This window comes from Candidatus Villigracilis sp. (genome assembly GCF_057083605.1).
In genome coordinates, this window is record NZ_JBXMTI010000054.1 from 1 (window position 1) to 57,671 (window position 57,671).

Annotated in this window: 55 protein-coding genes and 1 rRNA gene (1 of these 56 running past the window's edge); 18 read left to right on the plus strand and 38 right to left on the minus strand. The window is 49.1% G+C overall.

What is annotated here, in order from left to right; genetic code table 11:
- Both AC14M5_RS08435 and AC14M5_RS08440 read right to left on the minus strand, forming a co-directional pair.
- Positions 1-133, minus strand: a 16S ribosomal RNA gene (locus AC14M5_RS08435); the annotation flags it as partial.
- 373 nt (positions 134-506) lie between these two features.
- On the minus strand, positions 507-1,778 hold the full coding sequence (locus AC14M5_RS08440; RefSeq protein ID WP_484029210.1) for a glycosyltransferase: 1,272 nt from the start codon (positions 1,776-1,778) through the stop codon (positions 507-509).
- A gap of 60 nt (positions 1,779-1,838) precedes the next feature.
- Here AC14M5_RS08440 and AC14M5_RS08445 point away from each other — a divergent pair, with 60 nt between their 5' ends.
- Entirely contained in the window at positions 1,839-2,675 is an 837-nt protein-coding gene (locus tag AC14M5_RS08445) for an NAD(P)-dependent oxidoreductase (RefSeq protein WP_484029211.1), read from the plus strand.
- Between the two features lie 30 nt (positions 2,676-2,705).
- On the opposite strand, the gene recR is transcribed toward AC14M5_RS08445, so the two are convergent.
- The 16 genes from recR to AC14M5_RS08525 all read right to left on the minus strand — a co-directional run bounded on the left by recR (position 2,706) and on the right by AC14M5_RS08525 (position 17,812).
- Entirely contained in the window at positions 2,706-3,311 is a 606-nt protein-coding gene (gene recR, locus AC14M5_RS08450; RefSeq protein ID WP_484029212.1) for a recombination mediator RecR, read from the minus strand.
- A gap of 73 nt (positions 3,312-3,384) precedes the next feature.
- Complete coding sequence (locus AC14M5_RS08455; RefSeq protein WP_484029213.1) at positions 3,385-3,714, minus strand: YbaB/EbfC family nucleoid-associated protein; 330 nt, start codon at positions 3,712-3,714, stop codon at positions 3,385-3,387.
- 2 nt (positions 3,715-3,716) lie between these two features.
- Positions 3,717-4,382 (minus strand): hypothetical protein, encoded by a 666-nt coding sequence (locus AC14M5_RS08460; protein ID WP_484029214.1) that lies wholly within the window; start codon positions 4,380-4,382, stop codon positions 3,717-3,719.
- Between the two features lie 3 nt (positions 4,383-4,385).
- On the minus strand, positions 4,386-5,939 hold the full coding sequence (dnaX, locus tag AC14M5_RS08465; protein WP_484029215.1) for a DNA polymerase III subunit gamma/tau: 1,554 nt from the start codon (positions 5,937-5,939) through the stop codon (positions 4,386-4,388).
- A gap of 190 nt (positions 5,940-6,129) precedes the next feature.
- Positions 6,130-6,621: a lamin tail domain-containing protein gene (locus AC14M5_RS08470; protein WP_484029216.1), complete on the minus strand. Its 492-nt coding sequence runs from the start codon at positions 6,619-6,621 to the stop codon at positions 6,130-6,132.
- Positions 6,622-6,665: 44 nt separating this feature from the next.
- A complete protein-coding gene (prmA, locus tag AC14M5_RS08475) occupies positions 6,666-7,577 on the minus strand; it encodes a 50S ribosomal protein L11 methyltransferase (protein WP_484029218.1) in 912 nt (303 codons plus the stop codon).
- Positions 7,574-7,915, minus strand: a complete 342-nt coding sequence (locus AC14M5_RS08480) for a DUF190 domain-containing protein (RefSeq protein ID WP_484029219.1) — start codon at positions 7,913-7,915, stop codon at positions 7,574-7,576. The genes prmA and AC14M5_RS08480 overlap by 4 nt, the downstream gene beginning before the upstream one ends.
- 78 nt (positions 7,916-7,993) lie before the next feature.
- Complete coding sequence (crcB, locus tag AC14M5_RS08485; RefSeq protein WP_484029220.1) at positions 7,994-8,377, minus strand: fluoride efflux transporter CrcB; 384 nt, start codon at positions 8,375-8,377, stop codon at positions 7,994-7,996.
- 42 nt (positions 8,378-8,419) lie between these two features.
- A complete protein-coding gene (locus AC14M5_RS08490; RefSeq protein ID WP_484029221.1) occupies positions 8,420-8,899 on the minus strand; it encodes an NUDIX hydrolase in 480 nt (159 codons plus the stop codon).
- On the minus strand, positions 8,896-9,468 hold the full coding sequence (locus AC14M5_RS08495; protein WP_484029222.1) for an NUDIX domain-containing protein: 573 nt from the start codon (positions 9,466-9,468) through the stop codon (positions 8,896-8,898). Before AC14M5_RS08495 ends, AC14M5_RS08490 begins: the two co-directional genes overlap by 4 nt.
- The gene (gene dnaJ / locus AC14M5_RS08500; protein WP_484029277.1) at positions 9,465-10,586 is read right to left on the minus strand and encodes a molecular chaperone DnaJ; all 1,122 of its coding nucleotides are present in this window, start codon (positions 10,584-10,586) and stop codon (positions 9,465-9,467) included. Before dnaJ ends, AC14M5_RS08495 begins: the two co-directional genes overlap by 4 nt.
- Before the next feature lie 73 nt (positions 10,587-10,659).
- Positions 10,660-12,546 carry a molecular chaperone DnaK gene (gene dnaK / locus AC14M5_RS08505; protein WP_484029223.1) on the minus strand — a complete coding sequence of 629 codons (1,887 nt, stop codon included), beginning with the start codon at positions 12,544-12,546 and terminating at the stop codon, positions 10,660-10,662.
- A 121-nt stretch (positions 12,547-12,667) separates the two neighbouring features.
- Positions 12,668-13,219, minus strand: coding sequence for a nucleotide exchange factor GrpE (grpE, locus tag AC14M5_RS08510; RefSeq protein ID WP_484029224.1), 552 nt, complete (start codon positions 13,217-13,219; stop codon positions 12,668-12,670).
- 119 nt (positions 13,220-13,338) lie between these two features.
- Positions 13,339-14,382: a heat-inducible transcriptional repressor HrcA gene (gene hrcA, locus AC14M5_RS08515; protein ID WP_484029225.1), complete on the minus strand. Its 1,044-nt coding sequence runs from the start codon at positions 14,380-14,382 to the stop codon at positions 13,339-13,341.
- A gap of 118 nt (positions 14,383-14,500) precedes the next feature.
- Entirely contained in the window at positions 14,501-16,681 is a 2,181-nt protein-coding gene (locus tag AC14M5_RS08520; RefSeq protein ID WP_484029226.1) for a protein kinase domain-containing protein, read from the minus strand.
- Between the two features lie 150 nt (positions 16,682-16,831).
- Complete coding sequence (locus AC14M5_RS08525) at positions 16,832-17,812, minus strand: phosphatase PAP2 family protein (RefSeq protein ID WP_484029227.1); 981 nt, start codon at positions 17,810-17,812, stop codon at positions 16,832-16,834.
- A 70-nt stretch (positions 17,813-17,882) separates the two neighbouring features.
- Here AC14M5_RS08525 and AC14M5_RS08530 point away from each other — a divergent pair, with 70 nt between their 5' ends.
- Both AC14M5_RS08530 and AC14M5_RS08535 read left to right on the plus strand, forming a co-directional pair.
- On the plus strand, positions 17,883-20,213 hold the full coding sequence (locus tag AC14M5_RS08530; protein ID WP_484029228.1) for a transglutaminase TgpA family protein: 2,331 nt from the start codon (positions 17,883-17,885) through the stop codon (positions 20,211-20,213).
- A 90-nt stretch (positions 20,214-20,303) separates the two neighbouring features.
- Positions 20,304-22,016: an adenylate/guanylate cyclase domain-containing protein gene (locus AC14M5_RS08535; RefSeq protein ID WP_484029229.1), complete on the plus strand. Its 1,713-nt coding sequence runs from the start codon at positions 20,304-20,306 to the stop codon at positions 22,014-22,016.
- Between the two features lie 129 nt (positions 22,017-22,145).
- On the opposite strand, the gene AC14M5_RS08540 is transcribed toward AC14M5_RS08535, so the two are convergent.
- The 9 genes from AC14M5_RS08540 to AC14M5_RS08580 all read right to left on the minus strand — a co-directional run bounded on the left by AC14M5_RS08540 (position 22,146) and on the right by AC14M5_RS08580 (position 32,555).
- Entirely contained in the window at positions 22,146-23,276 is a 1,131-nt protein-coding gene (locus AC14M5_RS08540; protein WP_484029230.1) for a M20/M25/M40 family metallo-hydrolase, read from the minus strand.
- A gap of 74 nt (positions 23,277-23,350) precedes the next feature.
- Positions 23,351-24,361 (minus strand): carbohydrate kinase family protein, encoded by a 1,011-nt coding sequence (locus tag AC14M5_RS08545; protein ID WP_484029231.1) that lies wholly within the window; start codon positions 24,359-24,361, stop codon positions 23,351-23,353.
- Between the two features lie 93 nt (positions 24,362-24,454).
- On the minus strand, positions 24,455-25,000 hold the full coding sequence (locus AC14M5_RS08550; RefSeq protein WP_484029232.1) for a DNA-3-methyladenine glycosylase I: 546 nt from the start codon (positions 24,998-25,000) through the stop codon (positions 24,455-24,457).
- On the minus strand, positions 24,997-25,473 hold the full coding sequence (locus AC14M5_RS08555) for a GNAT family N-acetyltransferase (protein ID WP_484029233.1): 477 nt from the start codon (positions 25,471-25,473) through the stop codon (positions 24,997-24,999). The genes AC14M5_RS08550 and AC14M5_RS08555 overlap by 4 nt, the downstream gene beginning before the upstream one ends.
- 26 nt (positions 25,474-25,499) lie before the next feature.
- Entirely contained in the window at positions 25,500-26,609 is a 1,110-nt protein-coding gene (locus AC14M5_RS08560; RefSeq protein WP_484029234.1) for a M24 family metallopeptidase, read from the minus strand.
- A 9-nt stretch (positions 26,610-26,618) separates the two neighbouring features.
- Complete coding sequence (locus AC14M5_RS08565) at positions 26,619-27,428, minus strand: SDR family NAD(P)-dependent oxidoreductase (protein ID WP_484029235.1); 810 nt, start codon at positions 27,426-27,428, stop codon at positions 26,619-26,621.
- 262 nt (positions 27,429-27,690) lie between these two features.
- Positions 27,691-30,162 carry an endopeptidase La gene (lon, locus tag AC14M5_RS08570; RefSeq protein WP_484029236.1) on the minus strand — a complete coding sequence of 824 codons (2,472 nt, stop codon included), beginning with the start codon at positions 30,160-30,162 and terminating at the stop codon, positions 27,691-27,693.
- Between the two features lie 71 nt (positions 30,163-30,233).
- A complete protein-coding gene (locus AC14M5_RS08575; protein WP_484029237.1) occupies positions 30,234-31,556 on the minus strand; it encodes a bifunctional folylpolyglutamate synthase/dihydrofolate synthase in 1,323 nt (440 codons plus the stop codon).
- Positions 31,557-31,649: 93 nt separating this feature from the next.
- On the minus strand, positions 31,650-32,555 hold the full coding sequence (locus AC14M5_RS08580; protein ID WP_484029238.1) for a DNA adenine methylase: 906 nt from the start codon (positions 32,553-32,555) through the stop codon (positions 31,650-31,652).
- Positions 32,556-32,625: 70 nt separating this feature from the next.
- Here AC14M5_RS08580 and AC14M5_RS08585 point away from each other — a divergent pair, with 70 nt between their 5' ends.
- The 7 genes from AC14M5_RS08585 (at position 32,626) to AC14M5_RS08615 (ending at position 38,050) form a co-directional block, all read left to right on the plus strand.
- Positions 32,626-32,877, plus strand: a complete 252-nt coding sequence (locus tag AC14M5_RS08585) for a helix-turn-helix domain-containing protein (RefSeq protein WP_484029239.1) — start codon at positions 32,626-32,628, stop codon at positions 32,875-32,877.
- Positions 32,864-33,721: a DUF7687 domain-containing protein gene (locus AC14M5_RS08590; protein WP_484029240.1), complete on the plus strand. Its 858-nt coding sequence runs from the start codon at positions 32,864-32,866 to the stop codon at positions 33,719-33,721. The genes AC14M5_RS08585 and AC14M5_RS08590 overlap by 14 nt, the downstream gene beginning before the upstream one ends.
- A gap of 39 nt (positions 33,722-33,760) precedes the next feature.
- A complete protein-coding gene (locus AC14M5_RS08595; RefSeq protein WP_484029241.1) occupies positions 33,761-34,045 on the plus strand; it encodes a DUF503 domain-containing protein in 285 nt (94 codons plus the stop codon).
- Positions 34,046-34,114: 69 nt separating this feature from the next.
- Positions 34,115-34,906, plus strand: coding sequence for an SDR family oxidoreductase (locus tag AC14M5_RS08600; RefSeq protein WP_484029242.1), 792 nt, complete (start codon positions 34,115-34,117; stop codon positions 34,904-34,906).
- Positions 34,906-36,411 (plus strand): murein biosynthesis integral membrane protein MurJ, encoded by a 1,506-nt coding sequence (murJ, locus tag AC14M5_RS08605; RefSeq protein WP_484029243.1) that lies wholly within the window; start codon positions 34,906-34,908, stop codon positions 36,409-36,411. The genes AC14M5_RS08600 and murJ overlap by 1 nt, the downstream gene beginning before the upstream one ends.
- 82 nt (positions 36,412-36,493) lie before the next feature.
- A complete protein-coding gene (locus AC14M5_RS08610) occupies positions 36,494-37,540 on the plus strand; it encodes a hypothetical protein (protein WP_484029244.1) in 1,047 nt (348 codons plus the stop codon).
- A gap of 3 nt (positions 37,541-37,543) precedes the next feature.
- On the plus strand, positions 37,544-38,050 hold the full coding sequence (locus AC14M5_RS08615; RefSeq protein ID WP_484029245.1) for a CopD family protein: 507 nt from the start codon (positions 37,544-37,546) through the stop codon (positions 38,048-38,050).
- A gap of 322 nt (positions 38,051-38,372) precedes the next feature.
- On the opposite strand, the gene rimO is transcribed toward AC14M5_RS08615, so the two are convergent.
- The 3 genes from rimO to rplI form a co-directional block, all read right to left on the minus strand.
- Positions 38,373-39,722 (minus strand): 30S ribosomal protein S12 methylthiotransferase RimO, encoded by a 1,350-nt coding sequence (gene rimO / locus AC14M5_RS08620; RefSeq protein WP_484029246.1) that lies wholly within the window; start codon positions 39,720-39,722, stop codon positions 38,373-38,375.
- Between the two features lie 73 nt (positions 39,723-39,795).
- Complete coding sequence (locus AC14M5_RS08625; RefSeq protein WP_484029247.1) at positions 39,796-41,400, minus strand: helix-turn-helix domain-containing protein; 1,605 nt, start codon at positions 41,398-41,400, stop codon at positions 39,796-39,798.
- A gap of 61 nt (positions 41,401-41,461) precedes the next feature.
- Positions 41,462-42,028: a 50S ribosomal protein L9 gene (gene rplI / locus AC14M5_RS08630; protein WP_484029248.1), complete on the minus strand. Its 567-nt coding sequence runs from the start codon at positions 42,026-42,028 to the stop codon at positions 41,462-41,464.
- Positions 42,029-42,192: 164 nt separating this feature from the next.
- Between rplI and AC14M5_RS08635 the strand changes: the two genes are divergently transcribed.
- From AC14M5_RS08635 to AC14M5_RS08655, 5 genes are all read left to right on the plus strand, one after another.
- Positions 42,193-42,570, plus strand: a complete 378-nt coding sequence (locus AC14M5_RS08635) for a hypothetical protein (RefSeq protein WP_484029249.1) — start codon at positions 42,193-42,195, stop codon at positions 42,568-42,570.
- Between the two features lie 17 nt (positions 42,571-42,587).
- Positions 42,588-45,140 (plus strand): histidine kinase N-terminal 7TM domain-containing protein, encoded by a 2,553-nt coding sequence (locus AC14M5_RS08640; protein ID WP_484029250.1) that lies wholly within the window; start codon positions 42,588-42,590, stop codon positions 45,138-45,140.
- Positions 45,127-46,443 (plus strand): diaminopimelate decarboxylase, encoded by a 1,317-nt coding sequence (lysA, locus tag AC14M5_RS08645; RefSeq protein ID WP_484029251.1) that lies wholly within the window; start codon positions 45,127-45,129, stop codon positions 46,441-46,443. Before AC14M5_RS08640 ends, lysA begins: the two co-directional genes overlap by 14 nt.
- An 85-nt stretch (positions 46,444-46,528) precedes the next feature.
- A complete protein-coding gene (gene cyoE, locus AC14M5_RS08650) occupies positions 46,529-47,380 on the plus strand; it encodes a heme o synthase (protein ID WP_484029252.1) in 852 nt (283 codons plus the stop codon).
- A 124-nt stretch (positions 47,381-47,504) separates the two neighbouring features.
- Positions 47,505-48,110, plus strand: a complete 606-nt coding sequence (locus tag AC14M5_RS08655; RefSeq protein ID WP_484029253.1) for a hypothetical protein — start codon at positions 47,505-47,507, stop codon at positions 48,108-48,110.
- Positions 48,111-48,257: 147 nt separating this feature from the next.
- On the opposite strand, the gene AC14M5_RS08660 is transcribed toward AC14M5_RS08655, so the two are convergent.
- The 4 genes from AC14M5_RS08660 to AC14M5_RS08675 form a co-directional block, all read right to left on the minus strand.
- Positions 48,258-48,749: a hypothetical protein gene (locus AC14M5_RS08660; RefSeq protein WP_484029254.1), complete on the minus strand. Its 492-nt coding sequence runs from the start codon at positions 48,747-48,749 to the stop codon at positions 48,258-48,260.
- Between the two features lie 89 nt (positions 48,750-48,838).
- On the minus strand, positions 48,839-49,360 hold the full coding sequence (gene coaD / locus AC14M5_RS08665) for a pantetheine-phosphate adenylyltransferase (protein ID WP_484029255.1): 522 nt from the start codon (positions 49,358-49,360) through the stop codon (positions 48,839-48,841).
- Between the two features lie 49 nt (positions 49,361-49,409).
- Positions 49,410-51,947: an ATP-dependent DNA helicase RecG gene (gene recG, locus AC14M5_RS08670; RefSeq protein WP_484029256.1), complete on the minus strand. Its 2,538-nt coding sequence runs from the start codon at positions 51,945-51,947 to the stop codon at positions 49,410-49,412.
- Positions 51,948-52,082: 135 nt separating this feature from the next.
- Complete coding sequence (locus AC14M5_RS08675) at positions 52,083-52,919, minus strand: DegV family protein (protein WP_484029257.1); 837 nt, start codon at positions 52,917-52,919, stop codon at positions 52,083-52,085.
- A 122-nt stretch (positions 52,920-53,041) separates the two neighbouring features.
- On the opposite strand from AC14M5_RS08675, the gene AC14M5_RS08680 reads away from it, so the two are divergent.
- Complete coding sequence (locus AC14M5_RS08680) at positions 53,042-53,371, plus strand: PadR family transcriptional regulator (protein WP_484029258.1); 330 nt, start codon at positions 53,042-53,044, stop codon at positions 53,369-53,371.
- 12 nt (positions 53,372-53,383) lie between these two features.
- On the plus strand, positions 53,384-54,400 hold the full coding sequence (locus tag AC14M5_RS08685; protein ID WP_484029259.1) for a hypothetical protein: 1,017 nt from the start codon (positions 53,384-53,386) through the stop codon (positions 54,398-54,400).
- Between the two features lie 209 nt (positions 54,401-54,609).
- Here AC14M5_RS08685 and AC14M5_RS08690 read toward each other — a convergent pair whose 3' ends face one another.
- Both AC14M5_RS08690 and AC14M5_RS08695 read right to left on the minus strand, forming a co-directional pair.
- The gene (locus AC14M5_RS08690) at positions 54,610-56,271 is read right to left on the minus strand and encodes a DAK2 domain-containing protein (protein ID WP_484029260.1); all 1,662 of its coding nucleotides are present in this window, start codon (positions 56,269-56,271) and stop codon (positions 54,610-54,612) included.
- Between the two features lie 14 nt (positions 56,272-56,285).
- On the minus strand, positions 56,286-56,642 hold the full coding sequence (locus AC14M5_RS08695) for an Asp23/Gls24 family envelope stress response protein (protein ID WP_484029261.1): 357 nt from the start codon (positions 56,640-56,642) through the stop codon (positions 56,286-56,288).
- A 261-nt stretch (positions 56,643-56,903) separates the two neighbouring features.
- On the opposite strand from AC14M5_RS08695, the gene rpmB reads away from it, so the two are divergent.
- The gene (rpmB, locus tag AC14M5_RS08700; protein WP_484029262.1) at positions 56,904-57,089 is read left to right on the plus strand and encodes a 50S ribosomal protein L28; all 186 of its coding nucleotides are present in this window, start codon (positions 56,904-56,906) and stop codon (positions 57,087-57,089) included.
- 63 nt (positions 57,090-57,152) lie between these two features.
- Here rpmB and AC14M5_RS08705 read toward each other — a convergent pair whose 3' ends face one another.
- Positions 57,153-57,593, minus strand: coding sequence for a DUF3592 domain-containing protein (locus AC14M5_RS08705; RefSeq protein WP_484029263.1), 441 nt, complete (start codon positions 57,591-57,593; stop codon positions 57,153-57,155).
- Between the two features lie 25 nt (positions 57,594-57,618).
- Positions 57,619-57,671, minus strand: the end of a protein-coding gene (rpe, locus tag AC14M5_RS08710; RefSeq protein ID WP_484029264.1) for a ribulose-phosphate 3-epimerase. It continues 616 nt past the right edge of the window; only the last 53 of its 669 coding nucleotides appear in the window; its start codon lies beyond the right edge, outside the window; it ends in the stop codon at positions 57,619-57,621.

The following is a 57,671-nucleotide window of genomic DNA, read 5'->3' on the forward strand; positions in this document are numbered from 1 at the left end:
AGGTCACCAACGCGTTACTCACCCGTTCGCCACTAGGATACTCTCGTATTGCTACAAAAGCACCTCGTTCGACTTGCATGTATTAGGCACGCCGCCAGCGTTCATCCTGAGCCAGGATCAAACTCTCCGCAGAAATTTTCACTCTTGCGAGTGTAGTTTACTTTACGGAATTTACTGGTTCAACAAAAATGTTGTTTCCTATCACTTTTCAGTTGTTAAGGTGCTTGCCATTTGAGCGAGCCGTATTCTACTCGCTGCCATAACCGCCGTCAAGTATTTACACAGACCAAAATACCGATGCTTTTCTCTCGCATCGGTTCATCAGGCTGCAAAACTTGTTTGCTTTGTGTCTCTGATGTAAGACGGTTACTCAGTTGTCAACGATTTGTCAGGGAGACGAAATCTTTTGTTTTGTACTGGCGAATGACAATTATATGCATCTCCGAGACTTTGTCAATAGTTGTCAGGCATTTCAACCTTAAAATATCCGATGAATTTCGAGCCTGCTAGGAGATGAGGGAAGCCAGATTCGACTGACATTCAATGGCATAAGCTTCAATCAACTTTATCGCATCGGCCACTCCGTTCTCGCTTCTTATTTCTTGACCAATAACTTGGGCACGCTTGCGAATGACATCCGACTCCGCTGCGGCTATTGCATCCACTAGCCTTTCAATAGAAAGACTCTTTACAAGGATGGGTTTTGGGCCAGCACCGATCGCATGGACCCTATTCCCCCAGAATGGTTGATCGGCTGTGAACGGTACAACGATATTTGGAATACCGGCCCGCAGCCCAGCGGAGGTAGTCCCTGCCCCACCGTGATGGATGATCATTTTGCAGCGCGGCAACAGCCAACCATGCGGTGCAGATTCAAGATAGAGCAAATCACGGGATGATTGATCCTTCACATCACTCCAACCTGAGAGGATAATCCCACGATTATTTGTTTTCTTTAATGACTCACAAACAATCTCGTTGATCCGTTCCGCGTCTTTATTAACCATACTGCGAAATGAAACGCATACAGGCGGCTTGCCCGCATTCAAAAACGCATCAAGCGCATTGGGCGGTGAATAAGACTCGTTGTGTGGAAAGAAAAAATATCCGGTGACATGTGTACGCGACGGCCAGTCACCTGAAGCGGGGAGAATGCCCGGGCTCCACGCGCACAGGATCGGGGTTCGAAGGCGAGGCGGATTTTCATCAAAAGGCCAGAATAATTTCCGTTTGGGGAGTCCTGCACGGCGGCGCACTTGTTCAAACCCAATTCTGGAAGTAAGCCATGTGACCCCGGAAGATGCGATATGTGTAATACGATTGAGTGTACGCACTCCAAAATTTGGCATGGCGATATTGGGGTAATCGCCCGTGGGCGTGAACATGGGAAAAGTTTGGATGTGAACATCGGGAATATTTTTCTCACGAGCCAGTGTATGCGCTCCAACCGCGTGCGTGAAGGTGTGGATGATGAGATCAGCATCTTTGCAGGCTTCATCGGTTTGACGCATGATGTCAGCACCGATATTAACTGCATGATTCATCAATTCACGGATCATCTTGAAATAGTTGTAGCCAGAATCGTTCAGACGGCGGCTCAAATCTTCAGGGTCGCCTGCAAGTGGAGCACACGTAATGCCGTGTTCTTCAATAAGATTTTTGAACCGCAGCGGAGCGGCAAGGATGACATTGTGTCCGTGATCAATTAAACCTCGTGCCAGAGGCAGAAAGGGTTGGACATCACCACGTGAGCCATAAGTGAGAATAGTGATATTCATAGGGACTATTTTACTAGGTGGCCATGCTATACTGACCAAATGACCAACAAGGAGTTATCTATGAGCAAAATTGGCATACTGCATCCTGGTGAAATGGGAATTTCAATCGCAGCATCTGCTGTAAATAGCGGGCACGAAGTTTTCTGGGTTTCAGAAAATAGAAGCGAAAAGACCCGTAGCCGTGCTCAAAGGCATGAACTTATAGTGGTGGGCTCCCTTGAAGAGTGCTGTCGAATTTGTGAATTCATTATTTGCGTCTGCCCACCTCATATTGCAGAGGACATGGCAAGACAAGTTATTGCGCACAATTTCAGTGGATACTATTTGGATGCGAATGCAATTTCGCCAGCAAGCTCTGTAAAAATTGGACAGATGCTGGCTGCAAATAATATTCACTACATTGATGGCGGAATCATTGGCGGGCCGGCTTGGGAGCCGAAATCCACTTGGCTTTATCTTTCAGGAGAAGACTCGAGCAGAATTGCAGATTGTTTTTCCATGGGACCCTTGGAAACAAAAATAATTGGAAATAAGATCGGAAAGGCTTCTGCCTTGAAGATGTGCTATGCGGCTTATTCCAAAGGGACAACCGCCCTGCTTTGTGCAATCCTTGGAACTGCCGAATCCCTGGGTGTTCGTGAAGAGCTTTATCAACAATGGGATGTGGATAATTCAGGGTTTTCCGATCAGGTGAATCGAAGAGTCACGCGTGTGACTAAAAAAGCCTGGCGGTTTGAAGGGGAAATGAAGGAAATCGCTGCAACTTTTCATAGTGCAGGGTTGCCGCGCGGATTTCATGAAGCCGCAGCCGACATTTACACCCGACTTTCAGGTTTCAAAGACGCAGAACAGGTTCCAGAATTGAAGGATGTTCTACAGGCTTTACATGCAAAATAAAAATCAGCCCCGTCTTCACGGGGCTGATTTTTAGGACATTTCTTGTCTTCCAGATAAGGCTCTCAATAATGTATTTTGATCCGCATATTCAAGGTCACCGCCTACGGGCAGACCTCGCGCGAGGCGTGTGACGTGCACATCATAATGCTTCAACTGCGTTTGCAAATATTGCGCGGTGGCATCGCCTTCCATGCTGGGGTTGGTGGCCAGGATGATCTCCTTCACTCCCCCATTCGCAACTCGCGCGACCAGCTGCTTGATCTTCAAATCATCGGGGCCAATGCCTTCGATGGGAGATAACACACCCTGTAGAACATGATATTTGCCGTGAAAGCCGCCCGTACGCTCAAGGGCAAGCACATCCAATGCTTCTTCGACCACGCAAATGAGCGAACTATCACGCTTGTGCGACTCGCATATTTCGCAGCGCTCACGGCCCGCCTCGGTGATGTTGAAACACTCCTGACAAAAGGCCGTGTTGGCTTTGAGGTTTGCCAATGCAACAGACAAGTCCTGCGCAACATCCTCAGAGGTGCGCAATAAATAGAAAGCCAGCCGCGAAGCGGACTTTGGCCCAATGCCTGGCAGGCGTTCGAGGGCAGTGATAAGGGATTGAATGGATGCGGGTAAGATCATATTTCATTGTAGGGGCACAGCGAAACGATTTATGATTTTGACCATAGATTGTCTCGCTGTGCCCCTACCAGTGTTAGAAAGGCAACCCACCCGCAAGCGGACCCATCAACTTCTCCTGCAAGGCGCGGGACTCATCCAGGGCCATGTTGACGGCCGAGAGAACCATGTCTTGCAGCATTTCGGGGTCTGCATCTTTGAGGAAGTCGGGGGAGATCTCAACGGACTTGCATTTCTGGTCGCCGGTCATGACGACTTTGATCGCGCCGCCGCCTGCGGTTGTGCTGACAGTCAATTCGGCCAGCTTCGCCTGTGTTTCTTCCATTTGTTTTTGCATGCGCTGCAATTGCTGCATCATGCCTGCTTGCCCGCCCGCTGCGGGACCGCGATTAAATCCTTTTGCCATTTTTATTCCTTCCTAGAGCCTTCTTGTTTTCGATACATTTCCATTAACTCTAAAACAAATTCTTCGGTGCTTCTCTTATTTGTTGCTTTGCCAATAACCCAAGCTTTGGATTTTTGGGCGGCATCAGCAACGGTATACATAAATGCCGCCATTTCATCATTTTTCGGCTGAAGTTTTTCATCAAGGCGAAAACTACTTACATAGCCAGGTGCCCTTGCTAAGGTCTCTTGTAACTTCATTAAATTTGAGGATAATGAAGGTTCAACTAAGACAATCGAACTGGCCAATATTTTGTCTATTTCATCTTTTTCTAGTGATAGACTCTTAAGTATTGATATTTTTTGATCTAGTGAGACTTTACTCAAATAGTTATTAATTTTTGACCATACTTCCTGAGTTGTTACTTGATTAGAAAAATCAACATTAACTTCTGATGTTGTAGCTACAGCGTCACCAAATTCATATATATATTTATTGCCTGACATCAAGAAAGGAACGGTAGTCCACATTACACTATCAAAATGAGAAATCAATCTTGGATAAAGGAACTGTTTAGATGGCAACCACCTTGCGTTTTCTCTTTTCTGAATCAATCTATCAACAAGAAAAACTGTGATTGCTATGCCTATGATTTCTGACAGAATATTTAGGATTAAATCTCCACCCATAGTCTACTCATCCATATCCACGATTTCGCCGCCGTGTTGGATGGCGGTGGCGACCATGCCGTCCTGTGAGACATTGGTAGGGATCTTGCCTTTGGCGGTGGTGACGATACATCGAATGGATACATCCACATTGAAACTGTCTTTGATCAATTTTTGAATGGCTTCGATCTGGTCGGGTTTATCCAGCTTTGAGACCAGCACTTCACTGGCAAGGCCAAGCACAAGCGTTTTGCCTTGTATGTCGATCATCTTCACTGAATTCAACAACGCGGATAAATTCGCCTGTGACTTCGGAAGCGAGGCCGCCAGCGACTTCCATGATTTGACGATTTCACCCGCATTGAGGATTGGCTTGTCAGCAGTTTCCACTTTCGGAGGCAAGGCCGCCTCACTCTTAACCTCAGGCTTGGACTCTGCTTTTTGAGCTGAAGCAGGCTGAGACTTGGTCTGACGCGACACAACGGGCTGATGGGATTCCGTTGGAGCATCAAGCACTTCTGCCAAAGCGAGTTCCAAACTCAGAGATGGCTGCCAGCCGCCACGCAAATCCGTTGCGGCAGCGTTGAATATTTTCATCACACGCAGCACATCCGATGAATTGAATGAATTTGCGTGTGTTTGCATTTGGGTTTTGACATCGCGCGTGGCTTCGACTTGATCGGGGTTTCCCATTTGAATAAGCATGAGGCCTCGCATATATTCAACAATTTGACGCGCGAGGGAGCGCGGATCTGCGCCAGAATCGAGAGCACGATGTATGGTTTCGAGACCATGCGCGGGTTGATTTTCAAGTACAGATGTAACAATATCAAGAACGGTTTGACTGGTTGCCGTGCCAAGGACCTGCTGCGCGAGGGCAAGCGTGATCTTCGTACCAGTGGAGGAGAGTTGATCGAGCAGTGATTGCGCATCACGCATGCCACCCGCTGATTGACGGGCAATGAGCGTGAGAGCTTCCTCGTCCGCCTGAATTTTTTCGGAGGCGGCGATCTGCTTCAGGTTCGCGACAATTTCATCGATGGGCACGCGCCTGAATTCGTGACGTTGACAACGGGAGAGCACCGTAGCGGGGATTTTGTGAATTTCAGTGGTGGCCAAAACAAAAATGGCATGTGGCGGCGGCTCTTCGAGCGTTTTGAGAAGCGCATTGAAAGCCGCAGTAGAAAGCATGTGGACTTCATCAATGATATAGATTTTGTATTTGCCTTGTGAGGGCGAGAAGTTGATCTTATCACGCAAGTCGCGGACGTCATCCACACTTGTGTTTGAAGCAGCGTCGATCTCGATCAGATCCATAAATCGATTTTCGTTGACGGCTTTGCAGTGTTCGCAGGTATTATCGGGGCGCTGTGCGGGGTCTTCGTTGAGACAATTTACCGCTTTCGCAAGCAAACGCGCCACCGTGGTCTTGCCTGTTCCACGCGGACCGGCGAAAAGATAGGCATGACCAACGCGGTCTGCTTTGATGGAATTGGTCAGAGTCTGGACAACATGATCTTGTCCAATCACTGAATCCCATTGTTTCGGGCGGTATTTACGATAGAGGGCTTGTGTCATGTGTATAGGTCGAAGGTTACAGGTTGGAGGTTTCAATTTGCTGGTCGAGCAGGGCGAGTGCACTTTGAGCCCGTATCGAGACCACACATTTCATGTTTACTTTCGATTGCGGGTTTCGATATGCCCTTCGCACACCGTCCTACGTACGGCACAGGGACGAACGCTCAGGGCTACTCAACCAGCCAAATTATTATGGAACTCGATAAACAGCTCTCAAATTGCCTTGCGAATCAAACAGCTTTGCATTCTCTCCAGAACTCCAGACGGCATCACCAATGCCCCAGTACAGGTCGATCACGTTGTCAGTGCCTGAAACGGTATGGATTTGCACTGCTCCATTCGGATAGAGCGTGAGTTCGGGAAATGTGAAGGTGTTGCCGTTTTCATCCTTCAATTGCCAGGAAGCCAGGTCCAATTGACCTTCGCCCTCGAATTTGACGACCACGATTTCGGAATCTAATGTACCCGCGCCGACCACACTGCTGATCTTGACAGGGATATCTGTTTGCAGATCGGCACTTGCGGGAGGAGCCGAATCACTGTTGACGGGCACGGCTTGCTGAACTGATGACTGGCTGGTGACACGATAGTTGCGGTCATACCAGAACAGGATCGTCCCCGTCACACTGGCAGAGACGAAGATGTTAAGCAGCAGATATTGGAACAGTTTACGACGATCCATGTTGGTTCGTATGATAGCACAAAACGTTTCAACGTTTGAACGTTTTAACGTTTCAGAGATATGACAACCCAATCACCCATTTGACGTTGGTCGCTTCTTTTCAGACCTTTGGCCTGCCCAGCTGCTATGACAGATTCTGCCTGGTGATCGAGGATTCCGCTCAGGATGATCTCGCCATTCGGATCGACCAGATCTGCCAGACCCGCGTCAAAGAGACGGATTAAAATCGGACCGAGAATATTCGCTACCACCAGCGGAGCGGACTTGAACGAGAACTGTCCCGCCAGCACTTCCGTCACCGAGCCCTGGCCAAGGATCAACTCATCCCCCACTCCATTGGTGTCTGCGTTTTCGCGTGAATTCTTCACGGACTCGATATCAATATCCACGCCGAGGACTTTGCTTGCGCCAAGTTTTATCGCAGCAATGGAGAGAATTCCAGAGCCGCAGCCGACATCGATCACAGTTGTCAGTGGGCAGTTGTCAGTGGACAGTTCCATGAGTTCCAGACACAACTGCGTCGTGGGATGTGTACCTGTGCCAAAGGCCATGCCAGGATCGATCTTGATTGGGATGCGTTTGGGGTCGGGTGATTCTAGCCAGGCTGGAAGAATCAAGAGTCGCTGTCCGATGAGGATCGGCTTGTAATGCGCTTTCCAGGCCTCCATCCAGTTTTGATCCGCGATCTGCTTATAAGCAGGAGTCGGCACGGGCTGAATCATCCCCAAATAGAAAAGCGACTCTTCGAGCTTCTGTCGTGTTTCTTCGAGTTGATCATTTACTTCCAAATAAGCGCGGACGGTGATGGGGCCCGTAGCGGTGCCTTCATCTTCATCATTGACAAAACGCACACCCTGCTCAGTCATCACGCCGTTGGGCGCAAATCGCGCGAGCACATCCGCAACGGACTCGGCGAGTTCGCCGTCCACAGTTAAAGAAACCTCCAGCCAGTTCATTTTTTATCTGCCTTATAAAAACGGATTTGAGCCTTTTCCAGGGTAACAAGTCCCGCTTGAATGTGCTCATCTATTTCTTCAAGAAATTTTTCGAGCTTTTCTTTTGTATCCACGATCTCAACTACCATCGGCAAATCTTCAGAAAGGCGCTCGATCTTAAAAGTGTGGATAACACGCATATTCGCCCCAAAACCCATGATGCCGCGCAGAACCGTTGCGCCTGCCAGTTCATGCTCACGGGCTTGCAGCACAAGCCACTCGTACAACGGCTTTCCTTCATGGCGGTCTGACTCGCCGATAAAAATACGGAGTAGATAACCTTCTTCTGGTAAATGCATGATTATCTCCAGATCAAATATGGTCTCGGTACGCCCCGCGAAAAACGCGCGGGGCTACTCGACCATCAGAACAATTTATTATTTCCAAATTAAGTAAGACACTGTTCGCCCAAGCCAAACGGCGAAGAGACCGATGATCACATTCGCAGCGATGTTTGCAAGCACATTCATCATTTGGCCATCACGCGCGAGATTTAATGTTTCGTTCCCAAACGAAGAGAATGTAGTGAAGCCGCCGAGGATACCAACAAAAACAAACAGACGCGCCTCACTTGTAAACAGACCGCGGCTCTCCGCAAGCTGGGCCAGGAACCCGATCACGAAACATCCGATCACATTGACCGCAAGCGTACCATATGGAAAACTTACGCTTTTTGTGGCCTGCTGAACATATCCGCTTGCAAGATATCGCATGATCGAACCAATAAACCCGCCAAAACCGACAAGAAGAATATTTGTCAAATTACGCTCCATAATAAGACTTTGGAAGTCTACCTTGATTCCTTATGGCAGTGAAGTCTTATGAAAGACTTCCGAAGTCTGTAGTGCAGCCCAGCTTATTAAATTCTTTTCCGCAAACAACATGTGTGGCAGTTCGTTCAGGTCAAAATATCTCATCTCAGAAATCTCGTGTGATGGATTGAATTCTCCGCTCACAATTTTACACAGATAGATGATGGTAAGGTGATGATCTTCCCTGGCGCTGACAGCAGTCAGCAATCTTTCGACCTTTATTTGCATTCCCGTCTCTTCAAAGAATTCGCGCACCACCGCATCCGCAGGCTGTTCGCGATGTTCAAGACTCCCCGCAGGGATTCCCCACTCGAATTTTCGGTATGTATGTTTAAAGAGAAGGATTCGCCCTCGTTCATCGAAGACAAGCGCCGCCACCGCCGCGCGGAATTTTGGGCGTACAAGTTTTGAGGCAAGGACATGTATCCACATTGGCAGGATGCGCCAGAATTTCAACAAAACACGCATCATGATATTTCCAACGGGAAATCATCATGGATGTTCGCTTCATGCTTCTCCGAAAAACCATCGGTCACCCGTTGCCGATCCAACCCACTCATATCCAAGTCAATGATGTCTTCCAGAGAAAAGTAACCTAAATCTGTGGATTCGTCGCTTGTTGTTAATTCACCAATTATAGCCACAGCTTCAAAATGCAGGACTACGAGTTGCCATTTATTGCCATCAGGATATTCAAGCAGGATATTGGGTGACGTGTAGATCCCTATCAAGCGCCTGACAATGATATTTAACCCAGTCTCTTCCATTACTTCTCGTGAACAGGCTTCTGAAAAATTCTCGCCCGCCTCCATGTATCCACCGGGGACAGCCCACTTTCCATTATCTGCACGACGGATCAATAAAACTTTTTCATGTGATGAATCAAAAATGGACGCTGAACAACCTACACCCAAGCGCCCATTTTTGGCAACGCGTTCGCCAATGATAATTTTTGCCATGAACATGATTATAAAACAAACGAGTGGACTCACATCCACCCGCCAATTACTAATCTCCAATTCTCCAATCTCTTCTCTCATCCCCCCAACGCCTCATTCAGCCAATCCAAAAATCCCTTTTCCTGCGGCTTGACCGTGGAGCCCAAGCTCTCAGCCAGTTTCTCAAACAAGTCGCGCTGTTCCTTTGTCAGCTTGGCAGGAATCGCCACGTTGACAATCACCAACTGATTACCGCGGTCTTTGCGGCGTAGATACGGTACACCTTTGCCTTTCATCGTAAAGACTTTGCCAGGCTGTGTACCTGCAGGGATTTTTAACTTTTCATCACCATCCAGGGTCGGCACTTCAACTTCCGCGCCAAGTACAGCCTGCGCCACGTTGATATCAAGATTCAGCAAAACATCATTCTCGCGGCGTTTGAAGAATTGATGCGGCTTTACATCCAGCACCAAAAACAAACTTCCGCTCGGGCCGCCAAAGACGCCAGGGCTGCCTTCCCCATTCAAACGGATCTGTGTGCCCACATCCACGCCAGCAGGAATCTGCACTTTCTTCTTGATCTTCTTGCGTTCCAATCCATTGCCATGGCAGGTCTTGCACGGAGAGGTAATCGTCTCGCCGCGGCCATTACAGGTTGGACAGGTCGCCGTCTGTACCATCTGGCCCAAAAAGGTTTGACGTACCTGACGCACTTCACCCTGCCCATTACAAGTGGAACACTTCACTGGCGATGTGCCAGGCTCCGCGCCATTGCCGTTACAACGTGAGCAAACATCGTCACGTGAGAACTCGATCTCTTTATCCACGCCAAAGACAGCTTCCTCAAAAGTTAAGTTAACCTGCATTTGCAAGTCACGCCCACGCCGTGGAGATTTGCGCGAGCGGCGGGCAGAAGAGAATCCAAACCCGCCAAGGATCTCTTCAAATAGATCGCCAAAGTCCGTAGTGTAGTCATGTTGGAATCCGCCCATGCCGCCAAGACCTTCTTTGCCAAAGCGGTCATAACGCGCGCGCTTATCAGGGTCCGAAAGCACGCCATACGCCTCATTGATTTCCTTGAACTTCTCTTCGGCGTGCTCTTCCTTGCTCACATCAGGATGATACTGACGCGCAAGTTTACGAAACGAAGCTTTGATCTCGTTATCGCTCGCATTCCGTCCCAAACCCAGTATTTCGTAATAATCTCGGTTGCTCATAATTATGTTACAAGTTCAAGGTTGCAGGTTGAAAGTTTTCAACCTGCAACCTTCAAACCTTGAACCTTCAACTCGTTTATTCCTTCACTTCACCTTCAACCACATCTGGCCCAGCATCATTGGATGGAGTGCCTTCCGCTTCGCCCTCAGCCGTGGCCGGTCCCTGCTCATAGACCGATGCGCCAATCTTTTGAATGGCGAGCCCCAATGCTTCCGTGGCAGCTTTGATCTTGTCTATATCCTCGCCCTGCGCCGCAGACTTGGTCTCTGCAACCTTGGCTTCGATGTCACTACGAACTTCCGCAGGGACCTTATCACCGAATTCGCGCAAAGCCTTTTCAGCCGCATAGGCTGTGTTATCAGCATTGTTGCGCGCTTCGATCATTTCCTTGCGCTTGCGATCTTCATCGGCATGGGCTTCAGCATCCTTGCGCATCTTCTCAACTTCATTCTCGCTCAAACCAGAGGAAGCTGTGATCGTAATATGCTGTGAACGTCCCGTTGCCTTATCCTTCGCGCTGACTTTTAAAATGCCGTTCGCATCCACATCGAAGGTTACTTCAATTTGCGGCACGCCGCGCTGCGCAGGTGGAATGCCATCCAAAATGAATTTACCCAACGATTTATTATCATTCGCCATTGGGCGTTCGCCCTGCAACACATGGATTTCAACTTGTGTCTGGTTATCACCAGCCGTTGAAAATACCTGTGAGCGGCGAGTAGGAATAGTCGTATTACGTTCAATTTGAGCAGTGGCTACACCGCCCAAAGTTTCAATTGCCAATGTGAGCGGAGTCACATCCAGCAGAAGAATATCTTTCACTTCCCCACCGAGCACACCTGCTTGAATCGCAGCACCAATCGCAACGACTTCATCAGGGTTCACACCTTTGTGAGGATCCTTGCCAAAGAAGGCGCGCACGCGGTCTTGAATGGCGGGCATACGAGTCATACCGCCTACCAGAACGATCTCGCTGATCTCACCTGCATTCATTCCAGCGTCAGACAAAGCTTGTTTGACGGGAGCAATTGTTCGGTCGACAAGATCGGCTGTAATTTGTTCCAACTTGGCGCGGGTCATGGTCATCACCAAATGCTTTGGCCCGTTTGCATCCGCGGTCAGGTATGGCAGGTTGATCTCGGTTTGCATCGTGGTGGAAAGTTCGATCTTCGCTTTTTCGGCGGCCTCTTTCAAGCGCTGCAAAGCCTGTCGATCATTATGCAGATCAATGCCATTATCTTTCTTAAAAGTTTCGATCAGGTAGTCCATGATGCGAAGGTCGAAATCGTCACCGCCGAGGAAGGTATCACCGCTCGTGGCGCGGACTTGGAACACGCCATCGCCCACATCCAAAATGGACACATCGAAAGTACCGCCGCCAAGATCGTACACAACGATGACTTCGTTTTTCTTTTTATCGAGCCCATACGCAAGCGATGAAGCAGTTGGCTCATTGATAATGCGAAGAACTTCGAGGCCAGCGATCTTGCCAGCATCTTTTGTGGCATTGCGTTGCGCATCATTGAAATACGCAGGGACAGTAATCACAGCCTGCGTGATCGTTTCACCAAGATATGCCTCAGCATCTGCCTTGATCTTGGCCAGGATCATCGCGGAAATCTCGGGCGCTGAATATTCCTTTTCACCTAACTTCACGCGCACATCACCGTTATCCGCAGCATTCACGGCATACGGCACGCGTTTGCGGGTGCGCTCCACTTCGGGGTCATCGGCCTTGCGCCCCATAAAACGTTTCACTGAAAAAATCGTATTCTGTGGATTCGTGATCGCCTGATTACGCGCCACACGTCCCACCAAACGCTCGTTATTTTTGTTTATCGCCACCACCGAAGGGACAAGTCTTTCGCCTTCCGCTGATGGAATCACAATCGGTTCACCGCCGCTCATCACCGCCGCGACAGAGTTTGTCGTACCTAAATCTATTCCTATAATCTTCGCCATGATTGCTCCTCAATGTTTTATGTCATTGCGAGGAGGGCTTCAGCCCGACGAAGCAATCTCCTCATAATTGGGGATTGCTTCGGGCGAACGAACACCGCCCTCGCAATGACATGACGTCAATTTATTGTGCCACCCTCACCAGGGCAGGTCGTATCACACGCTCACCTAACATATAACCATTCTGTACCACATCGATCACGTGGCCGCTTTCGTAGCCATCGACAGGTTCGTGTGAGATCGCTTCATGAAATTTCGGGTCGAAAGCCGCACCTTTGGCTTCGATGCGTTTTACGCCTTCGCTCTCCAACATGTTTTGCAGTTTGCGCGCGATCAACTCGATGCCATTGGCCCAGGCATTATCTTCAGGGCGGTTCTGCAAAGCGCGTTCCAGGTCATCCAATGCAGGCAGCACCTTCTTGATGATGTCACCCTTCATGCTCGCATAAATCGACTCATTGTCACGCTCGATACGCTTCTTATAATTTTGGAATTCCGCCTGAGACCGCACCCATCCATCCTTATATTCGGATGCTTTCGCCTCGGCCTCGTCAAGCTGACGCTTCAACGCCTCAGACTCATCCGATACCTGCTCAACCACTTCAGGCGACTCTGTCTCTGCGGGTTGATTCTCTTTTACTTCTTCATCGTGTTTATGTTTCTTTTTATTAGTCATACTCTCACTCTCGTTTTTTATGTCATTGCGAGGAGGGTGCTCTTCCCGACGAAGCAATCCCATGATGCATGGGGATTGCTTCGGGCAAAAAGCGCCCTCGCAACGACATGTTGATTTTTTTATTCATTCGAAATCGTATCATTCACCCAATCGCTTAATAAACCAGCGACGTATCTAACGGTTGGAATCGTCCGCGCATAAGACATTCGCATTGGGCCCAACACACCCAGCGTGCCCGTCGCCATACCAGGGACTCCATATCTTGCGATTACCATCGAACATTGACGGAGTTCCTCCCATTCGCCTTCGCCGCCGATCAATACTTGAAGTCCACCGATATTGCTGTTCGTGGTGGTGCGCGCCAGCAAATCTTGTAATGTAGAGCGTTCTTCAAAAAGCTTCAGCGTTTTACGTCCCTCATCCGAGCCTGAAAATTCAGGTTCGCTTAACACGTTGGTTAATCCGTCCGTGTAAATTTCACCAGAAATGCTGGTGGCTGCGCGGCGCATATCCTGCAGAATGAGGAGGAGGATATCCTGGTCAAGTGCATCGGGACGAGTTGGCAGATTGGCAATTCCGTCCACGGCCAGACCAGCTAACAGGGCGTTAAGGCGCGAGGCTGTTTGGCTGAGTCGCTCCTGAGGGACGGGTTCGGCCAGCGTCAAAATTTGCTGGGAGACTTCTCCACTAGCCATCACCAAAACCATTAAGACCTGCCTCCCCTGCGTCGAGATCAATTCCACATGTTTATATTTCGACTGTTCCACATGTGGAGCCGTAACCACCGAAACACCCTGCGATTGACTCGCAAGGATGGAAGCCGCGAGGGTCATCCATTGATCCATATCCGGGCGGGACTGGTGAAATTGATGCGAGATAGTGTGCTGCACTGTCTCTGGTAATTCTGCTTTATTCATCATCTCGCTGACGAAATAGCGATAGCCTTCTTCACTTGGCACGCGGCCAGCTGAGGTGTGAGGCTGGCGTAAATATCCCATATCAGTGAGCGCGGCCATTTCGTTGCGAATGGTAGCCGTGGAAAGGCCCAGCTGATAATGCTCCGCCAGCCGCTTCGAGCCAACAGGCTGAGCGGAATCAATGTAATCACGTATGATAAGAAGAAGCAGGGTCTTCTGGCGTTCGGTAAGATTGGTCATATTCATAATTTAGCACTCCCGAAACGAGAGTGCTATTCTTAGCAGAATAATGATAACAGTGCAAAAAAGGGAAGTCAATAAGAGGAGTGTAAGAAAACCTCCCGTGTAAGCGGGAGGTTTGGTTTTATGGGTTTGGAATTGCGGGTCTCCAGGCCGGGTGGAAGTCGTCGCCTTGGTCTGTGGTGAGCCGTACACGGTCTCCGCCTGCAAGCGTCATGAAGAAAATGTCGAGGTTATCTGATTCTCCAATACCTTCATACACAAGGTAAAAGCCATCTGGTGAGTAATCTACATTTTCGATGGTAACGAGGCTTAGCTGTAAACGCGTTCCCTGCTCGGTAGTGCGGTCAAAGGCAGGGATGCTCACCAGATAAGGATTGCAAAAATGAGTGACGCAACGTTGGTTAAATAAGATCAATTCACCATTTGGAGACCATGCCGGTAAATAATCTGAAAGAGCGAGGCCGCTGCGCACGATCTGTACTGGTTCGGTTCCATTTGCATTCATGATCCAAACCTGATACACGCCAAACCTTTTGACGGTGTAAACAATCTGGGAACCGTCATGCGACCACGCCGGTTGACGTGATTCAACCTTCGCGGCACCTTTAGTGATTTGCGTGACCGATGAAAGATCATCCACATTGACGGAGAAGATTTCCATCTGCCCGGTACGAAGTGAAGTAAAGAGTATAGATTTCCCATCCGGTGACCAGGCCGGGTCAAAGTTTCCGCCAGGGGAAGGGTCTATAGCTGTCAGCCCAGTGCCATCCGCATTGATGATATACAAGCTGGCGTTATAGTAAATTTCATCCAGACCTTTGCAAGGAGAGATGAAGACCAATCTCATCCCATCCGGTGACCAGGATGGCTGACATGCGCCGTTTGGCATATCCGTTACTTGAACAGCGTTTTCGCCGGCAACATCAGCAATGTAGATTTGGGGCAGTCCTGTTCGGTTGGACGCATACACGATCTGCCCTGAACCACCACCGATTGGAGTAGCAATAACCTGGCTGGGGCCTACTGTATCAATAACGGCAGGAATAGTTGTATTGGTTGGAGCAGTAGTAGCTGTTGGAGGTCCGACGGTGGCACTCTGAGTAAATGTCGGAAGAGAAGTTTGAGTTGATAAAGGCAATGGCGTGATGGATGGCGTTGTGGTATTGGTCGTTACAAGGAATGGGATCATGCCTTGTACATTTGCCGGCAAAATCCCCGGTGCGATAAATGGAACGCTGATCGCAAGTAATACCACCAGTATCAAAAGAAAACGCACCCACCCAAGACGTCGTTTTCGTTCGCGTTCCTTCTGCCTTTTAAGAGGGGAAACAAAGGGTTGATCTTCCCCTTTGGTGGGAGGAGGCGGAAGCGGCCCCCTTGGGGTGCGAGGCGATTTCTCCTCTTTTGGTGCTGCCTCTTCCATTTCTTTTTGTGTGAAGTTCTCAGGAGGAGGCGGGACAACTGTATAACTCCCCGTTACCTGCTGGGTTTTGGATTTTGCACCAAGCAGGGCTTTTTTGAATTCATCGGCAGTTTGAAAACGATCACTTGGATCAACCGCCATAGCCTTTTCAATTGCGGCAGACAAACGGCGGGATATTTTTGCATTCCGTTTTCGGAGCGGAGTTAATTGGGCATTATCCATTGCGCGGGCGAGGCCGTCTTCAGGGATAACACCAGTCAGAGCGGCGTATAAAGTGGCGCCCAGGGAATAAATATCGGTACGCGGATCAGTGCGCGCAGTTCCATATTGTTCCGGTGGAGAGTAACCGGGCGTCATTGCACGCGCGCCTGTTGTGGTAGCCTGACTCGCACTTTGATAAACCTTTGCCAGGCCAAAATCCACCAAAAAGATATGGCCATCCGGGGTAATCTTTACATTACCGGGTTTGATATCGCGATGCAAAATGGGAGGCTTGCGCGTGTGTAAATAAGCCAGCGCATCACAGATGGCCGCGCCGATATGCACAGCATCGTCCTCGGTAAGCATGCCCAGGCGTTCCATACGAAAACGCAGGTCTTCCCCTTCGATAAAGTCCATAACCAGGTATTGTCCCTGATCGCCCAACACAATATGATCGGATACACGCGGCAAGTTCGGGTGCCGGAGGTTCGCCAGGATCACCGCTTCGAGGCGGAATTGGCGCGCATATTCATCGGTTGTAAAAAGGTTTTCCTTGAGGGCAATTGCAACACCAAGGTTTTCATCTACGGCACGATAAACTGACCCCATGCCGCCCTGGCCGAGAATTTCAACAATACGGTATCGGTTGTGAAGTAGGGTATCTTTTTCCAGCGTCATCTGATCTGAAGACCTTAAGTATATTATTCTTCCTGCACCCTGCAAACCAAAAAACATGAACGCAATAATGCGTTCTCATAATAACATGCTGTATGGTTTCTCGTGGCGCTTAATGAATGAGTTGGTATTATATCAGATTGATTCAATGCCCTAACGATTCTTAACTAACTTGAAATGTAGGAAAACCCAGGGCGCGCCGCCCATCACCCACCAACCCACCAGCACGTAACGAAGATAACGCAAAGAGTAAACAAGGACTCCATCTCCGCGCGGGAAAATTTCTCCCAGCCCCATCCAAAGGATGAGGACGCCGATGAGGCCGATGACGTAACGAAGAGCGCGCATCCATACCGGCCCTGTTACCTGATACCCTCCAATGGAATTGATCCACGTGAGGCCCAATGCAAACCCAAAGACCGTCCCTGCCAGGGTGAAGATTCCGTTCGGGTCAACAGGAACAGGCGCCTCGTTCCCGCCGCGAAGCGCATTTTCCATCCATGCAACGGGAAGTTGATAATCACTCCTCAGCGAAACGAAAATCCATCCTACTATTATGAAAGCGATTGAAACAATAAATCCAACCATGATCTGCTGACCGAATGATTTGTTGCCAAGCCATGCAGCCACGGGATCCCAAAAACGAATGAAGGCCCACAGGATCACTGCGCCGATCAACCAGCCAACTATTACATCATGTGGGAAGTGAGAGCCGAGATAAAGCCGTGAAAAGCCGATCAAAAAAATAAGTACGCTCGCAATAATCCACACCCAAATCTGGCGGCGAGCTGCAGCGATGATTCCCCAAACCGTCATAGCATGTTGCGCATGTCCCGAGGGAATGCCGAATGAAGTTTCCGCCCACAGCCCGCGGACGTGTGAACTCACCCAATACGGACGTGGTGCTGCAAAAATCAATTTACCTATGTAGTTGAACATATTGCTGGTGACAAGAATAAAACCCACGCGTAATCCCAGAGCGGAATCAATGCTCCAGTAAATTAGGGGCAGGACAAGGAAAAAGAAATCTTCCGTCCCCAAATAGCTAAAGAATCGCATGGGGAGGATCATCCAATCACCGAGGCTTTGAAGAGCGATCACAAAGGCAATTCCACTGTCAATAAGGGTCTGCATACAGTCCTCCAGTAGGGTTTTTGGCTTATCTCAATTGACGAACACGCTCCCTTCATTGTACACTCAACGGATGCAAAAATCTCCTACGCGCTGGTGGGACCTTCCCTCCGCGATCTTCTTATTTCTTGCGATCCTGTTCGCAGGTTGGCGCCTGCAATCCACAAGCTGGACGGACGGGCTTGAGCACGTTCGCAACGTGGCCCTGCTGGGATTAATCATCGGGCTGGCGCTGGGGCAAAGCATTTATCAAAGGCGAGCGGTGGTGCTTTTATCCATAGGGTATATGCTGGTCGTTTTCTGCTGGCAATGGCTGGGCTTTATGGAATTTACAGAAGAAGAAACTTATTTAGGTGATAAGCTTTTGTTGATGGTCGGCAGATTATTACTGGGGCTGAGTGAATTCGCTTCAAACAGGCCGGTCAAGGATCCATTGTTTTTTGTGGCGCTGTTATGCATTCCATATTGGTTTATCGGCCTGTTCAGTGGGTATCAATTAACACGCTATGCAAATGGACTCGCGGCTGTATTGCCGAGCGGCATAATGATGTTCATCATTTTCCTGAACCATTACACCGCCAAAGATTACAGTTGGCTGTTCGGCGCTTATTTATTTATTGCCCTGCTCCTGCTGGGTCGTCAGAAATATCTGGCTGACCGAAAAAAATGGAGGGAACAACGCGTACAGATTTCCGTGGAAAGCAGTATGGATTTCAACAACACCATTATGATCAGCGCCGCAGTTTTGATCTTCCTGGTATGGGTGATCCCAAGTACGCTTCCCAATAATGCACAGGCAAGGAAAGCCTGGCAAAGAATTACCAAGCCCTGGTTTTCAGAGGATGAACGCCTCGAAAATATGTTTGCCTCAGTAAAAAAGGATAACCTGCCGGCCAGCGACTACTATCGCAATGAATTGCCGCTCGGCACGCGGATCTCACAAAGTGAGTCTGTGGCTTTTCTTGTGTATACGCCAACGGCTGCGCAGGAATTCCCACGTCTGTACTGGCGCGGACGGGTCTACGATATCTTTGAAGAGGACCGCTGGCTGACATCCGAAGTGGAAGGCAAAAAATACGAGCCACAAGACGGTGATTTAGAGATACCGGATACAGCCAACCGCAAAAACATAAATTTCACATATAACGTCTATATTAAAGGACAATCCATCCTTTACACTGCGGCGCAACCCGTTTGGGTAAGCCACCCTGCGAATATTGTCCATACCAAAATCCCTGTTGAAGAGGGAGAAGAAGAGATGATGGATATTGTGACCTTGCAGGCCTCGCCATTTCTTGAAGCTGGAGAGACGTATCACTCGAATGCACTACTTGCCAACCCAACCATCCCTGAGTTGCAGGAAGCGGGTGAAGAGTACCCAGAGTGGGTTATAGATAAGTATCTGCAACTACCCGAAGATTTCTCCCCTCGCATTGAAGCTCTTGCATTAGAAATTACCATTGCCCAGAAGAATCCGTACGATAAAGCTGCCGCGATCACAAATTATCTACGCTCAGAGATCGAATACATGCCTACCGTCTCCTTCCCAGAAGATACTGTTGACAGACTGGAATATTTTTTATTTGAGGGGAAACAAGGCTTTTGTAATTATTCCGCCAGCGCAGAGGTGTTAATGCTTCGTGCGGTGGGCATACCCGCGCGATTGGCAGTTGGCTTTGCACAAGGGGAACCAAACTTACAAAACACCTTTTACACCGTGCGTGAACGTGACGCACATGCCTGGCCCGAAGTATATTTCCCTGGGTATGGATGGATTGAATTTGAGCCGACTGGCAACCAGGAACCCGTCGAACGTCCGCTGGAACACGAGGAAGGGCCAGATCTCGCTTTGAACCCATCCATCAACCCGGCGAATCCAGAAGAGTTGGCACAGGAGGAGCCAGAAACACCCATCCTTTTGGATAGACCTGAGGAAATTATTTCCCGCACACAAATCTTCCAGATCGCTATTATTGCAGGCGGATTTATCCTGGCCTTCATCGCTGTCTTGTTGAAGCGACGCTTCGCGCCAAATATACAAACCTCCGTCATCCTCAAAAACATGGTCGAGCGCAATGGCTGGGAAACCCCAGCCTGGTTAAACAAATGGATACGCTGGACGACACTCACCCCCATCGAAAAATATTTTCACAGCATCAATACCAGCCTGCAATGGATGGGAAAGCCGCAACCGATCCACATCACAGCTGCGGAACGAGCCGAGGTTCTGAAACCGCTCATCGCGCCTGCTATGTCATTCATCGAAGTCTTGCTGCACGAACATCAATCCGCCTTGTTCAGCCCGCATGGAGGGAATGTTCAGATCGCGCGCCGTGCAGCCTGGAATATTATCTATCAAACCCTAAGGGCGCGTATTAAAATCTTCATCTTAGGATACAATTAGAGTCTAGCCGAATCAAGCAACGCAAGCCTGAGTCTGCGTTATATTGTGGAATAGAGACCACATTCCGAAAACACTCAACCGGTATCCTTTATGAATTCTGAAAAAACTCGTCCCACAACCGTACATGACCAACTGCTGACTCTCAGTGCCCAGGCGGCAAGGATCCGCTCTGAACTCGAAGCCAGCAAACTAAAACTCCCCAAAAATACTTCTGAAGATCTGCACCATCTCGAGATAACCCTGGAGCAGATTGGCGAAAAGATCGAAGTTTTTCAAAGGGAACACAGCAACATGCTGGCGCTGGCCGACGTGGGACAGGTGATCAATTCATCGCTTGAACTTGATGAAGCGCTGCGCATCGTGATGGACAACATCGTGCGCCTGACAAAAGCTGAGCGCGGCTTCCTCATGTTGAAGGATGAAAAAGGCGAAATGGCCATTCGCATGGGGCGCAACTGGGAAATGGAATCGATCAATATCTCGGAAATGAATGTCAGCCGCACCGTGGTGCAGCGCGTGATCGATACAGGTGAAGCCATTGTCACCACCAATGCCCAGGAAGACCAGCGCTTTTTGGGACAGGAAAGTATCGTTGCTTTCAACCTGCGTTCCATTTTATGTGTACCCCTCAAAGTAAAACACGAACTGATCGGCGTCATCTATGCCGATAACCGCATCCGCGCGGGCATCTTCGCTGAAAGTGAAAGAGACCTTCTAGCCGCTTTTGCAAACCAAGCCGCAGTGGCTATTGAAAACGCGCGCCTGTTCTCCTCACTCAAACACACCCTCGAAGAAGTGACCGCCCTCAAAAATCTGATGGATAACGTTTTCGCATCCATCGCCAGCGGCGTGATTACTGCGGATGTAAAGAATCTTGTCACGCTGGCAAATAAAGCCGCTGAAAATATCCTCGGCGCCACAGTGGACAATATCATCGGTCATCATCTTAACGAGGCGCTTGCTTCTGTTTCAATTGAGCTTGAGCCGCATCTGATGGAAGTGCGCGATACCGATAAGGCCATTATTGACCTTGAGATCAGCCATCTCCTTCCCTCACGCGGCCTCGTCGACTGGCGCTTGAATCTCTCGCCTCTTAAAGATGCGGGTCAAAAAACTCAAGGCGTGGCAATCGTCCTCGACGACCTCACAGAACGAAAGAAGTTGGAAGCGCAGCGTCGCCTCTTTGAACGCATGGTCTCCCCTGCTGTCATTGAGCAGTTGGACCCAAACAGTTTACAACTCGGCGGCAAACGTGTGGACATCACCGTCTTGTTCGCGGATATCCGCGGCTTTACGACCTATAGTGAAAAATTGGCCCCGGAAAAATTGGTTAGCATCCTAAATCGTTATCTGGCCGCGATGGCCGAAGCCGTCCTGATGCAGGAAGGCACCATCGATAAATTCATGGGCGACTCGATCATGGCATGGTTCAATGCTCCCGTTCCACAACCAGACCACACCTTGCGGGCTGTAAAAACCGCGCTCGCCATCCGCGAGTCGGTTGAGAATTTATATAAGGAAATGCCCGAAGATACACATCTCGCTTTTGGAGTGGGCATTCATTATGGCGACGCAGTGCTCGGTTTGATCGGCACCGAAAAAAGATTGGAATATACCGCCATCAGTGACAGCGTCAACACTGCCAAACGCATTCAGGAAAATTCAGCCAAGAATCAAATCCTCATCAGCAAAGATGCATACGAACGAGTCAAGAAACAAGTGGAAGCCAAGCCTCACGCCGAAATGACAGTGAAAGGCAAGGCGAATCCGCTGGAGGTGTTTGAGGTTGAAGGGTTGAAGTAGAAGGCAAGTAAAAAAAGTGACGAGTAAAAAGTAATAAGTAAAAAGGCTTCCGAAGAGATAATAACTTCGGAAGCCTTTTTGTTTGCGATATTACAATTACAAAACTATTCTCTATTTACTGGGAACTAATTATCGATTACTGATTACTGCATCTCCCACCAATTCCACAAACTTCACCACGCTATTCATTCCCTTTTCCACTGGACTCACATCAATAAATTCATTCGTTGTATGTGCGCCGCCGCCTGTGGTAATTCCCATCACCACGGCAGGGATATTCTGGCTTAATGGAATATTCGCATCGGTTGATCCAGCAGTCAGTACCGCGTCCAGGCCCTGTTCACGGACACAATCCACTGCAAGCCGCACAAGCTCATGATCAGGTGGAATTTCTCCAGCAGGTCTCTCACCAATGACTTCCGCCATGATCTTCACACCATCGCGGCTGGCATGAATGATCAACTCTTCCACTTGATGAACAAGCTTCGCGAGTGTATGCGGGTCTTCCGAGCGTAAATCCAATTCACATTTTGCCTCGGCTGCCAGCACATTGATGCCCGTGCCTCCGCCAATCGTACCAACATTCATCGTGGTGCGTGGTTCACGCGGCAAGCGGATGGCGGTCAATTGCGTAACCAATGAAGCCAGTTCATGCACCGCTGAAGGCTGACCATAATCAGACCATGAATGTCCGCCCGCAGTTTTGGCAATAATACGATACCGCTTCACCCCAATCGCGCGATGATAGACGTGCCCAAGCGCAAGCCCCTCAAGCACAAGATAACCAAGCACATTGTCACCGAAATTTTCTACGACGCCGCGCATTCCACACAGATCGCCAAGTCCCTCTTCACCTACGTTCGCCACCAACCAGAGGTCGTGTTTCAGTTCAATTTTTCTTTCACGCAAAGACCATAGGATGCCGAACAATGCTGCGACACCGAGGGAATTATCCCCAATGCCCGGCCCGGCGATGCGATCCGCTTCTTTCTGGCGCAGCCCCCTGTGGGTAATCTGCAAACTGATGCTCGCTGGGAACACCGTATCCAAATGGGCAGATACGACTAACGCTTTGGTCTTTTTCCCTTTCCCCGGCAAGCGCGCGAAAACATTTCCCAGAGAATCCATTGACACATCTTTAAGTTTTTCTTTTATAAAAAGTTCGCGCACAAATTCACCGCGTGGCCCTTCTGCAAAGGTTGGTGCAGGAATCTGTTGGATTTGAATTGCGAGATTAATGATATGGTTTGTGATAGTCATATTATTCAATCCATGATGCGCGTGATGCGTAATTCGTAAAGGCCTTTACGAATTACGCATCACGCATTACGCACTTAAATCTCTCTTGCCATTTCTTTGAGTGAATGCAAACGTGCCTCGGCTAGCCCAGGCAAAACATCCAGCGGATAGAAGGGGCCGCTGCCCTCTATTTTTAGTGAAGCGGAAACACTTCCATGCAAGGCTGCCATGAGCGGGTCGTTTGTCTTCTGAAAGCCTGCGAGGTAGCCGCCGCAGAATGCATCACCTGCGCCGGTTGGGTCTGCCAGCCGCGAGGAGTAGGCAGGAATCTCATAGCGGTGCTTACCGGCTGCATCATATAGGAGTTGTCCATGCGAGCCACGTTTGATGACAATGATTTGCGGCCCATACTCACTGACCTTGCGTGCCATCTCCCAGATGTCGTTGGTCTCACCCCAGAAGAGGGAACGCATTTCATCTTCTGAGGGATGAAAGACCGTAACGCCTTGCAGAACCAAACGCAGGTCACGCCAAAAGCTGGTAGTCATATAGCCCGGAGCAGGGTCCAGACTGATGGTCTGATCTGAACCGCCTTTGAAGAGGCCAACCATCTGGCTTTGGCTGACAAAGTCAAAGGGGCAGATATGTACGTAGCGGACATCCCGAAATTCTTTTGGCACATCCAACGCAGAGGGAGAGGCGATATCCGGTGCGCGCAAATCTTTGTTTGAGTCATCTGCGGGTTGATAGCCCAGTAATACTTTTGGAAAGGTAAGTTGGCGGCGCGTAAAATGCGAAACCGCGCTGGAATAACTTCGTTCGCTTGAAGAAGTATATGCAATGAAACTTCGATGATCAATTTTCTGCGGTTCATGAAGCCTGCGAATGCCGCGAATATCAAAACCACGTTCTTCAAGATCATGCAGCCATTGCTGTGGATAATCCTCGCTGACACGCCCAAGCAGGCCTGCATTCGTTTCCCAAACGGCAAGCCCGCCTGCGGCATACAATAAATTGCCGCCGGGCGAATCGATCAGTGGATTGCCTAACGGCGGCAGGACGTATTCACGGGTGAGCTTACCAGCTATGACAAATGTTGGATTCATGAGTTCCCGAAGTATACAAGGTAACGTTAATTTTACTTTTTCATTCTGCCATGCTAACGCCGCCGGGGACGGCGGCTTGAGCCTATAGAATTTTTATTTTCTCATCCATGCTGGTTTTAGTACGGCAACCTTTTTATAAATGGGACAATCCTCCTGGTGCGCACCAGGCAAATAGCCAGTGGACATGAGGAATTCGTTCACGATCTCACCGCCAGTGAATATGAAGTTTTTCTTGAACAGTTTTGTCCACTCATCTTTTGTACGCGGATGATGTGAATCCAGCCAGCTTTTGAATGAGCCATGTTCTTTTCCGAGTTCAAGTATCTTTTGCGCGTTGACAATTGCGGCATTCACCTTTAAACGATTGCGAATAATGCCTGCATCCTCCAGTAAACGGGTGCGATCTTTCTCATTGTATTTTGCGATCTTTTCTACCTTGAATTTATCATAGGCTTTATGAAAGTTCTCGGCCTTTTTCAGGATCGTGATCCACGAAAGCCCAGCCTGGTTGATCTCAAGTACGAGGCGTTCAAATAATTCATCATCGCTCGTTAACGGAAATCCGTATTGTGTGTCGTGATAATTCTTATTATAGGAATCTTCAGGGTGAGTGTTACAGTAATCGCAGTAGGTTATCATAGGTTAATTTCCATAATGGGCAGAATGCGCGGTTGACCATCCACTTCGCTCTGATGCTCGCCAACTTTCCACGCACCCATTTTCTCATAAAATTCAACTGCATTGGGGTCTGCTTCAATTTTCAGGGCCTTTGTATTTCGCAAACGACTTCTTTCAAGAGCATGTTTGAACATCCGCCTACCCAACCCGTGCCCTACGTGTTCGGGCAAGACCCACAGGTTATCCAGCCATAAACCATCATCTTCCTTCAGTGAATAAAATGCGATGGGTTTTTCGACTGAAAGTGCCATCCAGGTTTCATGCTCGGAAATGTAGTCTGAGGAAATAGTAAGTGCGGGGATCCAAAGCTCAATCCACTTTTCGGGATAATTCCAATGACGTTTTGCCGAAATTGCAATATTGGTCAGCGCTGCTGAATGTTCTGGCATTGCGCGGACCAGATCGTACATGTCTCCCGTCTTTAAATCAGTCATCAATTTTTGTTTTCACTATTTTATTTTTATAGCCCTACCACACGAATCTCCCTCGGCATATCGGACAGGCATTCTACGCCATCATCTGTAATAACCAGATTATCTTCAATACGTACGCCATTGCGGCCTGTGAGATAAATTCCAGGTTCCACGGTGAAGGCCATACCTGGCTCAAGCAATTGCATATTGTCGCCGCGCATGTACGGCGCTTCATGGCCTTCCATACCGATGCCATGACCCGTGCGGTGCGTGAAATATTTTCCATAACCTGATTTCTCGATCACAGCTCGCGCGGCCTTATCAACATCCGCGCAAGGTACGCCGGGTTTGGCAGCGGCGCGGCCCGCAGTATTAGAATCCTGCACGATCTTGTGGATTTTTTTATATTCCTCGTCCACCTCACCCACTGCAAAGGTGCGCGTCAAGTCCGAGATATAGCCATCGTATGCCGCGCCCCAATCCACTACCAGCAAGTCACCTATTTGTAATTTTCTGTCAGTCGGTGAAGCGTGAGGGTTGGCAGAATTTGGCCCCGCCGAAACAATCGGCGCAAATGGGATATCAGATTCAGAGCCGTGCTTCAACAATTGCATCACCAACTCAGAAGCGATCTCCTTTTCCGTCATCCCGATTTTGATCTGTGGAAGGACCGCTTCCAAACCATCCTGCGCGATCTTCACAGCCTTGCGCATTGCATCCACTTCAGCCTTATCTTTTTTGAGACGCAAACCCGCCAGCACATCCGTCGCATCTGGATAATCCGCTTCGGGTGCGCCAGCTTTTACGTGACGGAATTCCAGCAGACGCAATTGACGAGGCTCGACTCCGATCCGCTTCCCATCCAGACCGAGAGACTGCGCCGCCTTTCGAAAAGCCTCATCCCACTCTGACGGATTTTCACCATAGGCGAAGGATTGCACTTTATATGGGAACAAATCCACTTTGGGTAATTCGAGTTCGGGCAGCACCAGTACAGGGTCTTTATCCGGTGCAACAAACAATACGACAGGACGTTCCATCAAATGGAAGTTAAGTCCGCTCAGATGTTTCAGCGTGGGACCAGGATTCAGAATAACCGCATCAAGCCCTGAGGTCCGAAGTGAAGCGGTGAGGTTGTTGAGTCGAGCGAGGGTCATGTGAGTCTCCTAATCCAATTTATGTTTTGAGTTTGAGAAAATGTATGAAATCCAATCCACAACGACGGGAAAAAGCGTATCGAAAGTGGTGATGATCCGAAACCACCACGGAATGACCAAACTGCGGCGCGGACGTTTGGCAATGGCAACAACACGGCGGGCTACATATTCAGAGGACATGCGCGACCTAAACCTGGAACGCACGGAACCATAAGCCTTGCTCTTGCCAATATGACGGCCAAATTCAGTAAAGGCGGGGCCGGGATAAATGCCGCTTACTTTAATGCCAAGCGGAGCAACCTCACGGCGAAGTGCATCGGTAAAAGCGCGCGCGCCAAACTTGCTGGCTGAATAAGATGCGATCAATGGCGGCGAGATAAGACCTGCCACTGAGATCATGTTGATGACATGTCCATGACCCTGTGCCAGCATGTGCGGCAATACCGAGCGCGTAACCTGCATCAGCCCGATCAAATTAACTTGTATCAGCAATTCAATATCTCGTTCAGGTGTGTGATTCTCGAACCAGTCCACGCGGCCAATGCCTGCATTGTTGAAGAGTATATCGATCCGCTCATATACAGCGAGCGTAGATAGCACCATGTTTTCAACATCTGCGCGGTTGGTGATATCCACAGGGACGGCAATGGCTTCGCCGCCTGCATTCTGAATTTTTTCAGCAAGAAGTTGCAAGCGGTCTATGCGGCGCGCGGCAAGCACCACCTTGCATCCTTCTTTTGCGAAGAGCAATGCGGCATCTTCCCCAAAACCTGAAGATGCGCCTGTGATGAGTACAACTTTGTTTTCAAGGGTAGGCATGGTTATTTCACTCGTTCTGATGTGTGCCAAGTTTATCCATATATATTTTACAGGATTAAAGAGATGATGCGGATATTTTATCCGCATCATAAATATCAAATCTTAGTTTTGCTTTTGTACTAATGTCGTTGCGAGCCGCCGCTCTTTCACTATGGCGGCGTGGCAATCTCCTCGCTCAAGTGGATGTGCTATTAACGGGAGATTGCTTCGGGCTAACGCCTTCGCAACGACATCAAATTACGAGATGAATAATCGGCGTACTCTATTCGTCCTGATTATCATCACGCGCTGGTTTTTTCGGGCGCGGAGGTTCAACAGTTGCCTTATCGGCCAGCGCAATTGCCAACACATCATCCATATGTTTGACGGGAATGATCTTCAACTCAGACTTTGCAGTCTTGGGCAGGTCTATCAGGTCTTTCAAATTCTTTTCAGGCAGGATGACAGTTTTGAGCCCGGCGCGATGTGCAGCCAGGACTTTCTCACGCACGCCGCCAATGGGGAGAACACGTCCACGTAAGGTAATCTCGCCAGTCATGCCCACGTGACGATGAACGGGACGGCCTGTCAATGCGGAGACAATGGCGGTTGCCATCGTAATTCCAGCGGAGGGGCCATCCTTCGGAATGCCGCCTTCTGGCATATGCACATGAATATCCAATCGCTCAAAGACTTCGAGGTCGATCTTCAATGTTGAAGCTCGTGACTTGATATAGGTTAACGCGGCCTGACCAGATTCCTGCATTACCTCCCCCATCTGCCCGGTCATTTGCATGCCGCCTTTGCCTTCGATGATGGCAACTTCCACCGGCATGATCTCGCCGCCAGATTCCGTCCACGCGAGGCTGGTTGCCACGCCCACTTCATCTGTCCGCTCGGCTTCGGAGGGAAAGACCTGCTGCGGGCCTAATAACTTTTCGATCATATCCGGCGCAATCGACGCCGGGTATTTCTTCCCCTCTGCTTTCAGGCGCGCTACTTTGCGGCAAATGCGCCCGATCTCGCGTTCCAAATTACGCACGCCCGCTTCATATGTATATTCGCGAATGATGCGCTGCAGTGCAGCCAGTTCAAATTCCAGGCCGAGGGTTTCAACTCCGTTCTCTTCCAATTGACGTGGAATGAGATAGCGGTTGGCTATCTCCACTTTTTCTTCTTCGATGTAACCAGGGAATTCGATCACTTCCATGCGGTCCAACAAGGGCGCAGGGATATTGGCTAGTGAATTGGCTGTTGTCACGAACATGGCCTTGGAAAGGTCAAATGGCAGCTCGAGGTAGTGATCGCTAAAAGCGTAGTTCTGTTCCGGGTCCAGCACCTCAAGCATGGCCGAAGCAGGATCGCCGCGAAAGTCCGAATACAACTTGTCGATCTCATCCAGCATAAAAAGCGGATTGGCAGTCCCAGCCCGTTTCATCGTCTGGAGTATTCGCCCGGGCAATGCGCCGATGTAGGTGCGGCGATGCCCGCGAATTTCAGCTTCATCACGCACACCGCCGAGTGACACGCGCACAAACTTGCGCCCAAGCGCATCCGCAATCGAACGGCCCAACGATGTTTTACCAACACCGGGTGGCCCCACAAAACAAAGGATGGGCTGACGTTCCTTCTTTGGTTTCAAAGAACGCACGGCGATATATTCCAGAATTCTTTCCTTGGCTTTCTTCAAGCCATAGTGATCGCGTTCCAGAATTTTCCCAGCATTTCTTACATCCAAATTATCAGGCGTGGAGTTAGCCCATGGCAGATCCACGATCCAATCAATGTAAGTGCGGATGATGCCCACCTCGGGCGCCATCGGCGGCATTTGATTGAGTCGCTCCAATTCCTTTAACGCGACCTTCTTCGCTTCTTCAGGAAGATTCGCGCCGTCCACTTTTTTCTTTAGATCGGAAGCGTCACGCGTGAAGATATCGCTTTCGCCTAATTCATTTTGGATCTGCTTCATCTGTTCGCGCAGATAAAATTCGCGTTGGCTTTTATCCACCTCGTTTTGCACACGCGCGTGAATTTCGTCTTCAAGTTCAAGCACATCCACTTCCTGCGCGAGCAGGCTGTTCAATTGACCGAGGCGTGCCTTCGGGTCGAGCAGAAGCAGCAAACGCAACTTGGCTTCGTAAGTCAACGCTAGTGAGGTGGCGATCATATCGGTCAGCCAGCCGGGTTCGGAAATATTCAAAGCAAATAGATGCGCCTCTTCGGGAATGGAGCGATCCAATTGCACGCAGCGCTCAAAGAGACTCAAGGCAGAGCGCATCAACGCCTGGGCTTGCCGGTCCGCGGTTTGCGGTTCATGGATCACGCGCGCGCGCACTTTGATATATGGTTTCAATTGGATGAATTCCACGATCTCCACGCGCCGCCGTCCCTGCACCAAAGCGGAGCGTGAACCATCGGGCATACTCAGTAATCGTCCCACTGCCATCTCAACACCAATCGGTAAAAAGTCCTCCACGCTGGGTTCATCTACTTCGGGGTCTCTTTGCGTTAAACCGATCACCGTTTGTTCTTTACGTTGCGCCTGTTGCACGGCCAGCAGAGATGCCTCTCGCCCGACAAAGATCGGCGAAACCATACGCGGGAATATCACCATGTCACGCAGCGGCAGAACCAGCGCCTCGATCAAGCCGTCAGTTTTCGGCTCCATATTCGGGATGCGATACAGCTCCTCGGTCCGTTGCGAGAGCGTTAGATCAAAATTATCTTCTTCTTCATTCCAATTCGGTTGACTCATCCAGTAATTTCCATTTCATCTTTTGCTCGCTTCGCCGTCCTCGGCGAAGGAGTCGCCGCCGAGGATGGCGGCTAGAGCGAAGTTAATAATTTCCATTCTCTCATCACTTCCGCTGTCACAAACATCGAGCCAGCGGATAATACAATGCTACCATCTTTTGACGACAATTCCAGCGCGCGCGCCAGGGCCTCTTTGACTGGGACAACAGCCTCAGACTCCACCCCAGCCTGCTCTGCCAACGATTGAATTTTTTCCACTTCCAGGGCGCGCGGATGATCGGCGCGCGTAATAATAAGCTTCTTGATCTTCGCTTTCATCTCCGCAAACATACCGGGGATATTCTTATCCTCCGAAGCGCCGAAGATGAGATAGGCCTGTTTGCCGGGAAAATATGTTTCCAGGGTCTCGCGCAGTTTCTCAAACGAATCCTGATTATGCGCCGAGTCAAAAATCACGGGCGGTTCGCGCCTTGCCACCTCGAAGCGAGCGCGCCATTGTACTTGAGAAAACCCTTTTTGGATCTGTTCATCGGAAATTGGAATCCCGCTCACTTTCAAAGCTGCGTAAGCTGTGGCAGCGTTTTCGAGTTGATGGCTCCCCAATAGTGGAATGCTGAACGTTTGAACGTTTGCAGGTTTGAAGGTCTGAATGTTCAAACGTTGCCGCTCCAATGATGACTCAATCAATTCAAACTTTACATCTCTTCCTATAAGTGTGATCTCAGAATTCTTTAGTTTGGCTACGCGCTCCAAAACTTCAAGAGCTTCGGCCTTTTGTGGTGACGAAACTACTGGGACACCATCTTTAATAATGCCAGCCTTCTCCCCTGCAATCAATGCCAGAGTATTACCCAACACCGCCATATGGTCATATGAAAGCGAGGTAATAACCGAAACCTTTGGCGTGACGATATTCGTCGCGTCCAGCCTGCCACCCAGGCCCACCTCAAAGACTGCCGCGTTCACGCCATACTTTGCGAAAGCCATAAACGCCAAAGCGGTGGTGATTTCAAAGGTAGTGAGTTTTTCGATCTTCGCCACATGCGGCTTGATCTCATCGACCAATTCCACCAATTGTTCATGCGAGATTGGTTCACCGTTGATTTGAATCCGCTCCACGTAATCTTCCAAATGCGGGGAAGTATACAAACCAACTGTATATCCCGCCGCCTGCAAAGCCGCCGCACACAACGCGGAGGTGGAACCCTTCCCCTTCGTCCCTGCCACATGGATGATGGGATATTTCTTCTGCGGATTCCCCAAAGACTCCATCAGCGCGAACATACGGTCCAGGTTGAAGTCCGCCTTGGCAAGTTCGGAGGAATGTTTCAGGCTATAATCCACGAAGGAATATAGGTAATCAAGGGCTTTGTTGTATTCAGTTTCTATGTCCATGCGAGGGATTGTAAGACGTAATGCGTGATTCGTAAACTTGAAAACAGTCACATACAACTTTCCCCCATCTTCATATCACTAACGAACCCCCCTTTAATAAGTTAACAATAACCTATCTGATACTTTTTCTCCTTCAAGAGTCTTTCCGTTCATTTGGAATCTCTTTAGCATTGAATGACCAATATCTATCATCATTTCTCTTTCAAAAAGCCCATCTGGGATCGGCAAATCACAAATCAAATTTCCAGATCTTTTTGTGCCGTCAATACTTAGGACAACGTACACTCCTTTTTCTTTGCATTTTTCGATTACACTTAATAAATGCTCCAAGCTAAAGGATTGCGCCCCATACAAAATTGCTTGACTATGAGTGTAAGGAGGGTCACAGTATATTAAATCGCCCGGTTTCGCCAAACTCATTGCTTCTTCGTAGTCTAAATGTAAAAATGTTGTACCTGAAACCCGTTTATGCCACTCATCAACCCGACGAGAAAAACTATGAGGTGAAATAGGGTTGTGAATACCACAAGGAGTAGACATATAGCCATCTGCTTTACGAAAACGGATGACACCGCCATAGGCAGAACGCGTTAAGAAAAGCATGTCAGGGCCGTTAGGATGTGCGTTATAGGATGCCTTAATTTGTTCGTAAACTTTGACCTTATCTCCTTTCGCCATTTTTTCCCAACGCTCTTGATACCATTGCTTAACGGTATCTGGTGATTTCCTCAGGGTTTGCCAAATTTCCATTAAAGGCGCAAAGGTATCTGAAGCAATGGCGATATTTGGAACCAAAGTTCCCAGAACTCCCCCGCTGCCCAGAAATGGCTCAAAGTATGTTCCAAATTCGATTGGAAAGTAAGAAATGATTTCATGCGCCATTCGCTGCTTACTACCTATCCATTTCAGAAGCGATGTATTAAATGGCTTAACGTCGCGTTTCTTATTGGCATGTACCTCAAACAAATAAAGCTGTGATTTATCTTTTACTGTCTTCATGTCTTGTAATATACCATCTTTCTAAAAAGAATAATATCCCATTTTAGGATATTTGTCAATTGGAAAAACTATGAAAATCCTAAATGAAAACAGTCAACGCGAGAAGTTTCTATTCTTATTAAAAGAAATACGGCAAAAACGCAGTTTAACACAAGTTGAGTTAGCTAAAAAACTAGGTGTACCACAATCCTTTGTTAGCAAGTACGAGTCGGGAGAACGTCAATTAGATATTTTGGAGTTAAGACAAATCTGTCAACAGATTGGAATTTCTTTTGATAATTTTATTCACCAACTGGAGGAAAAAATAAATGAAACCAAATAAGATATTTTTGAGTCTGCCAAAAAACTTTTGGGCGAGCGTTCGCTTGATAAGTCAAGAAGTTGGTTACACTCAAAGAACAACAGGGCAAATCAAAATCCCCACAAATGATGAAATCAACACTAAACTTGGAAATTTAGACATTAACTTTTCTCGTTTGCAAAAGCAGAAGACCAATTTCGGGAACTTTGGTGATCTACTACAAGATTATTTTTCTTATCGCGCAGACATTTTAAATACCTATGTTGAGCCGCGATTAATGAATGGAACCAAGGCAAGAAAGGTTTTCAAAGGATTATTTGAGGAACTGCAACCCTCTTGTCCTATACCGATGAATAAACAAAAAGGCAAAATGAAAAGACCAGCGTATTTGACAGGGCTTGTGAATATGCTTATAGAATCAAATTCACAAGGTTTACCTTGCGATTACGATCCGCACCAATTAACGACTGCTACAAGAGATAACTTACCTGTGAGAACATTTGCTCGCCGAGTAGATGGTGCTTTTCCTAATAGCGTTAATCCAGTTGCAGTTTGGGAAATCAAGGAATATTACTACACCACTACCTTTGGAAGCCGTGTGGCCGATGGCGTTTACGAAACTCTATTGGATGGGTTGGAAATAGAAGAACTTCGAGAGCACGAGAACTTAGACATAAAACACTACCTTGTTATAGATGCACATGATACGTGGTGGAAGCAGGGAAAATCATATCTATGCCGAATTATTGATATGTTGCATATGGGCTATATTGATGAGGTATTGTTCGGTTATGAAGTAGTTGAAAAGCTGCCTGACCTTGTTGCCGAGTGGATTGAAATTTACCAAGCTAGGCCAAACAAATAAAATCTATCCATTCGATAATCTAACTTCAAATTAGTAATAATGCTCGCCACCCTCACCATTCACCTCCGCATTCCAGCCTGCGCTTCCCTCAAAGATAAGCGCGGGCGGATCAAGCCGCTTATTTCGCGCCTGCATCGTGAATTCAATATTTCTGTAGCCGAAATGGGATTGCAAGATAAATGGGATGAAGTCATCATCACTTGTGCGATGGTTGGGAATGACCACACCTTTTTGCAATCCGCTTTGCAAAATGTGGCAAAATGGGTGGAGGCAAATTGGACAGATGGGGATGTGTGGGATCAGAAAATTGAAATCATATCGTAGGGGCACAGCAGACCTTCAGAAGTCGTTGACGAACATCGGCTCGCTGTGTCCCTACCCTTGGAGACAAAAATGGATTTGAAACTCAAAAACAAACGTGCACTCGTCACCGCCTCATCACGCGGACTTGGTTATGCTGCCGCTCTGGCGCTTGCGAATGAAGGCTGCAAGGTCGCCATCAACGGGCGCGATGAAGAGAAGATAAAAATTTTGGCAGAGAAGTTGAGCAAGGAAACAGGTTCGCAAGTAATTGGGTTGGCAGGCGATGTGAGTCTGCCTGATGTTCCAGAAAAATTGATTCAACAAACTGCGGGGGCATTTGGCGGTTTGGATATCCTCATCACCAACGCAGGCGGGCCAACACCTGGCTCCATCGATTCGTTGGATGAGGCCGCATGGCAAAAAGGTATCGACTTATGTTTGATGGCCCATGTCCGATTGATAAAATCTGCGCTTCCCTATTTGCGGAAGTCTGACTCGGCTAGCATTTTGACTGTCACCTCGCTGACAGTTCGTCAGCCAATCCCAAATTTGCTGATCTCGAACAGCGTCCGCAACGCGACAATTGGGTTGACCAAGGCTCTCGCGCTGGAACTTGGCGGGGAGGGCATCCGAGTCAATTCCATTATCCCCGGCTGGACGGAGACGGAGAGGGTCACAGAGCTGTTAGAGGACCGGGCAAACAGGAACAAGACAACGGTCGAGGAAGAGGCGAAGAAACAGGCGGCGGAGAGTCCGCTTGGGAGGCTGGGTCAACCTGAAGAGTTTGCGAATGCCGCTGTGTTCCTCGTCTCTCCTGCTGCATCCTACATTACTGGTGCCATGCTAAGTGTAGACGGCGGTGCGATCAAAGGAACAAATTAATGAGCAGGCTTTCGCGCCTTACCCGCAACTCGCTGATCATTGCGTTTTTCTTTTTGATAGATAAAGTATTGGCCTTCGTGCGCACGGGCATTGTCTCACGCCAATATACAGACGAAGTGCATTTGCTGGATACATTCAACGCCGCGAATAATCTACCCGATGTGTTGTTCGCGCTCATTTCGGGCGGCGCGCTGGCAATGGCCTTCATTCCATTGCTAACGGAATATCTCACCACCAAAGACCGCGCCGCCGCATGGGATTTGTTTTCACGTGTGGCAAATGTCGGCTTTTTGGTGACGGGTTCAATCGCGATTCTGATCGCGATCTTCGCACAACAACTTGTGGATGCAAAGCTGGGCATCGCACCGGGCTTCGGTGAGGAACAGCGCAAACTGCTGGCGGAACTGATGCGCTTGAATCTTATCGGCACGATCATCTTTTCGATCAGCGGGTTGGTGATGGCCTCGCTTCAAGCGAATCAACATTTTGTTTTGCCTGCCATTGCACCAAGCATGTATAACGTGGGGCAGATCATCGGCGCGATCTTTCTCACACCGCGTTTTGGAATTCATGGCCTGGTCTACGGCGTTATCCTGGGCGCGGCGTTTCATCTTCTTATTCAAGTACCCGCGCTCATTATGTTTGGATTCCGTTGGACGCCTTCTTTGAATTTACGTCATACTGGTTTGATTGAAGCATTGAAATTAATGGCACCGCGTTTGTTAACCATGGGTGGCATTCAAATTATTTTTCTCGCGCGTGATAACCTCGCCTCGCGGCTGGACCAGGTCGGCGCGGTGACTTCGTTGACCTATGGTTGGATGATCATGCAAGTGCCTGAGACGATCCTTGGGACGGCCATCGCCACAGCCATGTTGCCGACTCTTTCGGAGTTCGCTTCGCGCGGTGACTGGACAGGGTTTCGTTCAACAGTCGAGCGCGCACTCCGAGTTTTGATCTCCCTAACCCTTCCAATTGCAGCAGTGATGGCCGCAGGCATTCATCCGCTCGTGCGCGGAGTTTTCGGCTTTGGCGAATCAACATCCACGCTGATTACATGGACCACGCGGGCCTACCTGATGGCGCTCACGGGTTACACAATTCACGAGGTTGCAGTCCGTGCCTTTTATGCCCGCAAGGAACCGATGTTTCCGCTCTATGCAGTGATATTAAGAATCGTGATGTTCCTGGGAATTGGCTTTGTGGGGCTCACATTCTTTAAAGAAATCGGCGCACCGATCATCGCCTTCGCAGAGATCGCGCTATTAATAGAAGCCATCATCCTTTTCGGGTGGTTATCCAGGCGCACACACGCGCCGATCCAAATAAATGGTTCAGTTATAAAAGGGCTTGTCGCGGCTGTTATCGGCGGTGTGATCACTTATGCTATCGCTTTATACCTGCCTGGCGGGGCAATCGTCACTGCGCTGGTCGGCATGGTCGTCGGCGGATTGATCGCGCTAGCCATTGTCTGGTCTGAGGCGAAGCAGCTTTTTAATTTGTAGCTTTACAACATACTCTCATCATCCAAATAAAATAAAAATAAGAAAAAAATTCGGTCATTCAAAGGGAAGTATAATCATCGCCATGTCTGAACAAACTGGAAACACACAACCTGTACATCCCATCAAGGAAGATGATACCCAACCGATCAAGCCTGTAAAAAAGGGCCCTCGCTGGCGTTCCATTCTCACCAGTATTCTAGGCTTTCTCCTGCTGATCGGGCTAGGCGGCTTTGGCGGATATTCTTCCGGTATTGGAACCCGCAAAGCAGCGGAACATACCATTATTTCACAACAACTTTCTGAACAATATTCCTTTGCGCTGGTAGACATTCAATTCGGACGCTATGATGCGGCAAAGCAACGCCTCGAATTCATTATCGCAAATGACCCCGGTTATCCTGGCGCACGGGAAAAACTGACAGAAGTCCTGGTGTTGAGCACCATCCCCACCGCCACGCCGGCACCCACCCTCACAGCCACACCCGATTTCAGCGGAGCAGAAAGCGCCTTCCAACGCGCACAACAACTCATCCTTGCACAGGATTGGCCCGGGGCATTGCAAGCACTGGATAGCATCCGCAAACTGGATAAGAGCTACAAAACCGCACAAGTGGATGGCATGTATTATTTTGCTTTGCGCAATTATGGATACGACCTGATCACCAAGCAGGGCAACCTCGAAGGCGGCATTTATCACCTCACCCTTGCCGAACGCTTCGGCCCATTGGATAACTCAGCCATCGGTTTGCGTGAAGGGGCGCGCGCATACATCACCGGCGCAAGCTTTTGGGAATTGGATTGGGAGCAGGCATTGAATTACTTCTCTCAATTAAGCGCTGGCTTTCCCTCGCTTTGGGACGGAACCATGACCGCATCGCAGCGCTTCTTTATCGCATCCATGCGCTATGGTGATGAACTTTTCCTGCTCCAGGAATACTGCGCCGCCTACGAGCAATATCAAGCCGCCGCTGCCATGGGTGCACTGGAGCCGGACTCGGCTAATAACTCCAATCAGGCGTTTACACAATGCTTCCCACCCACTGAGGTGATCGTTATCGAACCTACTTCAACGGAAGCAGCGCCAACAGAACCGCCGACTGCAACAGAACCACCAACCGTAGCACCATAATTCATGACTACGCCCCCACCATGGATACTCGCGATCATCTTCTGGCTTCATATGCTTTCAACCGTCACATGGATCGGAAGCCTCGCCGCGATTAACATTCTCGTCCTGCCCGCTTCCCATCGGACTTTGAAGCTGGCCGACCAACTTAGCTTTATCTCCGCCCTTCAAAAAAGACTCGAGCCGCTCGCCTGGTTCTGCATGGGATTATTGCTCGTGACTGGACTTTTTCAACTAAGCACCAGCCCACATTATGATGGCTTTCTTGCACTAAGCACACAATGGTCATTAGCCATCCTCGTCAAGCATGGATTGGCTGTCATCATGGTAGTAGTCAGCGCCATTCAAACCTGGGAAGTGCTTCCCGCCATCCAGCGCACGTTGATGAAGAAAGAAAAAGCACACGAGGGTGAGCTGGCAAAACTCCAAAGGAAAGAATTGATTATCCTGCGGATTAATTTAGCACTCTCGGCGTTGATCCTAGGAGCTACCGCCCTGGCAAGAGTATCATAATCAAACATATCTCACCCCGAATTTAATCTTTCCAGCTTTTAGCCACAGATTATTTCACTGATTTACACGAAAAAAGCCGACCTTCTGAACCTGGTTGGCTTTTTTATTTATTCAGGGCAATTAATTCAAAATCCGTGACGATCTGTGCAATCCGTGGCCAAATCCTTAAGTTTGGGGGTAATCATGTTTATTTTGGTTTACACTAAATCTAATCCCGAAGGGATGGCATGGTTTTCTTGCAACCTGTGACACCCCTTCGGGGTTGCGTTAAATCTTCATTACTATGCTATAAAAATTACACTCCTTCGGAGTTGCTAGAGCTTTACAGCTTGATCAAAGTCGGTTCAACCAATGCCCCCGTCAGGTCATAGGCCATCGCGCCAGTGATCCTCACAGGGACGATCTCCCCCACTTTTGCCTGACCTTCAATAAAGACCATACCATCAATTTCGGGGGCATCGCGGTAAGACCTGCCAATCGATAAGCCATTATCAAACCCCTCCACCAGCACATCCAGGGTTTTGCCAACATAAGATTGATTCACCTGGAGCGAAATGTTCTGTTGAAGCTCCATCAGGCGTTCGTATCTTTCCTGTTTCACAGGAGCAGGTACGGGGTCACCCAGAGGCGCGGAGGTTGTCCCCGGCTCGAAGGAAAATTGGAATGCACCTACACGGTCGAACCGAATCTCATTCACAAAATCATATAGAGTTTGAAACTCTTCATCTGTTTCGCCTGGGTATCCAACGATGAATGTCGTCCGCATGGACAGGCCTTTCACAGTGGCGCGCATTTTCCCAAGCGTTTTATATACCCAATCCATATTGGACGGGCGCTTCATACGATATAAAGTCTTCGGGTGCGCATGTTGAAGCGGCATGTCGAGGTAAGGCAAAACCTGCTTGCGGGTTGCCATCACTTCGATCAAGCGATCCGTGACATAGCCCGGATACGCATACATCACGCGGATCCAATCCATATCTGGAACAGCGTCTGTTAATTGTTCGAGCAAAATAGCGAGGCCATCCTTCATGCCCAGGTCGTGACCATAATCAGTTGTATCCTGCGCGATCAATACCAATTCACGCACCCCTGCATTACGCAATGTCCGCGCCTCATGCAGGATTGATTCAACTGGGCGTGAAACTGCTGTGCCTTTGATCAACGGGATCGCGCAAAATGCGCAGGGGCGGCGGCAGCCGTCCGCTACTTTGATGTACGCGCTCGCGCCAGCAATACTGACTCGCAACGCATCGTATTCATCCGTGCCGACAGTGGCCGTTTCAGGCAGATGATAAATTGGTTCAGGGTGTTTGCTCTTACGGACTTCCTTCACCACTTGCACAATATCCATCCAGCGGCGTGTGCCGAGGATGCCATCGATACCAGGCACTTTCTTTGCAACTTCAACACCATAACGTTGTGTGAGGCAACCCGCCGCGATCAGCACTTGTCCATCGAGTTTTGATTTGGCAAGCTCATCCAACACGCGATAAGACTCCTCTTTTGCAGGGCCAATAAAACCGCAGGTGTTCACGATCAACACAGCCGCCTTCGACGGGTCATCCATGGAACGATACCCATCCCGCAGAAGCAACTGTGCCATCGAATCAGAATCTACTGTATTCTTCGCGCAACCGAGTGAAACCAAATGAAAAGTATTTTTTGACAAGTTGTTTTCCTAAAGTAGGTCACGTTTGTAGCGTGACGATTCCAAAAATTTGTTGTCACGTTACAAACGTGACCTACCCGCCATCGGACGGAGTTACAGTCGGTGTGGCTGTTGGTGTATTCGTAGCGCTCGGAGTAGACGTAACCAGCGGAGTATTCGTCGGCGTAGGCGAAAGTGTTGCAGTCGGTGTGGCAACACCAGAGACCAAATACACACGACTTACTACTTCGCCCACGCCACCCATCAAACCAAGGTCACGTCCATTATATGTGATTCGCAATGCCGCAGCATTACCGGTAAGCACAACTACTTGATTCTCCGCTTCAAAAACTTTCGTCTCACGTGGAGCCATACGCCCCTCAAATATCACCTCGCCATCCATAGAGATCCTTACAAAAGTTCGCTCCACAGCAAAGACGTTGACGATCACATTCGCATCTGTGCCTGGGGTCGGCGCATCTGGCGTAGTGAAAGGATCCACAGCAGGAGCCGTACCTAATGGATTATCTTCTGCTGCCACAAAAGTTGCTGCCAATGAAGCTGTCGGAAGAGGTACATTGCCAAGCACATCCACAATGGATGGCGCAGTGGGTTGAGCAATCTGGCTTTGGTCATCCTGCAAGCTGACCACACGCCCTACGCCCCAAATTGCAAGCGCAATCAGAATTGCGATCATCACCACGCCGAAGATCAGGTCACCTGCAATAAATGTCCGCAGCAACGGCATGGAGGTAACCACTTCTGTTTGTATCTTTTCACGCGGTGTCTCCGCATATTTCTCGCGATGCCTGGCTTGCAATGCATCTGCAAAGCGCAGCATAATGGTATCGGCATCAAGGTCAAGAAAAGCTGCATAATTTACCAGCATCCCGCGCGTTTGCACCGGCGAAGGCAATTTATCGAACGAGCCTTCCTCGAGAGCTTTTACAAACACTGCGCGCAAATGTGTATGACGCTCCACCTCTTCAAAAGTCAGGCTGATCAACTCGCGCCGTGCACGCAACTGCGCACCGATTTCTGCAAAGATCACATCCGCTGGCAGGGATGGCGTTTTCGGTTTTATTTCCTGATCAATTACGGGTTCGCTGTCCTTTTCGATTTCACGGGCAACACTTTCTTCTTTTTTCTTTCGGAATTGGATCAGCGAACTTAACTTCGATATGAGCCTGGGCTTCGCTTCCCCCTTCGGGGACGACGCCTCTTTAACCTCAACCTGCTCAGCCTCAACAGGCAGAGTCTCAGCTTCGGTTTTAGATTCCATCACTTCTGCTTGAGCAGGCTCAGTGGACTCAGCCTCAGGTGCAACATCTGCTTTCGGACGGCGACCAAACCAGGAGGCCCAGAAAGGATGCGCTGGTTTATCATCCTGCGAATCAGTTAATGGAGGGATTTCTGTTTCAACGAGATTAACTTGCGGTAAAGGGCCGCTTACCTCAGCGGGCACCGGCGCATTTTTTTGAATCTCTGCAATCATCTCGTCAATGTTGAGATCGAGGTATTCGGCGTAATTCCGCAAAAATCCACGTCCCTGCGCAGCAGACGGCATGGCGGAATAATCATCCGATTCCAGGGCCTGCAAAAAAATTACGCGGATGCGCGTATCGTCAGATGCTTTTTCAAGCGTAAGATAACGAGCTTCACGCTCCTGTTTGAGGCGTTGACCAATTGATTCTGACATGGATTTATTTTACTGCGTATTACAAACATCACCGACTTACGCCGGTGATGTGATGTTGTTCTTATTCGGCTGCGACAGCGGGTTCTTCTGCCACGGCTTCTTCTTTTGGCTTATGAGAACTCTTTTTGGGTTTCTCAGCCTTTTCAACTTCGGCTGGTTGTTCCATCGCGCTTTCGAGGCTTTCTCCTTCACGATAGACGATGATCTTTATCTCTGGAACGAGATCCATCGTCAGGCGAATGTGAGCCGTGAATTCACCGAGCGCGCGGATGGGTTGAATATCCACTTGCTGGCGTTTCACTTCCAGGTGTATTTGTTCGGAAAGTGCGGTGGCGATGTCCTGCGTGGTAATGGAGCCATACAACTTACCGGTATCACCGGCCTTGGCTGGGAAGGTAAGAGTAACTTCCTTGATCTGGTCAGCCACGCCTTTGAGGTCATTATTTTGAGCATTACGGCGGACCTCAGCCTGTGACTTGATCTTCTGAATCTGCTTCATGGCGCCTTCGGTGGCGAGTACTGCAAATCCCTGTGGGATGAGGAAGTTGCGGCCAAAGCCGTCGGCTACCTTTTTAATGTCCCCCGCGCGTCCAAGTTTATAAACATCTTTAACAAGCAATACTTTCATTTTCTATAAGCCCTTTCTGGCTGAATATGTCAGGACGAAGGGTACTACGTCCTGCTTTAGCAGGATTTTACCCCGCGGAAGCGGGATTTTGGTCTGCGGGGCAGGATTGTACCATAAAGAAACCCTTTCTTGCCAACGCAACGAAATACGATTAAGATAAAGGTATGCCTCAGATTCCCATTAGTTTTCGGCGTGTGGCAACTTTTGCCGGCATTTTTGTTTTGATCCTATTTGTGATTGAGTTCAATACACGCCTCGAAGAACTGAACCGTTTGAATAACCAACGCGACCAGGTGCGGATCATTGCCACACAGGCCATGCAAACGCAAATGGCGCTGCAAACGCAGGTTTCATATGCGGGGTCTAACGCAGCAGTCGAGGAATGGGCTCGCACCGAGGGACATTACTTGCAGGATGGCGATCATCCGGTCATTCCTGTGGAACAACCGGGCAGTGAACCGGTGATCGTGAATACTCCGGTTCCAACTCCCACCCCAATGCAAAATTGGGAAATCTGGTGGGGCTTGTTCTTCAACGACTAATTTACAAAAACTGGATAATGCAAGTAAATCTACTATACTATTCCGCAGGTCTCGGGTTTATTGTCATACTCACTGGGGGTATAGCTTACCGTTCCTTAATGGCGAAGGGCAAACCCGGTTCTCGTATTTTCAGTTTACTAATGTTATCTATGACCATTTGGGCGGCATTTTATTTGCTTGAGATCATCATCCCAACCCTTCCACTAAAGATAGTGGCCAGAAAAATTTTATATCTTGGCGCGACCATGTCTGCGCCGTTGTGGCTTGGGTTTGCACTGCGGTATACAGGAATTAGCACCTGGTGGTCAAAAGGCGGAAATATCTATCTGTTGACCGCTCCAGGATTAATCGCCTTTCTATTGGGAATGACAAACGAATCCCATGCTTTGATCTGGCGAACCCTTGAACTATCCTCAGATTATGGATTGGGACCATTAAATTATTCGTTTGGATTGGGTTTTTGGCTTTACGCTACAGTGGCATATTCTTTCGCCGCCGCCGGCATGTTGATCTACTTCATCACGTACCTTCGTTCGCCAAAAATTTTCCGAAATCAGACCAGCGTCATGTTATTGGGGGCACTTACCATACTAATCACCAACGCCATCTTCCTAAGCGGGATACTTCCTTACAATGTGGATCCCACGCCTCTATCCTTCGGGTTGTCTGCTCCATTACTGGCGCTTGGATTCTTCCGCTTTGGCCTGTTGAACTTGTTTCCGATTGTCGCCCCCATGGTCGTTGAGCATCTAAAGGATTCTGTGATCGTCTTAGATGCACAGGATCGCATTACAGACTTTAACACCGCCGCCCAAAAATGGCTTGATCTGGATCACAACTTCATCGGCGCTTCCGTTTTTGACATCCTGCCGCTCTCAGATGATTTCAGAAATAATTGGGACATTCCAAACGCAACCATAAAACTGGAATTAATGAAGAAAGGCAGGCAGGGATGGTATGAAGCATCCATTGTTCATTTGCATAATGGCGAAAACATATTAATTGGGCGGGTGATCGTGATACACGATATAACGCAGGAACAGGGACTGCTGGAAGCAGAATTTCGCCGCTCTGCCCAATTAGCCCTTCTTGAAGAAGTTGGCAGGCAGGTGGCAGATACTTTCAATGAAAAGGAAATCCTCCAGCGCTCCATTGATGCGGTTGTGAATCGTTTTGGGTATGCTGAAGCAGCGATCTCACTTTTGAAGGATGACAACATACTGGAAGTTGCCGCCATTGCCGGCACACAGGATTTTGGTTACAGGCCGGGCTATCAACAGGAAATAGGGAAAGGAATTATTGGTCACACCGCCGCTATCCGTAAAACCTATATCTCAGACCACGTTGCCAGTGATCCTTACTATTTTTCCAATGAGATACATCATGGCTCAGCGATTTGCATCCCAATTTTGAATGAGGGAAACTTGCTGGGAGTCCTATATGTGGAAAGCTCGGAGCCTTATGCGTTCAACCAGCAGGATGCAAGCACCCTGGAAACCCTTGCCAACCAGATCTCGGCCTCCCTTCAAAGAGCCTCCTTATATTCAAAGGCGCAGGAATATTTACGAATCATGTCTACGGTGCAGGCCGTTTCGCATGCAATTTCAAGCTCACTGGATCTGGAGACGATCTTTCAATCAGTCGTAAAAGTACTCAAGCAAACATTTGGATATACCCATGTCAGCATCTATTTATTGAGGGATGATTATCTGCATCTCGGGGCGCAGATCGGATACCCGCATGGGATGGTCATTCATAAGATCCATGTCAGCCAGGGAGTCACTGGGCGGACAGTAAAAGCAAAGACCGTTCAATTCATTCAGGATACTTCAAAAGAACCAGCTTTCTTAAGGGCTGACGATAACATAACAAGCGAAATCTGCGTGCCCTTATTGAAAGAAAATGTAGTGCTTGGGACAATCAATGTGGAAGGCGATGCAAACCGCCCTCTCACACAGGAAGATATGGATTTTCTAATAACCCTCTCCGGTCCGATTGCGCTGGCAGTGGATAATGCCCGCTTGCACGCGCAAGTCAAGGCGCTGGCATTGACGGACGCCGTCAGCGGTCTTGCCAACCGTCATGCCTTTGAAGAAACTTTGATCGCAGAAGTGGAGCGTGCGGCACGATTAGGGTTTCACCTTTCACTCATCATCTTTGACCTTGATTCCTTCAAAGACTATAACGATGAATGGGGACATCCCGCAGGGGATGTTCGCCTTAAAGCAACCGCAGACCTGATCCGCAGAAATTTACGCAAATATGATATTGCCGCAAGATACGGAGGCGACGAATTCGCCGTCATCCTGCCTAACACAGATCAAAGCAGCGCTCTCGAATTTTCCAAACGGTTGCATGAAGCAGCCCAATTAAGTACACGCGAAACACCGATTGAAGGAAAGGGAGTTGCAGGCTATACGATCAGCATGGGCATTGCCACCTTCCCAGAAGATGGAGATACGCTTTCGTCGATCTTGATCGCCGCAGACCATGCGGAATTAATGGCCAAGCGCCTCGGTAAAAACCAAATCTACCTTGCCAGCGATCTAAGGAATTATGGACAGGCTTAATCTCTTTCCCATTTCAACAACAATCAAAAACGACAGTCTCGTAATAGCAGGGCACGATCTCACAAAAGTAGCTGAAGAATATGGCACGCCTTTGTATTTATATGACAAGGCAACCATGGACGCTTTAGCGCTGGATTACAAAAAGGCGCTCGCTTCACACTACCCTGCACCTGCTTCTGTTACTTATGCAGGCAAGGCATTCCTCTGCACTGCCATCGCGCAATGGACCCAAACGAATGGCCTGCATGTTGATTGCACAGGTGAAGGCGAAATCGCAATTGCCTTGGCTGGCGGCGTACCACGTGAAAATATTCTGGTGCATGGCGTAAATAAATCCATTGCCGATTTGAAATCCGCGATTCAACACGCTGGCACAATCGTCGTTGACAACTTAACTGAACTCAAACGGCTTGCCGAACTATTTACTATTCACCCTTCACTTTTCCCTAATCTATGGCTTCGTCTCCTACCCGGCATCCCAGTGGATACACATCACGCCCACACGCAAACAGGTCAACATGACAGCAAGTTTGGCATGACACGCGAGGAGATTCTGGAAGCCGCGGAATATTGCAGGCTACACAACCTGCCACTCAAAGGGATCCACTTTCATCAAGGCTCAAATTTTCGGGATGCGAATCCATTGAAGGCGGCAATTGAGATCGGGCTGAATATTGCGCAGGAAATCGGATTTTCCAATGAATGGCACTTCAGCCCTGGCGGAGGCTGGGGAGTGGCCTATCATGAAGATGAACTTCCACAGCCTGATACAAATGAGTATGTGCGGGTTATTGCAAATAGCGTGATCGAAGGCTGCAAGAAGCGCGGCCTTAACCTCCCCCATTTACATTTGGAACCTGGCCGCAGTTTAGTGGCGCGGGCGGGCGTGGCAATCTATCGAGTAGGCGCGATCAAAAGACGTGGTGACAAAGTTTGGATATTAACCGATGGCGGTATGACGGATAATCCACGCCACGCAATGTACGGGGCTAGATACTCTTGTTTGCCGGTATCAAGCGTCAGCGCAGAAAGCGGCGTGTTGAGCCTGTCGAAACAAAGCGAGGTTGTGTCCATTGCAGGACCCTATTGCGAGTCTGGGGATGTCGTCATCGAAGACCTACCTATGCCAAAAATCCACGAAGGTGATTTACTTGCGATCCCTGCGTCGGGCGCGTATCACTTGAGCATGTCGTCGAATTACAACGGCTCGCGCAAACCTGCGGTTGTGATGGTGGAAGAGGGGCAAGCAAGGCAAATGCTTCGGAGGGAAACAATTCAGGATTTGTTATCAAAAGATATGTGAAGTAGACAGGCAAACAGGTAGGCAGGTATACTTGCGGTTTGATAATTCTTTAAATTTATCTGTTTATTTCTTTCAGGAGTCCATCGTGTCCATCATCACTACCAAGTTAAAACTTTACCTGCCACTTATCAAATCCATGCAAACCAGCCTGCTTTTGCTTACAGGTGTAGCGGGTTACCTGAGCGCACACACGACAGTGAATTGGGTTCACTTCTGGCAAATGATTCCCAGCCTTTTTCTTGCCATCGCTGGGTCCACCATCCTCAATATGTGGTGGGATCAGGATATCGACTCGAAGATGAAGCGTACACACAAACGCCCAACTTCTGCTGGGCAGGTAACTCGCAATGAAGTTCTCACGCTTGGCATCGTGGTCTCTGTGATCGGCATCGGTTGGGCGTTGCTCATCAATTGGTTATATGGGGTTGTCGTTTTTGCTGGTCTCTTTTTTGATGTAGTTGTTTACAGCATGTGGCTCAAACGCAAGACTTGCTGGAGTATTGTTTGGGGCGGTATCTCGGGCGCCATGCCTATTCTCGCGGGCCGTGTACTTGCCGTGGGTCAGATCGATGCCATTGGAATTTTACTGGCCTGCGCCGTGCTGTTCTGGATCCCAACGCACACGCTTACCTTTAGCCTCAAGTTTGCAGATGACTACAATAGCGCAGGTGTGCCAACTTTTCCATCCACTTATGGTGAAGCAATCACCCGTTTTGCAATTGCATTTTCAAGCGTCATCGCCGCGCTGACAATGGGCTGGGCTTCCGTTTGGATCGGTGTTACCGCAGGGGTTTTGCGGGTCATCATTGTCTTGAGTGCAGGCTTATTCTTCCTCGCTGTCACTACTGTCTTCCGCCCATCTGAGCGGGTCAACTTCAGCCTCTTCAAATACGCGTCCATGTATATGCTGTTTGCGATGCTGTTGATTATCCCCTAACCTTCCCCGTCATTGCGAGGAGCGGAGCGACGAAGCAATCTCCCTCATCGTGTTGGAGATTGCTCACCGCACTGGCACGCGGTGCAAGTGTCGGGCTAGCGCCCTCGCAATGACGAAGGCATCAATGAAAATCACATCCCTCGACCGCACCCTGCTGTTTCTTACTGGCTTCCTGGCTGCTTATCAAATTGCCATCGGTATCGACCAAATGGATAATGTTCCCATCATTGCTTACACCATCGCATTTGGTATCATTCTAGTAGCGGGGCTTTTGCTAATCATCCTCGGCTTTGAAGTATTAGACTCGCCTATCGTCGTCATCATCTCGACAATTATTCCATTGGGGCTATCGCTGGGCCTCGTCTGGCAGCACCTCGCTTCTTATCGGACCCCGTACCTGTTCTTCACCATCATCGGTTTCCTGGCTGTGATATTAACCCGCTCGATCCAAATGCAAAACAAACTACCCGTCATTATAGTCACCATCACACATGGAATTTCAGGCGTAATAATATTCTTATTGCCGATCATCATTTCCATTCAAGGGCAGGCCAAGCCCATGTTTGCTCTTGTTGGCATAGGCGGCGGCTTGATTGGCATGCTTGGGCTATTGCTCGCCTTCTTGAAGGCGGGAAAGCCTATACTATCCAGAGACACGCTTATGAAATTGTTTCCGATCTTATTACTGCTTACAACAGCACTTTTTGTAGCAGGTTTTAAATTCGGGTAATCTGTAGGTCACGCTTGAAGCGTGACCTACTTTTTTACAAAAATTTTTCAGTGGGGCAAATGTTTGGGAAAGGGCAAACAAGCTTACGGCTCAGGAAAGAAGCGTACATAAGAAAACATCCCCGTCGATTTGACGGGGATGTTCATTTTACTTTTCTAAATTATCGGTCACATTGACCGAGCCTGCTTTTCGCATTTGGTCTTCCTGTACCATGCGAATGCCGTTACTGACCTGGTTGCTCATCTTTGCAATTTGATCCTGCAATTGCATGAGAGTGTCCAACACGTAGTTATCGGCATCGGCGCGGGTGGCCTCGGCCTCGGCCCGCGCTTGCGCAATGATCTGTTCTGCGCGGCGTTGGGCCTCCTGCATGATCATATCCTTCTGCGTCATCTGGTCAGCTTTATCGCGCGCGATCTGCAATGTGCGATTGGCTTCTTCTTGTGCCTGCGCCATCACACGGTCACGTTGAGCGACAACCTGTTGCGCTTTCTTCACCTCTTCGGGAATGACGATGCGCATCTGGTCGATCAATTCCAACATGCGATCTTCATCCACCACAACGTTGTGCGTAAATGGCACAGCCTTTGCGTCGTTGAAGAGTTCTTCCAGGCGGTCAATCAGTTGCAGAATATCCATGTTTTTTCGCTCCGTAGCGCGACATCTATGTCGCACACGCACACGCGATATAAATGTCGCGGTACATGTATAAGTAATTCTAGCACAGATTAATCGCGTAGTGCATTGGGCGGAGAGTGGTGGTCGCCCATGTCAATTACTTTTTCCTTCAAGGCCTTTTCCACAAAAGACGGCACCATGCTGGAAACATCCCCATTGAGTGTGACGATCTCCCTCACCGTGGATGACGACAGGAAAGTATGCTGTTCAGCCGTGATGAGCGCAACAGTTTCAACGGCATCCTTCGCCATGCGTTGATTGGCAAGCGCCATACGGAATTCAAATTCAAAATCGGAAAACACACGCAAGCCGCGCACAATGACCTGGGCGTTTATCGCGCGGGCAAAATCAATTGTCAGGCCGCTGTAACCAGTCACTTTGATCTTGGGGTTGTCCTTGTATGCTTCGGTCACCAGAGCGATGCGCTCTTCGGGCGAGAACATCAGGGTTTTCAAAGGCTTGTCATATACGGCCACCACTACTTCATCAAATAATTTCGATGCGCGTGAAGCGATGTCGATGTGGCCATAGTGAATCGGGTCAAACGTTCCTGGGAACAGTGCTCTAACCATTTTTCTCCATTGTTATTCGTAGGGGCGGGGTTGTCCCACGCCTACACATTTATGATACATCCCCTTTAGCGCCGCCCCAGAATCTTTCAAAGGCTTCGGCCAGCAGGGCATGTTCAGGTTGACTTAGTTCAGGATCTCGTTCAAACAGGGCTTGCGCCTGTGTGCGTGCTTTTTCGATCAATGCAACGTCAGTGATGCTTGCCATCTTCAATGTGGTGGCATAACCAGCCTGACGTGTTCCTAAAAATTCGCCAGGGCCGCGAATTTTCAAATCAAGGTCGGCAAGTTCAAAACCGCTGTTGGTGCTGACCATGGCTTGTAGACGGTCATTCTCAGTTGCATCTTCATGCGTGGGAATCAACAAACAAGTGGATTGCACAGAGCCGCGCCCCACCCGTCCGCGCAATTGATGAAGCTGCGCCAAACCAAACCGGTCCGCACCTTCGATCAACATCACGGTAGAGTTCGGCACATCCACACCCACTTCGATCACAGTGGTTGAAACGAGAATGTCAAATTTCTTGTCGCGGAAGTTCAACATCACTTCATCTTTTTCACTGGGCTTCATGCGTCCGTGCAGTAAACTGAGTTTCAGGTCGGGGAACACTTCTTTTGAAAGCGTTTCAAAATCATCCACTGCCGCACGCGCATCGATCTTGTCACTTTCATCGATCAACGGATAAACGATAAAGGCCTGGCTCCCATTTTTGATCTGCGCACGGATCATGGTATATGCACGTTCGCGTTCCTGCGGACGCAGCACATAAGTACTAATCGGCTGTCGTCCTTCAGGCATCACATCAATCACAGAAATATCAAGGTCGCCAAATACCGTCAACGCCAGTGAGCGCGGAATGGGTGTGGCCGTCATCACCAATAAATGTGGGTTCGTACCTTTACTGCGAAGCTCGGCGCGCTGCTCCACGCCAAAGCGATGCTGCTCATCGATCACCACAAATTGCAAATCCTTGAATTGGACATCTGGCTCGATCACTGCATGTGTGCCAATCACGATTTTTATTGAACCATCCATCAAACCCTGACGGATCGCTTCTTTCTCACTTTCAGTTGTGTTGCCCACCAACAAGCGGATCTCACTCTGTTGCATAGCACTGCCATCCTCCGCCAGCAAACTGAGAAATGTACGATAATGTTGTTCCGCTAAAATGGAAGTAGGCGCCATAATCGCGGCCTGCGCTCCCCCATTGACGACAATGGCAGCAGCTAAAGCCGCTACGACAGTTTTACCTGAACCGACATCACCTTGCACGAGTCTGTTCATGGGTTTGCCAGAGTCGAGGTCAGCGCGGATGTCTGCGAGCGTGGTTTGTTGGGCAGAGGTCAAAGTGAAGGGAAGGCTGGTTAAGCGCGCATCCAGCCACTCGTCCGAGATGGGGAAGCGGCGACCTTCCACAGACTTCCAATCCCGTTTCTGGCGCAGCACTCCCATCTGCAAATAGAAGATTTCATCAAACGCCAAACGCTCACGTGCCAGTTTGAGCCTGGCCTGCGAATCAGGAAAATGAACTTGTGTCAACGCTTCGCCAAGAGAAACAACCTGCGCGGAGCGTTTGATGGTATCGGGAAGCGCATCCACAACGGCGGGAGCCCAATAGGTGATAACCTGATTCATTTGATTGCGCAGCCACTTTTGAGTGATACGCTCGGTGAGAGAATAAATGGGAACAATGCGATTAGTATGCAGGTTCTCAACTTCAACCGGTTCCCAATCCGGGCTGTTCATCACGATACGGCCAAGATATTGATCGATCTTCCCAGAAACAGAGATCGCATCGCCTTCTTTGAAGCGGTTGGCCAACCAGGGCTGATTGAAATAGGAAATGCGAAGCGAACCTGTACCGTCGCTGATGATGACTTCGATAATGCTTTGTTTGCCACCGCGGATGGGGCGGGTATGCACGCTTTGCACTGTTCCCAGCACCGTGACTACATCGTTATACATCAACGATTGGATCGGTTTGAGCTGGCTGTAATCTTCATAGCGGCGCGGGAAGTAATACAGCATATCGCCGAGCGTCTGCATACCAAGCTTCTCAAGTGATTCCGCGTTCTTGGGACCCACGCCCTGCAGCACAGTCAATTTTGCGTTGAGCGCGGCAGGCGTCTGGCTGTGCTTTGCACCCGCCACTGTTTCAGAACGCGGTTGAGGAATCTGGCGTGGTTTCTGCTGATGTTGTTGTGGTTGAGGTTGTTGAGCGGGACGCGGTACAGTCTTTTCACCCTCTGGTTTTGATTCTTGCACGAGAGGCGGCGCAACAGATCGCTGTGGCTGAGGAGTGGGATATTGTGCCTGCTTGGGTTTTTGCCCCGCTTCGGGGTAGGTTTCACCGATCCGCTTCCAAAGCCCCTTAAGCGATTCAGCCCTTCCATCAGGACTAATCTTCTCATAGGAACGCAAACGCGATACTACGGCCTGTATCACCTCTTCGGTGATCCCATCTGCGCGGGCCTCCCCCTCCCAATAATCCAACATTTTGGCGAGTCCGCCGATGATGGCGGTATTTTGATATTTATTCTCGTGTTCGAGGCGAAAAAATTTACGAAGTTTCTCTAATGATGGTTGCATATGGTCAATTTTATCATGGGGAGATGTTAGAACTTGGATATCTTAAAGGGCAAAAATGTTTTCACCGGAGATAAACGGAGATGAACAAAGATGAATCAAAGAGCTTTTATCTCTGTGTATCTCTGTTCATCATGGTTACTTTCTCACCGCTGCAAAACCCAACCCATTTGGGCCAAGATGTGTGCCGATGACCGCGGTCACATTCACAAAAAGGATCTCGCGCGGAACGGACATTCGCGCGCTTTTCATCAATGCTTTCAGCAATTCTTTCGCGCGCGGTTCAGCGTTGGTGTGCAGGATCGCCAGCCGTTCGAGGTCGCCCCTTTCGAGCAAAAAATTCAGGATGCGTTCATCGGCTTGTTTCGTGGTGCGGACGGCGCCAATCGCTTTAACTTCACCATCGATCAATTCGATCATCGGCTTGATGGATAGCAATCCGCCCAAGTTGGCGACCACACCGGGGACTCGTCCGCTGCGTTTGAGATATTCCATCGTATCCAATGCGGCTGAGACCTGTAATCTTTTCCTGGTGGACTCAATCGCCTCCAACGCGGATCGTAAGTTTGACTCTGCTTCTTCGGCGGCGGCTAACACTTGGAATCCCATTCCCATCGAGAGCGATCCGCTATCCACACAGGTGACTTTATCAGGGAATTCCTGTGCAGCCTGGCGTGCCACATTGATGATGGTTGTCAATTGACTGGCAGCATGGATGGAGATGATGTGGTCACAGCCGTTCGAGAGCAGAGTCTCATAGGGCGTGGCAAAATCTCCAATGGAAGGCGCGGCAGTTGTCGGCGGGGTTTGAAGCGAGGGCAGGCGGTTATAAAAATCTTCGCGCGAGATGCCGATTCCATCTGCGTATTCTTTTCCATCCAAAACCAGGATGGTCGGCACAACATAAATTTCATGTTGTTCAATCAGGTACTGAGGCAGATCTGAAGTTGAGTCTGTGACGATTCCGATTTTCATGTCCAGAGTTTAACATAATCCTTCGACTACACCGCAAAGAGCGCGGCTCCGCTCAGGATGGATTGATACTTGTCTCTTGACATACTATATATCACACAGTATAATGCGATAAAGGTTGAGATATGGCAAACACTGAATCGCTCGAAAATGTTGTACTGGAACTGAGACGCGGGGTGATCGTTCTCGCGGCGCTCAGCCAACTGGGAACCGAACAATACGGCTACTCCCTGCTAAAGCAGCTTTCCGATCTCGGTTTGGAAGTGGACCAGGGAACTTTGTACCCGCTTCTTCGCAGGCTGGAGGCGCAAGGGGTGCTGGAATCAGTTTGGAAATTGGAAGAGGCGCGCCCGCGCCGTTATTATGTCATCAGCACGGAGGGGAAAAAACTCCTGCCAAAGCTGAAAAAGGAATGGGCTGGCATTGTGTCTGTGATGGATAAGATGCTGACGTAAGGAAAGGGAACAATGAAACTCATCGACCGCTATGTATTTGAAGTAGGCAAACGCCTTCCGCTTGTAAAAGGACGCAAGGACATTGAGAATGAACTGCGCTCCACGCTGGAGGATATGCTCGAAGACCGCGCACAAAAGTCAGGCAGGCCCGCTGATGAAGCCATGGAAGTGGAAATACTCAAGGAATACGGCGCGCCTCAAAAAGTTGCCGAGACCTACAACCCAACTCCCTATTTGATCGGGCCGCGCCTGTTCCCGATGTTCATTATGGTATTGAAAATTGTAATTGCAGCAGTCGCGCTTGCGATGACTATCGTAACAGGCATCGGAATCACGACCGTGTCCCCAATGTCACTCCCCAATCTTGCCAATGTAATTGGCGAAGGATTAGTTGGATTCGTCTCAGCCATCATTGGGGCATTTGGGAACATCGTGCTGATCTTTGCCCTGATCGAACGTTTTGCCCCCGCTTCCGAATTCAAGATGGATGGTGAAAAGGCATGGGATCCCACCTCATTAATGAAGGAACCCGAGCCTGATGATGTCAAGATATGGGAGCCCATCCTCGCCATCGTATTCACTTTCATCGGGCTCAGTATCTTAAACTTCAATCCGCAGTTGATTGGCGTTTACTACCTTGAAGGAGATGAGTGGAAGGTTATTCCCATCCTATCCGAGGCTTTCTTCCGCTGGTTGCCGTTGATGAACATTGCCTGGATTGCGGAGATCATACTCAATGGGATGCTCCTGCGTTCGGGACGATGGGATGCCCAAACCCGCATGGTCTCCATCTTCACCAAGATATTTCAAATCGTGATCATTACCCTGCTGTTCACAGGTCCATCCATTCTGGCAATTACACCCGAATCATTGAAGGCACTTGGCGTCTTTGATGCAGATACAGCGCAGACTCTGGGCATGCTGGCACAGCAAGGTATTCGCATTGTGCTTGGGTTGGCCATCTTTGGCACGGTGGTCGATATCATCAAGTCGGTCATCAAATTGGTCAGAAAAAGCACATCTTCATAAGAGGTAATCAAATAAGATTCCCCCAAACTTAAAGATTCTGCCACGGATTACACAGATCAGATCGTCACGGATTTTGAATTAATTGTCCCGAAATAAATAGAAAAAAGCCAACCTTCTGAATTGGGTTGGCTTTTTTCGTGTAAATCTGTGGCTAAAAGTTAGAAAGATTAAATTTGGGGTGATGCATGTTTGATTTAATCCATCATTATTTATTCAATCGAAATAATAAATTGATAATGAGGCTGCCCACCTTCCTGCACTTCCACTTCGAGAGATGAATATTTTTCACGAATAATATCTGCAAGGCGATTGGCCTCCGCATGGCTCATGCCTTCGCCATAGAACAAAGTTACGATCTCATGCTCATCGGCTTTGGCTTTTTCAAGCAGATCCATCACTCCCTGCTGAATAGACTCGGCTGAAACGACCAGCTTGCCATCCAACAACGCAATGACTTGCCCCTCTTTCACAATTACACCGTCGATTTCAACCGAACGGGTTGCAATGGTGATCTCGCCTGTCTTCACACCACTCATGGCCTTGATCATTTTTTGAGCGACAGCTTCAACATCCCCATCTGGGATGAGCGATAGCATGGCAGCTAGTCCCTGTGGGACAGTGCGCGTCGGTACAACCTGCACGCTTTTCACAGTTACTTCTTTGGCCTGGTTGGCTGCCATGACAATGTTTTTATTATTCGGCAAAATGATTACTTTATCGGTTGGCAGGTTTTCAAACGAACTCAAAATATCCTGAGTGGATGGGTTCATCGTCTGCCCGCCTGCCACAACTGCCGCCGCGCCCAAACTCGCGAAGATGCGGCTCAACCCCGCACCAGGCGAAACAACCACAACGGCAATATTGCCAGGCTCAACTTGGGTAAATTTAATTTGTGCAGTCTTTTGAATATCATCCATCTGCGCCAGCAGATTTTCAATCGCAACCTTGGTCACTGTGCCAATGCCCATGATGTAATCGATCGGCACATAACGGTTTTCAGTCGGCACGTGGATGTGCATACGATACATCCCCTCGCCCTCACCCACCTGGATCGATGTGCCCATCTCCTCCAGCCGCCCATAGAACGAGTCCAAATTCAATTCGCCAGTCGGCACAAAATCCACCACCACTTCATAATCCTGCCCCTCTTCCACTTCTTCCATCGCGCCCTGCAAATTCATGGCAGACAAAGGCTGAACGCTCATCATTGGCGTTTCAAGTGACTCGCCATACACATGCCGTAGCATTCCTTCCAAAATAAAGAACAAACCTTTGCCACCTGAATCCACTACACCAGCCTGCTTGAGGACCGGCAAAAGTTCAGGAGTATTCTTGACCGCTTCATCCGCCGCTTTGACAGCGACTTCCAGAATTTCAATCGCATCTCTTGCGGACCCGAGAGCTGCTTCTGTTGTGAGTGCAATTTCTTTAATGACGGTTAAGATCGTCCCCTCTACCGGGCGTACGACTCCTTTATAAGCCGTATCACGCGCCTCACCCAATGCTTTGACGAATGTCTCTTTATCCAGCACGGCCTTATCATGCACGCCGCGTGAAAATCCGCGCAGGATCTGGCTGGTGATCACGCCTGAATTACCGCGCGCGCCCATCAAGGCACCTTTGGATACAGCCGCTGCCATCTCACTGAGATTGCGCGTGCCCAAATCTTTGATCTCATTCCATGCGGATTGCAAGGTGAGAGTCATATTCGTGCCAGTGTCGCCATCTGGGACGGGGAACACATTCAAAGCATTGACCACCTGCTGGTTGGTACGGAGCCAGGTCAGCCCTGCGTCCATGAGGCGTTTCATCGCAAGCCCATCAATCGGCTGCCTACGGAGTTTCTCGACACGTGCAGTATCAATAGCCATGAATCCCTGATCTCCTAATCCGTGTCGCTGATGCGCAGGCCCGCCACGTGCACATTGACTGAATTTACGGCCAACCCCAGTGCTTTTTCAACATGGAAACGAACCGTGTTCGCCACACTATCTGCCACCGAGGTGATACGCGTGCCATATTCGATGATGATATTAATATCAATATTGATCTGATCACCCTTATACTGAACGGATATACCGCGTGAAGGTTCACGTGTAATGGTGGATACAATGCCATCCGCAAGGTTCTTCGGCGCAAGCCCCACCACGCCATATGATTCCAAAGTGGCGCGATAAGCAATCGTCGCTACTGCATTTGGCGAGACATGAATCCCGCCCAGAGATGTTGTTTCTTCGCCCATGGGTTCCTCATGATCTAAGAGATTGTCTGAAAAGTAGGGACACAGCGTGACGAACTATCGTCAAAATCATAAAGGTACTGGAGTGTTTTCAGACGCTTCCTCAGGCTTTGTGTTGATGAGACACCGAAGCCTGATTTATTCTTCTTCTTGTTCTTATTTTAACATCTTAACTTGAAGTTGGTTGCGTTGTATGGTAAAATGCCCTGCCTTTGCAAAGAGGCGATCAACATTGGAATCATTGTACGAAAGGAATCTCATCAAATGGCTAAGTGCAACACCTGCGGCAAGACAACTACGTTCGGTCATAACCGCTCTTTCTCTCAGCGTGCCACCAACCGCACGTTCAAACCCAACCTCCAGAAGGTTTCGGTAATGGAAAAGGGCCGTATGGTCAAGAAGACCCTGTGCGCCAAGTGCATCAAAACTCTCGGCAAATCTGCATCTTAGGTTCGTTCTTCCATATACATCAAAGGTCACGGCTCAGGCCGTGATTTTTGTTTTAATCCTCAGCTAAAAAGGAAGAGTCGACAATATCGGCGTAAACCAGCGTTCCATAAATAGATCGATCTGGGCTGTTGCAGGGTCATCGGGGTCATAGAGCACGTCAATTGTATCGCCTAGGGCATATCTTCCTATAGGATACGTTGAATAACTATTAACCGTATATTGTTTGCCGTTAACGGTGAATTCCACGATCAGCATTTGAGTGGAACTTGAAGTCGGCGTAGCGCCGCTAAATGTTTCAAAGTCTGTTATCGTCCCGCTGATTTTTTCGCCATTGGATTGCAAATACCAGCTCGTTTTTAAAATCTCCAAACTATCCCCGACAAACCCAACCCAAATGGCGGCAAGGCATAAACACCCGCATAGAATAACAAAGAAAGCCACAAGATAACCGATGCGAGTTGCGCGAGCTTGTCCATCCCTGGCGGGCATGTTAACGTTATTCATAAGGTACCTCTTGGTTGGGATATGATCATTCAGCGAGAATACGCTGACGCAATGCCTTAACCCCTTCAACTGTGCCTT

What these genes read in the sequence shown, in the direction of transcription:
- AC14M5_RS08625 (WP_484029247.1), bottom strand. Translation starts at nt 41,400, where the DNA reads ATGTCAGAATCAATTGGTCAACGCCTCAAACAGGAGCGTGAAGCTCGT.
- AC14M5_RS08580 (WP_484029238.1), bottom strand. Translation starts at nt 32,555, where the DNA reads ATGAAGACAGTAAAAGATAAATCACAGCTTTATTTGTTTGAGGTACAT.
- recR (WP_484029212.1), bottom strand. Translation starts at nt 3,311, where the DNA reads ATGATCTTACCCGCATCCATTCAATCCCTTATCACTGCCCTCGAACGC.
- AC14M5_RS08480 (WP_484029219.1), bottom strand. Translation starts at nt 7,915, where the DNA reads ATGCATTTACCAGAAGAAGGTTATCTACTCCGTATTTTTATCGGCGAG.
- AC14M5_RS08455 (WP_484029213.1), bottom strand. Translation starts at nt 3,714, where the DNA reads ATGGCAAAAGGATTTAATCGCGGTCCCGCAGCGGGCGGGCAAGCAGGC.
- AC14M5_RS08705 (WP_484029263.1), bottom strand. Translation starts at nt 57,593, where the DNA reads ATGAATAACGTTAACATGCCCGCCAGGGATGGACAAGCTCGCGCAACT.
- AC14M5_RS08600 (WP_484029242.1), top strand. Translation starts at nt 34,115, where the DNA reads ATGGATTTGAAACTCAAAAACAAACGTGCACTCGTCACCGCCTCATCA.
- AC14M5_RS08540 (WP_484029230.1), bottom strand. Translation starts at nt 23,276, where the DNA reads ATGACTATCACAAACCATATCATTAATCTCGCAATTCAAATCCAACAG.
- AC14M5_RS08675 (WP_484029257.1), bottom strand. Translation starts at nt 52,919, where the DNA reads ATGAAAATCGGAATCGTCACAGACTCAACTTCAGATCTGCCTCAGTAC.
- hrcA (WP_484029225.1), bottom strand. Translation starts at nt 14,382, where the DNA reads ATGAATATGACCAATCTTACCGAACGCCAGAAGACCCTGCTTCTTCTT.
- recG (WP_484029256.1), bottom strand. Translation starts at nt 51,947, where the DNA reads ATGCAACCATCATTAGAGAAACTTCGTAAATTTTTTCGCCTCGAACAC.
- AC14M5_RS08685 (WP_484029259.1), top strand. Translation starts at nt 53,384, where the DNA reads ATGAAACTCATCGACCGCTATGTATTTGAAGTAGGCAAACGCCTTCCG.
- AC14M5_RS08635 (WP_484029249.1), top strand. Translation starts at nt 42,193, where the DNA reads ATGCCTCAGATTCCCATTAGTTTTCGGCGTGTGGCAACTTTTGCCGGC.
- AC14M5_RS08615 (WP_484029245.1), top strand. Translation starts at nt 37,544, where the DNA reads ATGACTACGCCCCCACCATGGATACTCGCGATCATCTTCTGGCTTCAT.
- AC14M5_RS08590 (WP_484029240.1), top strand. Translation starts at nt 32,864, where the DNA reads ATGAAACCAAATAAGATATTTTTGAGTCTGCCAAAAAACTTTTGGGCG.
- AC14M5_RS08695 (WP_484029261.1), bottom strand. Translation starts at nt 56,642, where the DNA reads ATGGGCGAAGAAACAACATCTCTGGGCGGGATTCATGTCTCGCCAAAT.
- AC14M5_RS08565 (WP_484029235.1), bottom strand. Translation starts at nt 27,428, where the DNA reads ATGCCTACCCTTGAAAACAAAGTTGTACTCATCACAGGCGCATCTTCA.
- AC14M5_RS08555 (WP_484029233.1), bottom strand. Translation starts at nt 25,473, where the DNA reads ATGACTGATTTAAAGACGGGAGACATGTACGATCTGGTCCGCGCAATG.
- rpmB (WP_484029262.1), top strand. Translation starts at nt 56,904, where the DNA reads ATGGCTAAGTGCAACACCTGCGGCAAGACAACTACGTTCGGTCATAAC.
- grpE (WP_484029224.1), bottom strand. Translation starts at nt 13,219, where the DNA reads ATGACTAATAAAAAGAAACATAAACACGATGAAGAAGTAAAAGAGAAT.
- AC14M5_RS08545 (WP_484029231.1), bottom strand. Translation starts at nt 24,361, where the DNA reads ATGAATCCAACATTTGTCATAGCTGGTAAGCTCACCCGTGAATACGTC.
- AC14M5_RS08550 (WP_484029232.1), bottom strand. Translation starts at nt 25,000, where the DNA reads ATGATAACCTACTGCGATTACTGTAACACTCACCCTGAAGATTCCTAT.
- lon (WP_484029236.1), bottom strand. Translation starts at nt 30,162, where the DNA reads ATGAGTCAACCGAATTGGAATGAAGAAGAAGATAATTTTGATCTAACG.
- AC14M5_RS08445 (WP_484029211.1), top strand. Translation starts at nt 1,839, where the DNA reads ATGAGCAAAATTGGCATACTGCATCCTGGTGAAATGGGAATTTCAATC.
- AC14M5_RS08490 (WP_484029221.1), bottom strand. Translation starts at nt 8,899, where the DNA reads ATGATGCGTGTTTTGTTGAAATTCTGGCGCATCCTGCCAATGTGGATA.
- AC14M5_RS08595 (WP_484029241.1), top strand. Translation starts at nt 33,761, where the DNA reads ATGCTCGCCACCCTCACCATTCACCTCCGCATTCCAGCCTGCGCTTCC.
- AC14M5_RS08520 (WP_484029226.1), bottom strand. Translation starts at nt 16,681, where the DNA reads ATGACGCTGGAAAAAGATACCCTACTTCACAACCGATACCGTATTGTT.
- murJ (WP_484029243.1), top strand. Translation starts at nt 34,906, where the DNA reads ATGAGCAGGCTTTCGCGCCTTACCCGCAACTCGCTGATCATTGCGTTT.
- AC14M5_RS08610 (WP_484029244.1), top strand. Translation starts at nt 36,494, where the DNA reads ATGTCTGAACAAACTGGAAACACACAACCTGTACATCCCATCAAGGAA.
- AC14M5_RS08495 (WP_484029222.1), bottom strand. Translation starts at nt 9,468, where the DNA reads ATGAGAGAAGAGATTGGAGAATTGGAGATTAGTAATTGGCGGGTGGAT.
- AC14M5_RS08460 (WP_484029214.1), bottom strand. Translation starts at nt 4,382, where the DNA reads ATGGGTGGAGATTTAATCCTAAATATTCTGTCAGAAATCATAGGCATA.
- AC14M5_RS08655 (WP_484029253.1), top strand. Translation starts at nt 47,505, where the DNA reads ATGAAAATCACATCCCTCGACCGCACCCTGCTGTTTCTTACTGGCTTC.
- AC14M5_RS08680 (WP_484029258.1), top strand. Translation starts at nt 53,042, where the DNA reads ATGGCAAACACTGAATCGCTCGAAAATGTTGTACTGGAACTGAGACGC.
- AC14M5_RS08585 (WP_484029239.1), top strand. Translation starts at nt 32,626, where the DNA reads ATGAAAATCCTAAATGAAAACAGTCAACGCGAGAAGTTTCTATTCTTA.
- AC14M5_RS08470 (WP_484029216.1), bottom strand. Translation starts at nt 6,621, where the DNA reads ATGGATCGTCGTAAACTGTTCCAATATCTGCTGCTTAACATCTTCGTC.
- AC14M5_RS08525 (WP_484029227.1), bottom strand. Translation starts at nt 17,812, where the DNA reads ATGCAGACCCTTATTGACAGTGGAATTGCCTTTGTGATCGCTCTTCAA.
- AC14M5_RS08640 (WP_484029250.1), top strand. Translation starts at nt 42,588, where the DNA reads ATGCAAGTAAATCTACTATACTATTCCGCAGGTCTCGGGTTTATTGTC.
- AC14M5_RS08560 (WP_484029234.1), bottom strand. Translation starts at nt 26,609, where the DNA reads ATGACCCTCGCTCGACTCAACAACCTCACCGCTTCACTTCGGACCTCA.
- dnaX (WP_484029215.1), bottom strand. Translation starts at nt 5,939, where the DNA reads ATGACACAAGCCCTCTATCGTAAATACCGCCCGAAACAATGGGATTCA.
- lysA (WP_484029251.1), top strand. Translation starts at nt 45,127, where the DNA reads ATGGACAGGCTTAATCTCTTTCCCATTTCAACAACAATCAAAAACGAC.
- rplI (WP_484029248.1), bottom strand. Translation starts at nt 42,028, where the DNA reads ATGAAAGTATTGCTTGTTAAAGATGTTTATAAACTTGGACGCGCGGGG.
- dnaK (WP_484029223.1), bottom strand. Translation starts at nt 12,546, where the DNA reads ATGGCGAAGATTATAGGAATAGATTTAGGTACGACAAACTCTGTCGCG.
- AC14M5_RS08440 (WP_484029210.1), bottom strand. Translation starts at nt 1,778, where the DNA reads ATGAATATCACTATTCTCACTTATGGCTCACGTGGTGATGTCCAACCC.
- AC14M5_RS08660 (WP_484029254.1), bottom strand. Translation starts at nt 48,749, where the DNA reads ATGGATATTCTGCAACTGATTGACCGCCTGGAAGAACTCTTCAACGAC.
- prmA (WP_484029218.1), bottom strand. Translation starts at nt 7,577, where the DNA reads ATGAACTGGCTGGAGGTTTCTTTAACTGTGGACGGCGAACTCGCCGAG.
- AC14M5_RS08535 (WP_484029229.1), top strand. Translation starts at nt 20,304, where the DNA reads ATGAATTCTGAAAAAACTCGTCCCACAACCGTACATGACCAACTGCTG.
- AC14M5_RS08690 (WP_484029260.1), bottom strand. Translation starts at nt 56,271, where the DNA reads ATGGCTATTGATACTGCACGTGTCGAGAAACTCCGTAGGCAGCCGATT.
- AC14M5_RS08530 (WP_484029228.1), top strand. Translation starts at nt 17,883, where the DNA reads ATGCAAAAATCTCCTACGCGCTGGTGGGACCTTCCCTCCGCGATCTTC.
- coaD (WP_484029255.1), bottom strand. Translation starts at nt 49,360, where the DNA reads ATGGTTAGAGCACTGTTCCCAGGAACGTTTGACCCGATTCACTATGGC.
- AC14M5_RS08575 (WP_484029237.1), bottom strand. Translation starts at nt 31,556, where the DNA reads ATGGACATAGAAACTGAATACAACAAAGCCCTTGATTACCTATATTCC.